This is a genomic window from Labilibaculum sp. (assembly GCF_041595635.1).
Taxonomy (GTDB): Bacteria; Bacteroidota; Bacteroidia; order Bacteroidales; family Marinifilaceae; genus Labilibaculum.
In genome coordinates this window covers 1-41,120 of record NZ_JBFHJW010000038.1, presented here as the reverse complement: position 1 = coordinate 41,120, position 41,120 = coordinate 1, and the positions used below count along the sequence as shown (strand labels likewise).

Annotated in this window: 38 protein-coding genes and 1 pseudogene; 20 read left to right on the top strand and 19 right to left on the bottom strand. The window is 35.8% G+C overall.

Annotated features, from left to right (window positions below; all coding sequences use genetic code 11):
- The 13 genes and pseudogenes from ABYT26_RS11650 to ABYT26_RS11590 form a co-directional block, all read left to right on the top strand.
- Window positions 1–390 (top strand): annotated as a pseudogene (locus tag ABYT26_RS11650) (hypothetical protein); the annotation flags it as partial.
- Between the two features lie 43 nt (window positions 391–433).
- Window positions 434–883: a DUF523 domain-containing protein gene (locus ABYT26_RS11645; protein WP_372754052.1), complete on the top strand. Its 450-nt coding sequence runs from the start codon at window positions 434–436 to the stop codon at window positions 881–883.
- A gap of 53 nt (window positions 884–936) precedes the next feature.
- Window positions 937–1,917, top strand: coding sequence for a chorismate synthase (locus ABYT26_RS11640; RefSeq protein WP_372754050.1), 981 nt, complete (start codon window positions 937–939; stop codon window positions 1,915–1,917).
- Between the two features lie 190 nt (window positions 1,918–2,107).
- Window positions 2,108–2,536, top strand: a complete 429-nt coding sequence (locus tag ABYT26_RS11635) for an acyl-CoA thioesterase (protein ID WP_372754049.1) — start codon at window positions 2,108–2,110, stop codon at window positions 2,534–2,536.
- A gap of 581 nt (window positions 2,537–3,117) precedes the next feature.
- Window positions 3,118–4,125, top strand: coding sequence for a zinc-binding alcohol dehydrogenase family protein (locus ABYT26_RS11630; protein WP_372754047.1), 1,008 nt, complete (start codon window positions 3,118–3,120; stop codon window positions 4,123–4,125).
- A gap of 463 nt (window positions 4,126–4,588) precedes the next feature.
- Complete coding sequence (locus ABYT26_RS11625) at window positions 4,589–4,780, top strand: hypothetical protein (RefSeq protein ID WP_372754045.1); 192 nt, start codon at window positions 4,589–4,591, stop codon at window positions 4,778–4,780.
- A complete protein-coding gene (locus ABYT26_RS11620; RefSeq protein WP_372754043.1) occupies window positions 4,756–5,316 on the top strand; it encodes a DUF169 domain-containing protein in 561 nt (186 codons plus the stop codon). The genes ABYT26_RS11625 and ABYT26_RS11620 overlap by 25 nt, the downstream gene beginning before the upstream one ends.
- Window positions 5,317–5,482: 166 nt before the next feature.
- Window positions 5,483–6,154, top strand: coding sequence for a radical SAM protein (locus ABYT26_RS11615; protein WP_372754041.1), 672 nt, complete (start codon window positions 5,483–5,485; stop codon window positions 6,152–6,154).
- Between the two features lie 45 nt (window positions 6,155–6,199).
- Window positions 6,200–6,358, top strand: a complete 159-nt coding sequence (locus ABYT26_RS11610) for a hypothetical protein (RefSeq protein WP_372754039.1) — start codon at window positions 6,200–6,202, stop codon at window positions 6,356–6,358.
- Between the two features lie 728 nt (window positions 6,359–7,086).
- Entirely contained in the window at window positions 7,087–8,607 is a 1,521-nt protein-coding gene (locus ABYT26_RS11605; protein WP_372754037.1) for a peptide MFS transporter, read from the top strand.
- 287 nt (window positions 8,608–8,894) lie between these two features.
- On the top strand, window positions 8,895–9,215 hold the full coding sequence (locus ABYT26_RS11600) for a hypothetical protein (protein ID WP_372754035.1): 321 nt from the start codon (window positions 8,895–8,897) through the stop codon (window positions 9,213–9,215).
- Between the two features lie 175 nt (window positions 9,216–9,390).
- On the top strand, window positions 9,391–10,884 hold the full coding sequence (locus ABYT26_RS11595; RefSeq protein WP_372754033.1) for an aryl-sulfate sulfotransferase: 1,494 nt from the start codon (window positions 9,391–9,393) through the stop codon (window positions 10,882–10,884).
- A 276-nt stretch (window positions 10,885–11,160) separates the two neighbouring features.
- Complete coding sequence (locus tag ABYT26_RS11590) at window positions 11,161–11,394, top strand: hypothetical protein (RefSeq protein ID WP_372754031.1); 234 nt, start codon at window positions 11,161–11,163, stop codon at window positions 11,392–11,394.
- Window positions 11,395–11,440: 46 nt separating this feature from the next.
- Here the strand turns inward: ABYT26_RS11590 and ABYT26_RS11585 are convergent, their stop codons facing one another.
- The gene (locus tag ABYT26_RS11585; protein ID WP_372754029.1) at window positions 11,441–12,679 is read right to left on the bottom strand and encodes a threonine/serine exporter ThrE family protein; all 1,239 of its coding nucleotides are present in this window, start codon (window positions 12,677–12,679) and stop codon (window positions 11,441–11,443) included.
- A 403-nt stretch (window positions 12,680–13,082) separates the two neighbouring features.
- On the opposite strand from ABYT26_RS11585, the gene ABYT26_RS11580 reads away from it, so the two are divergent.
- Entirely contained in the window at window positions 13,083–14,711 is a 1,629-nt protein-coding gene (locus ABYT26_RS11580; RefSeq protein WP_372754027.1) for a SulP family inorganic anion transporter, read from the top strand.
- A gap of 100 nt (window positions 14,712–14,811) precedes the next feature.
- Here the strand turns inward: ABYT26_RS11580 and ABYT26_RS11575 are convergent, their stop codons facing one another.
- From ABYT26_RS11575 to ABYT26_RS11530, 10 genes are all read right to left on the bottom strand, one after another.
- Window positions 14,812–15,222: an acyl-CoA thioesterase gene (locus tag ABYT26_RS11575; RefSeq protein ID WP_372754026.1), complete on the bottom strand. Its 411-nt coding sequence runs from the start codon at window positions 15,220–15,222 to the stop codon at window positions 14,812–14,814.
- Window position 15,223: 1 nt separating this feature from the next.
- A complete protein-coding gene (locus ABYT26_RS11570; RefSeq protein WP_372754024.1) occupies window positions 15,224–16,111 on the bottom strand; it encodes a P-loop NTPase in 888 nt (295 codons plus the stop codon).
- Between the two features lies 1 nt (window position 16,112).
- Window positions 16,113–16,982: a P-loop NTPase gene (locus ABYT26_RS11565; RefSeq protein WP_372754022.1), complete on the bottom strand. Its 870-nt coding sequence runs from the start codon at window positions 16,980–16,982 to the stop codon at window positions 16,113–16,115.
- A gap of 2 nt (window positions 16,983–16,984) precedes the next feature.
- Window positions 16,985–17,833, bottom strand: coding sequence for a DUF89 domain-containing protein (locus ABYT26_RS11560; protein WP_372754020.1), 849 nt, complete (start codon window positions 17,831–17,833; stop codon window positions 16,985–16,987).
- Window positions 17,834–17,835: 2 nt separating this feature from the next.
- The gene (locus ABYT26_RS11555) at window positions 17,836–18,174 is read right to left on the bottom strand and encodes a NifB/NifX family molybdenum-iron cluster-binding protein (RefSeq protein WP_372754018.1); all 339 of its coding nucleotides are present in this window, start codon (window positions 18,172–18,174) and stop codon (window positions 17,836–17,838) included.
- A gap of 167 nt (window positions 18,175–18,341) precedes the next feature.
- On the bottom strand, window positions 18,342–18,530 hold the full coding sequence (locus tag ABYT26_RS11550; RefSeq protein WP_372754016.1) for a DUF5320 domain-containing protein: 189 nt from the start codon (window positions 18,528–18,530) through the stop codon (window positions 18,342–18,344).
- Between the two features lie 14 nt (window positions 18,531–18,544).
- Window positions 18,545–18,730 (bottom strand): DUF5320 domain-containing protein, encoded by a 186-nt coding sequence (locus tag ABYT26_RS11545; RefSeq protein WP_372754014.1) that lies wholly within the window; start codon window positions 18,728–18,730, stop codon window positions 18,545–18,547.
- A 13-nt stretch (window positions 18,731–18,743) separates the two neighbouring features.
- On the bottom strand, window positions 18,744–19,061 hold the full coding sequence (locus ABYT26_RS11540) for a NifB/NifX family molybdenum-iron cluster-binding protein (RefSeq protein ID WP_372754012.1): 318 nt from the start codon (window positions 19,059–19,061) through the stop codon (window positions 18,744–18,746).
- Window positions 19,062–19,065: 4 nt separating this feature from the next.
- Window positions 19,066–19,470: a DUF134 domain-containing protein gene (locus ABYT26_RS11535; RefSeq protein WP_372754010.1), complete on the bottom strand. Its 405-nt coding sequence runs from the start codon at window positions 19,468–19,470 to the stop codon at window positions 19,066–19,068.
- Window positions 19,471–19,605: 135 nt separating this feature from the next.
- Window positions 19,606–20,370, bottom strand: coding sequence for an SDR family NAD(P)-dependent oxidoreductase (locus tag ABYT26_RS11530; RefSeq protein ID WP_372754008.1), 765 nt, complete (start codon window positions 20,368–20,370; stop codon window positions 19,606–19,608).
- 382 nt (window positions 20,371–20,752) lie between these two features.
- Between ABYT26_RS11530 and trpB the strand changes: the two genes are divergently transcribed.
- A complete protein-coding gene (gene trpB, locus ABYT26_RS11525; RefSeq protein WP_372754006.1) occupies window positions 20,753–21,961 on the top strand; it encodes a tryptophan synthase subunit beta in 1,209 nt (402 codons plus the stop codon).
- Window positions 21,962–22,134: 173 nt separating this feature from the next.
- Complete coding sequence (arfB, locus tag ABYT26_RS11520) at window positions 22,135–22,551, top strand: alternative ribosome rescue aminoacyl-tRNA hydrolase ArfB (RefSeq protein WP_372754004.1); 417 nt, start codon at window positions 22,135–22,137, stop codon at window positions 22,549–22,551.
- A 62-nt stretch (window positions 22,552–22,613) separates the two neighbouring features.
- Here arfB and ABYT26_RS11515 read toward each other — a convergent pair whose 3' ends face one another.
- From ABYT26_RS11515 to ABYT26_RS11500, 4 genes are all read right to left on the bottom strand, one after another.
- Window positions 22,614–24,218 carry a fumarate hydratase gene (locus tag ABYT26_RS11515; protein WP_372754002.1) on the bottom strand — a complete coding sequence of 535 codons (1,605 nt, stop codon included), beginning with the start codon at window positions 24,216–24,218 and terminating at the stop codon, window positions 22,614–22,616.
- A gap of 195 nt (window positions 24,219–24,413) precedes the next feature.
- Entirely contained in the window at window positions 24,414–26,726 is a 2,313-nt protein-coding gene (gene gshAB, locus ABYT26_RS11510) for a bifunctional glutamate--cysteine ligase GshA/glutathione synthetase GshB (protein ID WP_372754000.1), read from the bottom strand.
- A 5-nt stretch (window positions 26,727–26,731) separates the two neighbouring features.
- Window positions 26,732–28,084 carry an MATE family efflux transporter gene (locus ABYT26_RS11505; RefSeq protein WP_372753998.1) on the bottom strand — a complete coding sequence of 451 codons (1,353 nt, stop codon included), beginning with the start codon at window positions 28,082–28,084 and terminating at the stop codon, window positions 26,732–26,734.
- A gap of 68 nt (window positions 28,085–28,152) precedes the next feature.
- Window positions 28,153–28,602 carry a MarR family winged helix-turn-helix transcriptional regulator gene (locus ABYT26_RS11500; protein ID WP_372753996.1) on the bottom strand — a complete coding sequence of 150 codons (450 nt, stop codon included), beginning with the start codon at window positions 28,600–28,602 and terminating at the stop codon, window positions 28,153–28,155.
- 362 nt (window positions 28,603–28,964) lie between these two features.
- Here ABYT26_RS11500 and ABYT26_RS11495 point away from each other — a divergent pair, with 362 nt between their 5' ends.
- Window positions 28,965–30,881: an ATP-dependent DNA helicase RecQ gene (locus ABYT26_RS11495; RefSeq protein WP_372753994.1), complete on the top strand. Its 1,917-nt coding sequence runs from the start codon at window positions 28,965–28,967 to the stop codon at window positions 30,879–30,881.
- Between the two features lie 174 nt (window positions 30,882–31,055).
- Window positions 31,056–32,366, top strand: coding sequence for a nitrate/nitrite transporter (locus ABYT26_RS11490; RefSeq protein WP_372753992.1), 1,311 nt, complete (start codon window positions 31,056–31,058; stop codon window positions 32,364–32,366).
- Window positions 32,367–32,432: 66 nt separating this feature from the next.
- Here ABYT26_RS11490 and ABYT26_RS11485 read toward each other — a convergent pair whose 3' ends face one another.
- The 3 genes from ABYT26_RS11485 to ABYT26_RS11475 form a co-directional block, all read right to left on the bottom strand.
- Window positions 32,433–35,123 (bottom strand): carboxypeptidase regulatory-like domain-containing protein, encoded by a 2,691-nt coding sequence (locus tag ABYT26_RS11485; RefSeq protein ID WP_372753990.1) that lies wholly within the window; start codon window positions 35,121–35,123, stop codon window positions 32,433–32,435.
- Window positions 35,124–35,188: 65 nt separating this feature from the next.
- Complete coding sequence (locus ABYT26_RS11480) at window positions 35,189–36,025, bottom strand: GLPGLI family protein (RefSeq protein ID WP_372753988.1); 837 nt, start codon at window positions 36,023–36,025, stop codon at window positions 35,189–35,191.
- Between the two features lie 144 nt (window positions 36,026–36,169).
- Window positions 36,170–38,230, bottom strand: a complete 2,061-nt coding sequence (locus ABYT26_RS11475) for a helix-turn-helix domain-containing protein (RefSeq protein WP_372753986.1) — start codon at window positions 38,228–38,230, stop codon at window positions 36,170–36,172.
- A 315-nt stretch (window positions 38,231–38,545) separates the two neighbouring features.
- Between ABYT26_RS11475 and ABYT26_RS11470 the strand changes: the two genes are divergently transcribed.
- Window positions 38,546–39,154 (top strand): ankyrin repeat domain-containing protein, encoded by a 609-nt coding sequence (locus ABYT26_RS11470; protein WP_372753984.1) that lies wholly within the window; start codon window positions 38,546–38,548, stop codon window positions 39,152–39,154.
- 50 nt (window positions 39,155–39,204) lie between these two features.
- Window positions 39,205–40,281, top strand: coding sequence for an acyltransferase family protein (locus ABYT26_RS11465; RefSeq protein ID WP_372753982.1), 1,077 nt, complete (start codon window positions 39,205–39,207; stop codon window positions 40,279–40,281).
- A 288-nt stretch (window positions 40,282–40,569) separates the two neighbouring features.
- Here ABYT26_RS11465 and ABYT26_RS11460 read toward each other — a convergent pair whose 3' ends face one another.
- Window positions 40,570–40,950, bottom strand: a complete 381-nt coding sequence (locus ABYT26_RS11460; RefSeq protein ID WP_372753980.1) for a hypothetical protein — start codon at window positions 40,948–40,950, stop codon at window positions 40,570–40,572.
- Window positions 40,951–41,120 lie beyond the last annotated feature (170 nt).

Genomic DNA, 41,120 nt, shown 5'->3' with positions numbered 1-41,120 from the left:
ACCCATTGTCCTGACCTTTTTCCTCCTTTAGTTGCCCTGGCAGCTCATTGCACCGGAGAAAGCAGAATTAAAGGAGTACACCGCTTAGAGCATAAGGAAAGCAATCGTGGTTTAGTGCTGAAGAAAGAATTCTTAAAAATTGGAGTTCCTATTCGCATCGAAGGCGATGAAATGATCATTCCGGGTGGTAAAGTAGAAGGTGGATTAGCAAAAAGCAATAACGATCACCGTATCGCCATGGCTCTTGCCGTGGTCGCATTAGCCTCTCCTAGTCCTATTGAAATTGGTCAGCACGAATGCGTTGCTAAATCCTATCCTGAATTCTTTACGGATTTACGCAAAATTGGTGGTGGTGTCGCACAATTTTATTTCGATAGTCAGTTTGTGTAAATAGATAAAAAAATTGAATAGAGACTCAATTGAAATTGTTGAAATGATAATTGTTAGTGCCTGTTTAGCGGGTTGTAAATGCCGATACGATGGAAAAAGCAACGAAGTAGCAGAAATAAAAAAGCTCGTTCTTGAAAATAAAGCCATCGCTCTTTGCCCTGAAGAATTAGGAGGTTTACCTACACCAAGAATACCTTGCGAACAGGTTAAAATCAATAATGAATTTAAAGTAATTGGTCAAGATAAAAATGACTATACTCGAGAATTTACCAAAGGAGCAAAAATAGTGGTAAATGTGGCAAAAGCCCTAAATTGCAAAATTGCAATTTTAAAAGCCAACAGTCCCTCTTGTGGATACGGACAAATATACGATGGTAGTTTCACAGGGAAACACACAAAAGGCAACGGGATTACCTCTTATCTACTAGCGAAAAATGGAGTACAGATACTGAATGAAGAAAATTTTCATTCCATACTTAACCTTAAAAATTAAACATTAGCTATTTTCACCAAATACTAATGATTGAATTCTAATAACGACAATAAATGAATAATTTTGGAAGAATATTTAGACTAAGCATATTTGGAGAATCTCATGGAAAAGGTGTTGGGATAACGATTGATGGATGTCCTTCAGGAATCGACCTTAGCGATGAAGATCTTTTGCAGGATTTAAGCCGCAGAAAATCAGGCGCAAGAGGGACAACTCCAAGAATAGAAGCCGATATGCCAAGCATATTGAGTGGAACCTTCGAAGGAAAAACTACCGGAGCTCCTTTAATCATCCTATTCCATAATAAGAACACCAAGTCGAAAGACTATAGTAATTTATTGGACAGTCCACGTCCCGGTCATGCCGATTTTGTGGCTCAGCATAAATTTGGAAAACACAACGATTATACTGGAGGAGGACATTTCTCGGGAAGAATTACCCTTGGAATAGTCGCTGCTGGAGTGGTTGCCAAGAAAATTCTAGGCAACGTAAAAATTGATGCCAAGCTTACCGAAGTGGGCGGAAAAACCGATTTCGATGCTGCCGTTGAGGAAGCATTGCTACAACACGATTCTGTAGGAGGAATCGTAGAATGCAAAGCCAATAATCTTCCTATCGGCTATGGAGAACCCTTCTTCGATTCTGTTGAATCGCTGATCTCCCATCTGATTTTTGCCATTCCTGCTACCAAAGGAATTGAATTCGGATCTGGTTTTGCTGCTGCAAAAATGAAAGGCTCAGAACACAACGATAATTTCATTGATGAAAGTGGAAAAACCGAGACCAATCATGCCGGAGGAATTAACGGAGGAATCACCAATGGAAATGAATTGGTATTCCGTGTTGCCATAAAGCCAACCTCTTCGATTGGTGTCAATCAGAAAACCATGAATTTTGCCAAAGGCAAAGTAGAAGATTTACTGATTGAAGGTCGACACGATGCCTGCATTGCCTTACGTGTTCCGGTAATTATTGAGGCAATTACAGCAATTGCTTTAGCCGATCTTAAATTACTTTACAAAGCCAGAATCTAGGCACAATCTTCAAAATATAATTAAGCCCCATAGAAAATATTTTGTGGGGTTTATCAATGTCATTAAATTTCAAAACTATCCTTCCAAATGATCGCAAATAAATGGTAAATGCTTCACTTATTATTTTCTAATTAGCAATAATATTATTATTTTTATTATTCAACTCACAAATCAGTAAAATACGTAAGATATGACAAATAAGCCAATGGAGGTAGAAATGAACATCCGAATTCAAGCCTATGATATTGATGTGATGGGAATTGTAAGCAACATTGTATACATCCGTTGGTTTGAAGATTTGCGAATGTTATTCCTAGAAGAACATTATCCATACGAAGAAATGATTGCTACCAGAATTTCTCCTATTTTGATAAAAACAGAGGCCAACTATAAATCACCTCTCACCATTCACGATCATCCTATTGGAACCTGTACCATTAAAAATATGGGTTCCAGCAAATGGGAAATGGAGTTTGAAATTAAAAACGGAGAAGTGCTGCACTGTAAGGGAAAACAAGTAGGTTGTTTTTATAATTTAGAAAGAAAAAGACCTTCTTTGGCACCAGAACGATTGCTGGAAGCATGGCAGAAAGCACAAAAAGATCTTGTCGAACATTAGACCATAAAAAAGATATTCCATCCTACTTGTTTAGAATTAATAAATTGCAAGAAGCAAGTAGGAATTGAAAGAACCTTCTCCCTCCCTTTGAGCGTTCTTCACAATTGATCCGATTCCTTACACGAAACTTTTACAGCATGTTTTGCGCGCCTTCATGTAATAAAAATACTTGGCAAGCTTTTCCTCCTATACAATTCAATCGTATAGTAAAATTAGATTCGGAACAGAAAAAATACATGCAGAAGCAATTAGCATTAGAAATGCAAAACCTTAGTTTGCAAAACTAAGAGAAATATCCTTAGAATTTCTATTTAAAGCATTCCTACTCTTAATTGTAATTATATTGGAATACCTAATGCCAAATAGGGTAAATAGGGTAAATAGGCGATATTCATCAAAAACTACTGGAATTATTCAAATCTTTCCCAAAAAAACCTCTAACCCTACAATTTTACCCCGCATCAATACCATGTTCCAAATGACAGAATGATGTAAATTTGTAATTGTAATTCAGAAGTGAAGAAAATCAGTTATTAAGAGTCTTAAAAGTTATTTTACCAATCTTACAAATACAGTTCAATATGAAAGCAATAGGATACAAAAAAAACGGAGCCATCGGTGCAGCCGACTCACTCGTTCAATTTGAAACAGCTATTCCAGAACTTGGTGCTCGTGATCTTTTAGTTGAAATAAAAGGCATATCAATGAATCCAGTTGATGTAAAAATACGAAGCAACGTAGCTCCCGAATCAGGCCTTAAAATTATTGGTTACGATGCTGCTGGTCTTATAAAACAAGTAGGGAGTAAAGTCAGCAAATTTAAAGTTGGCGACGAAGTTTTTTATGCTGGCGATCTTACCCGTCCCGGTACCAACTCGGAATTTCATGCCGTAGACGAGCGCATTGTGGGCAGAAAACCAAAATCACTGGACTTTGCCGAAGCTGCTGCTTTGCCATTAACTTCGATTACAGCATGGGAACTGCTTTTCGAATCTCTTGGAGTAGCTGAAGGACAAGGAGAAGGCGAAAGTTTACTAATTATTGGTGGTGCTGGTGGTGTTGGATCCATACTGATTCAATTGGCAAAGAAATTAACTAAACTTAACGTTATAGCAACTGCTTCGCGCCCTGATACCATAGCCTGGACTCAAAAAATGGGTGCCGATCATGTAATTAACCACCGTGAATCCTTGGTTGATCAGGTAAAAGAATTGGGACTACAACCTCGTTATGTGGCTTCCTTGAACGGAACCGAGCAACATTTTCCTGCTATTGTTGAATTGATAAAACCTCGCGGACACATGGCCTTAATCGACGATCCAAAATCAATAGATATACTTAAGGGAAAACAAAAAGCACTCCATTTCAGCTGGGAATTCATGTTCACACGCTCTATGTTTCAAACAGATGACATTGAAAAACAACACGAGCTACTAAATCGAGTATCGAAAATGATCGACGAAGGTGAATTGATCTCTACCATGACCAATAATTTGGGTTTACTCTCGGTAGATACATTAAAAGAAGCTCACATTCAGCAAGAAAGTGGCCGTGTGATTGGTAAAAATGTATTGAATGGATTTGCCTAAACATTAAGAGCAAAGACAAAAAAATAAGATTTTCACTTTAAAGTGATATTGGACCTGACTCGTTTTTAAGAACCTGTCAGGTCTTTTTTTGATTCCGCCTCCCTACTAATTGTACTCATATTAGCTACACAGTGATTGTAATAGTATAAATATCATCAAAACATGCTAATAAGAATATTTTAAACGAACACTAGCACAAACAACCAATATAAATACAATTAAAGGTGTTTTTCTTACAATACTTTACCTCTTCCTGTTGCCTAAATTTGCATTATCAATAATTCATAAACGAGAAACTAATTGGATAAACTTAGGCACAGGTATACATTGAAAAAGATTTAGGAATGCCAACAAAACCGGTTTTAATTCAATCTGGAAAATCAACACGATCTCCCTGAATATTTGATTAGTCTGCAATTCAATAATCAAACAATATTTTATCAAACTCAAAAAAACAAACAAAATGACAAATTGGAAAGAAGTAAACGACACTTTAACAGAATTACTACAACTTGAAACTAAAATTGTAGCAATCAAAAGAATGGAAAATAAAGATGGTTTAAAAGATATTTCCGGATTGGAAAAACCATTGGAATTACCTTCGATGATGCAACTCCCCTGGCTGAAAAAATGCAATTGCGTTACCGTTGTTTAAGAATTCAAGGATTGGCTCCTACCGATAAGAATCAGATTGACAGCGAAGCAAAAGGTTTTGCCGGATTTTGGTACGACAATGCCGAAACAGCAAAAAAAGAATTAGTAAGCTATCCAAAACCATCCGCTATCGAAGCCTTGGCATATAGTCCGCTAGAAGAAAAAATTGACCCGGATTATGTTTTGATCTATGCAAATGGGGCTCAAATAACATTCCTAATGAATGATTATCAGTATTTTACCGGAGAGAGAATTCAGGGTGATTTTACTGGAGAAGGTTCTTGTGCAGATGCACTACCACGTAGCGTAGTTACCGGAAAACCTTCACTTTGTTTGCCTTGTGTGGGAAAAAGAGGTTTTGGCTTGGTAAACAATGATGAAATGGTAATTGCAATACCTGCCGATAAGTTGGAAACAACCCTAAAAGGCTTACAAACTTTAAAGGGTAACGGATTATCATATCCTATGGGGCCGTTTGGGGAAGCTGATATGGATGTTACTCCATTATTCGAAGCTTGGTATCCTGTTCAGGAATAAATGGAGTTTATGCCCAAACTCATCCCGATGCTTATAACAAGGCAGCCATTCAAGAACTTATCGAACAAACAGAAAAAATAATTACTTAAAAATTAGCATATCAAGTTAGCGATCGGGAATCAGTAGCCACTAGCTTGTTTTGATTCCTGAATCAAATTAAAAAGAGATGAATTATACAGGACCCGTTTACAGGCCTCCCTACGAGGCAAATACACTCCTGCTGCAAGTGACAGTAGGATGTGCACACAACAAATGTACCTTTTGTACCATGTATCGCGATGTGAAATTTTCAGTTGATAAAATGGATCAGGTGGAAAAAGATTTGCAGGAAGCACAAGCAAATTATCCTAACGTAAAGCGAATCTTTTTGGTTAATGGAGATGCATTCGTTCTATCAGGGAATCGCTTAAAGGCAGTTGCCGAAATGATTCACAAATACCTGCCCGAGGTAGAGATCATTACCATGTATGCGTCGATTAATAACGTTATGGGCAAGACCGACGAAGAGCTGTCGGAATTGAAAAAGCTGGGTATTGGTGATTTATGGGTTGGTGTAGAAACTGGTTTGGGCGATGCGCTCGACTACTTAAACAAGGGCGCTTCTCTTGCCGATGCCTACGAACAGTTAGAACGTTTGAATAAGGCAGGCATTACATTTTTCTATGGATTTATGTTTGGTGCTGCGGGCAAAGGACGAGGAAGTGAAAATGCCGAAGCAAACGCGAAGCTGATTAATCAGGTGAAACCTTTAGGGATTGTGCCAACAAGTCTGAACGCAAATGAGGGAACCCAACTAGCTAAAGATATTGAAGCAGAAACTTTCGAAATGGCTAGCTAAAGAGAAGTACTCGAGGAACAAAAAAAAACACTAGAGCTGGTAGATGTGGATACCTACTATATGGGCATTCATATCATAAACTCGGTAAGTTTCGATGCTCAATTGCCAAGAGACAAACATGCAGCCATCGATAAGGTTAATTCCCTTATTTCACAAACGAATGAGACAATACTAAATAGTGTGCCAGAAAGACACTCTATTTAATAAACATAGTAAACACATGAATAAATTCTAACCCCATCGAACGGACAACACAAACTACTGTCCGTTCTTTTTGTATATTAATCTTATCATTAAATTTCCACACCGCATTTTCGTAAAAACCCAAGGTCGAAACTGCTCTCTTACCTTCTTACTAAAATTTATTTTTATGAATTAGTTTCGAATTTATCGTGTGATTTTTTCCCTATAATCCGGGAGATTCAGCAGTATCCCTATATTATATTTTGAAGCTAAAAACTATAAAAACATAAAAATCAAACAAAAAAAACTCGCTAACATATAAAAATTGATTCTTAGTTTATTTCAGGCTTACAATCCTTCAAATGTGAAAGAATAAAACTGCGCCTAAATGGTAGAAGAAAATCCCTAATATAGCTAAAGCAATTTAACCGTTTACCAAGTAAAGTTCTAATTTAATGTTAATTAAGAACACTCTTCAGATAAATTTAAAAGAGGGTAACCATTCATCATTAAGCCATTTTGATCATTTTTCCTCATTTTATAATAGGGGGTACTATTGGTCCAAATAGATTTTTTTTGTCTACACCCTTGAAATTGAAAAACCTTCAAAAAATTAACATTTGTCCACTAACATGAGAAAAAACAGTATATAAAAGCTACATTTTCTTTATATTTGCGCGTCGTAGAAATACAATCAACTATCCTAACATAGAATCTTAATAATTTAAAATTTATATAATAATTAAACAATGAGCAATCAGGACAAAGCATTTTTTGGACATCCTATGGGATTGTCAACATTATTTGCCACAGAAATGTGGGAAAGATTTAGCTACTATGGGATGCGCGCCCTCTTAGTGCTATTTTTAACAGCCGAATTTGCTACAGGAGGTTTCGGATTAGATCGAGAAGAAGCCTTTACCATTTATGGTATTTTTACTGGTTTAGTTTATGTGACGCCTTTATTAGGTGGAATTCTTGCCGATAAATTTTTAGGGCAGCGTATGACCATTTACATTGGTGGTTTAACCATGGCTATTGCACAGTTTATGTTAGCTGCTTCAGCTATTCCTGGCGATAATATTGAATCTCGTCAGTTTTGGTTTTATGCTGGTTTAGGTGTTTTAATATTGGGTAACGGTTTCTTTAAACCCAATGTTTCAACCATAGTTGGTGACTTGTATGAAAATAATGATCCACGTAAAGATGGTGGTTTTACTATTTTTTACATGGGAATTAACCTAGGTGCATTTTTATCTCCTTTTGTAGCAGGTTACCTTGGTGAAAAAATTGCTTGGGAATTTGGTTATTTATCTGCTGGTATTGGAATGCTTATTGGTGTTACATGGTTTATTTGCAGAGCAGAAAAAACATTAGGACATATTGGACTACCTCCTAAAATGAAAGATGGAATAACCAGACTACACACTATTGATTGGGGAAAAATCTTACTATATGTTTTCGTTATTGTTTTTGGTGTGATTGGATTTATGAAAGGTTGGGCTGCTTTATCAGAAGGTTCTCAAGATTTAATTCCAAAAATTGTTGGAGCCATTGCTGCAGTATACCTAACTATTTCTATCTTCAGAGGTACTGAAGGTAAAGATCAATGGGCTCGTGTTGCAGTTATTTTGGTACTTGCTTTCTTTAATATATTTTTCTGGGTTGGCTTTGAACAAGCCGGTACTACTTTTAATATGTTTGCGGCCGATAACACAGATAGAATGATGGGTAGTTTTGAAATTCCAGCTTCATGGTTTCAGTCTATTAACGCTATTTTTATTGTGATTCTTGCTCCTCTATTTTCAATAATATGGCTTAAACTCGATAAAGTTAAATTAAATCCCAAAACCCCATTTAAATTTGCTTGGGGAATGATGTTGCTATCTATAGGTGCAGCTGTAATGGCCGTTGCTGACAGTATTTCAAATGGTGCACAAGGTCTCGTTCTAGTATCTCCTCTCTGGTTATCTTTAGTTTATTTGATTTTTACCATGGGAGAACTTTGTATTTCTCCAATTGGATTATCGATGGTAACAAAACTAGCTCCTCCAAAATTAGTTTCTACTTTGATGGGTGTTTGGATGTTCTCTTTTGCATTTGGAAACTTCGGAGCTTCGCAAATGGAGAAATTATCAAAATCTATGGAAGTTATCTCAGGACAACCTGTAAATGTATTTTGGTTTGTAGCTGCAATTACTGGAGCTGCTACCGTACTATTATTCATTTTAGGCCCTTGGTTAAGTAAGATGATGAAAGGAATCAACTAAGAATAGTTAATTCAAAATATATAAGCCCGCTGATTAATTTCAGTGGGCTTTATTTTTTTAATATCTGACTCGTAGATCAAATATTACCCTCTGTAGAAAATGAGATCAATTCTATTGATTTCATTTTCTCGCTATTAATTGTCTATATAATTTTGTAATCACAAATTAAAGTAATTTCAGAAAATTATATATACACCTACAGTTAGGTCACAAAATTAATTTATAAATGAACAATTAAGAGATGTTGAGTTTAACCCACTACATCCAATTAACTACAAACAAGAATTATGAATTATCAAAGATTAACTAAAATTGGCATACTTGCCATAGGATTAGCCATTTTTACTGCTTGTGGCTCTCAGCCAAACAACAAAAAGAACCAAGGAAATGGTGAACATCGCGGGGGGAAAATGCCAACTGCAACTGAATTAATGTCTGAAATGGATACCAATAAGGACGCAAAATTATCGGAAAGTGAAGTAAAAGGACCTTTACAAAATGATTTTTCAAAGATTGACACAAATAGCGATGGCTTTTTAGACATTGATGAATTAAAAAATGCCCCTAAACCACAAGGTGCTCCTAAAGATCAAAAACCACAAAACTAGTAACAAGCATTGATGAATACCTAGCAAAAATGAGCAAGTGGTATTTTAGCAATTTCTCATTATAATTTTAACCATAATGAAAAAGATGATATTCATCATGAGGATAAGTTTGCTCAAATTGCAAGAAAAGAAAAATCAATTAATAATACATTATACACCCACAATTATCTAAAAAATGAATAAAAGTCCATTTAAAATTATTTTATTATTGTTTAGCATATTATTTCTTACAAATTGCGATGATGATACGGTTGAGGATACTGATGCCACAGAAACAGAAACAGAAACAGAAGACACTTCTGATGGAATCATAAACGATGATTACACAGTTGGTTTGTTATTAAGTACCGACGATGCCTATGATGGCTATACCTTGTTCTACCCCCTTAGTAGCTCAACTACCTATTTAATTAATAACTGTGGAGAATTGGTACAAACCTGGTCTTCCGATTATACGTCACAGGCGGCATATCTTTTGGAAAATGGTAACTTGTTACATACCGTATTTGTAACGCCTGTAAATAGTGAATTTGACGAAGGTGGTGGAGAAACCGGTCGAGTGGAAATGATTGATTCGGATGACGAACTTGTATGGTACTATGAGGTAAACACCTCTACAACATTTATGCATCATGATGCTGAATATATTGATGCTACAGGTAATATTTTGGTAATGGTTTGGGAAAAGCATACCGCTGCAGAAGCGATTGCCGCAGGGTACTCTGGCAATAAGGCACTCTGGTCTGAGCGAATTTTAGAAATAGACCCAGATTTAGCCGCGGGCAGTGGAGGAACTATTGTTTGGGAATGGGACGCCTGGGATCATTTAATTCAGGATGAAAATGAAGATGAAGAAAATTTTGGTATAGTAGAAGATAATCCTCAATTACTGAACTTAAACTATGATACTAGTGCTGATCAGGAATATAAAGCTGATTGGTTACACTGTAATGCTGTGGATTATAATGCTGATTTAGATCAGATTATTCTTAGCTGCCGTTTATTTAGTGAATTCTGGATTCTTGACCATTCGACTACAACAGAAGAAGCTGCATCGCACTCAGGAGGAACTTATGGAAAAGGCGGTGATATTCTTTATCGTTGGGGAAATCCACAGACTTATGATAGAGGCGACGAAAACGATCGTATGCTTTATTTACAACATGATGCAAATTGGATTGATGATGATTATGAAGATGGAGGTCAGGTTATGGTATTTAACAATCAGGCAGGTTACTATGCAACTAGTAATTATTCAACAGTAAATGTTATTAATACGAATGTAAATACTGATGGTTCCTATTCCATTCAAAGTGATAGTACTTATTTGCCAACAGATTTTACATGGACCTATATGGCAAATACTCCAAGTGATCTTTATTCATCCATGATTTCAGGAGCACGTCGTCTTCCAAATGGAAATACCATGATATGTGAAGGAATGAGTGGAACATTTTATGAAGTTACTTATGATGGCGAAATTGTTTGGGAATACATCAATCCTGTTGATGCAACTGGTATTCTTGATCAATATGATACTCCTAGCAGTAATCTGACCTTCCGCTGTAACCGCTATGGTACCGATTATGCTGGACTTGACTATTACGATTTAACTTCTCAGGGAACTATTGAAAGTGGTTCAGATTACGACTGTTCCGATTGTGATTAGATAGTAGCTGTATAGCTTCTCGAAAAATTAGAATAGCAAACACTATATCACAAATTTTGCACAAGATTAGCGGAGTACCTACTACAATAGTATGTACTCCGCTTTCGGTTTAATACAAATCATATCGGCAAGAATTAATAGGTCTTATAGAATAAAACAGAACTAATTTTCTACTCAAAATTTATTGCTGTAAAACTGATCATACTCAAGCAAGCCTCTTATCAGCCATTTTAAAAAAATCATTAAATTCGCAGCACTTATTAAAAATCAATAAGCATGTTCAACTTACTCAACATAAACAAAGAGTCGAGTAAGGAAGAAATTTTAAAAGAACTCTTGAAAAAATTCAATCATCTACTAGGTTCAGATGGCAACTCTTCCTACATGAATATGTATGCCGACGATTTCCGCCAAGGCTTAGTAACGCAGACTCGCTTTTCGGAATACGATATTTACAACATCTTAAATGAAGCCTGTGATATCAGTTGGAAAAATCAGGTAAAGGGCTAAAACAGAACCCTTGCAACGAAAAAAGAATAAACTTTGTGGTGGCGTTTTATTGTTGAGTTCGCAACATACTTTTCGCAGAGGCCTTTTTAATCGTTTTATCCATAAAGCTGCCCGAAAAGATCAGTCCACCGATAATGCCCATAAAAATGTAGGAAACCTGCTCTCCTGTATTGTTCTCAACTCCCGGAGCGTCTAGAAAAAAACTACTTAAACCAATAAATGCCTTACTACCTGGTACCAGCATCACAATTCCTGGCACTAAAAATACCAAAGGAGGCGTTTTAGTAATTTTACCAAAGAGTTTACTAACGCTTACTGCCACTATGGTTCCAATAAAAATACTCACCAAAAGTCCGGTAAAAGCAAAAAGTGTAGTACTATAAAAACTAGCAAAACCAGCCATCACACAATAAATAATATCTTTACGTCGCACTTTAAAAACCACCGACAGACCAAAGGCCAGCCCCATAATAGCAATATAATCAAGAGATTCAGGAACATCATTCACTGCCTGATTAGGCTGCAAATCGACAAACAATGGCAGAATGGCCAATGCCAAAACAACACCAAAAAACTGCTTAAACAAAGAAACCAATGCATCAAAAAGTTTTGCAGTACCCGAAACCAAACTCCGCGAAGTAATTTCTTCCAAAGCTGTTGTAATGGATAAACCAGGAATAAATACAATAATAGAAGCCAAAATGGTCATGGAAATATCGATCTGCTGAAAATACATAGAAAGCAAACCGGTAATTATAGTCGCAATAAAGGCAACCAAAGATTCCAATGCACTACGAATGTAACCCGACTTTCGAGCCAAAATAGTTAACCCAAAAAGAATAGCCCCAATTAAAGAAGCAGTAATTGTCGAAGCCCAGCTAGTATCTAAAATCATACTGAAGGAGCCTGCCGAAACCATATAAGCAATTAACTCGGCTACTTTTCCAAAACCAAAGGTAGTTGTTTTTAAATCAGAGATAGCTAGCTTCGCTTCCGAAAAGGTGCTTCTGTTATCAATTACATCATTGGTAATTTCAACGATACGCGATAAAGCCCCCAAATTTAATTCACCAGGTGGCACACACTCCACGTAGTTATAGGTTTGCTCTTCCTCCTCAAAAAACACATAATTAATCCAGGTAGGAGTATCCATAAAACTCCCTTTAATCCCCTTTTTCTCTGCTATATCGGTAAGGTATATTTGCGATTTGTACGAAGGGACCCCGTGGGTATGCAAAGCCTTACCTAACTGCACTATGAATTTGTATTGTCCTGGGACATGCATGATGATGATTTAAAACTAATTTTTAATAAACGGCTGCAAAAGTACAATTTATTTGTTCGTAGCAAATGTTTAAACCTACTTTTCTACATTATTTATGAAAATAAAAAATAAGCAGATACAAGAACGGTAAAACACAATCAATTAGAACGCTACAAAGGCATATTTTCCAGTAAAAAATTACAGATACTTTGGTCTGTAATTTATTTTTTCCATCCTCATAAAAAATTTATCAATAATCGAGGATAACGAGAGCCAATATGCATTACTTTTGCAGCTTCAAACAATCAAATCAATAAATGAAACGAAGCTTATGCCACAAGTTCTCTATGTCAAATGAACTTCAACTGAGTCGTTTTCTCCTGATCTTAATCGGGATAATCATTAACAACCAAATTTTTATCAGATGAACTCTATTTTTAAACCTAAATTATTCACTGTACTAAAAGGCTATGATGCACAAGCCTTTCAGAGGGATCTATTTGCAGGAATTATTGTAGGTATCGTAGCCCTTCCTTTAGCCATTGCTTTTGCCGTTGCCTCGGGTGTTTCACCAGAAAAAGGTCTTATTACAGCCATTATTGCAGGTTTCACTATTTCCCTTTTGGGAGGAAGTCGTGTACAGATTGGTGGCCCTACTGGTGCTTTTATTGTTATTGTTTATGGAATTGTGGAACAATATGGAATTGATGGATTAATGATTTCTACTTTTCTAGCAGGTATCTTCCTAATCATTTTTGGTCTTCTTCGTTTGGGATCAGTCCTAAAATTTATTCCTCATCCATTAATAGTTGGATTTACATCAGGTATCGCCCTGGTAATTTTTTCTACCCAAATAAAAGCTGCTTTTGGTCTGCAAATTGATAAAGTTCCTTCCGAATTTCTTGCCAAATGGAGCTGTTACTTCACCAACCTATCAAGTCTTAATATCTATTCCATAGCCATAAGTGGCGGCACCATTCTTTTAACCGTCTTTGCGGGCAAGTGGATCAAAAAAATTCCTGGTTCTTTCATTGCAATCATCCTAATGACTGCATTGGTTCAAATATTTGATGTTCCTGTGAATACCATTGAAACAGTTTACGGCAGCATTCCAAATTCATTTCACTTCAGTTTGCCTGCTATCGATTGGACAAATGTACCCAACTATTTTCAACCTGCTATCACCATTGCAATTTTAGGAGCTATTGAATCACTATTATCTGCTGTGGTTGCCGATGGTATGATTGGAGGCAACCATCGTTCCAATACCGAACTAATTGCCCAAGGTATTGCCAATATCTTCTCTCCTATTTTTGGAGGTATTCCTGCAACAGGAGCAATTGCACGTACGGCTACCAATGTTAAAAATGGTGGTAGAACTCCAGTGGCAGGTATCATTCACGCCTTCACCTTACTACTCATCATGTTAGTATTTGGTAAATGGGCAAAACTAATTCCCATGTCGTGTTTGGCTGGAATCCTAATTGTAGTTTCTTATAATATGAGTGAATGGCGTTCGTTCCGTTCTATTCTAAAAGGCTCAAGATTCGATATCATTGTGTTGCTAACCACTTTTTTCCTTACTGTTTTAGTCGACTTAACTGTTGCCATCGAAATTGGAATTGTATTGGCTTCCTTGATCTTCATGTACCGTATGTCTAAAATAAACGGCGTATTCCAACCCGAATTGGAAACAGATGAAATTCAAACTTACAGTCAAATTCCAAAAGAAATTGAGATTTATGAAATAAGTGGACCTTTCTTTTTTGCTGCAGCCAAACGATATCAGGAACTACTAGGAGATTTAAAGAGTTCTACTTCTGTACTTATCGTTCGTATGCGTCACGTTCCCTTTATGGATAATACTGGGGTACGTAATTTCACTGAAATCATTAAAGATTTGGAAAGACGAAAAACAAAAGTAATTTTATCGGGAGTAAATGCTGATGTACTGAAAGAACTTCGCAACAGTCAGATTCAACATCTGATTAACGAAGAACATATTTTCGATAATTTCGACGATGCAGTCAAAAGAGCCCAAACATTGATATAAAATATCGCTTTATAATAATAAAAACCGGAGCCTTGAAATTTTCTTTCAGACTCCGGTTTTTTCATCCTAAAAAGCTCAACTATAAAACATGAAAAATCATTTAATTAAGTACTGCAGTTTGTAAGGCCTTCAAAATCATATCAGGAACTCTTTGTGGTTTTCTCGTCAATCTATCTACAAAAACCACCGTTGTACTCGCCTGACATATTTTCTCTTTATTTTCATTCTCGAATACAAATTCAAATCTAAAACGTGTATTTGGTAGTTCTCTAATAAAGGTATGAATGGTCAATTCCTGATCGTATCCAGAAGGTTTTATATATTTTAAATTCATTTCAATCACCGGAAGCATAATGTTGTTTTCCTCCAATATTCTATCGTTTATCTCAAACTGTCGCAACAACTCGGTTCTAGCCTGATGACAATAGCTTACATAATTGGCATGATATACATAGCCCATTTGGTCGACCTCATCATATCTAGGTCTTATTTTATATTCTCCTTCAATCATCCTACTGTTCTATTTTACTCTCCATTTTGGCAATTATCTTCCAAAGATCTGAAAGTATAAGTCCAATTTCCGAATTCTGATTATATTCTAATATTGTTTTTCTCTCCACCATGGAATAAACCAACTCCTTTGAAAAAGGAATTTTTCCCATTAATTTAACCTTCGAACTGGCGAAAAACTGTTCCATTTGAGCTGTGATTTCCAAATTGATATCAAATTTATTGATTAGAGCATACATGGGAATATCAAATGATTGAATCAATTCTACCAAACGCAATACATCATGAAAACCTGATTTACTAGGCTCTGTAACCAAAACAATGGCATCAGTTCCCGTAATAGATGCAATGGCAGCACAGCCGATCCCCGGAGGTCCATCATTAACAATAAAGTCGGCATTCATTCCCACAGCAATCTCTCTTGCGCTCTTGCGGATTTGAGTGACTAATTTGCCAGAATTTTCCTCTCCAGGTCCCATTTTTGCATGAACCAACGGACCAAAACGCGTATCGGATACATACCAATGATTGTTCGTACTTCGTTTGGAAGTAATAGCTTGAGCTGGACAAATACGTTCGCAAAGGCGACAACCTTCACAGGCAAATGGATCAATTTCTAATCCTCCATCCATTTTGTAGCCAATAGCATCAAATCTGCAATGTTCTTTACACAATCCACAATTGGTACACAAATCGGTATCTATAGATGCAATCCAAGCTGCATCAAACACATGAATTTCCCTGTTTTCTGGCTGAAAAATAATGTGAAGATCTGCTGCATCAACATCAGCATCTACAAAAACAGTATTTTGAACTAATGAAGCCAAAGCCGCCGTTATGCTGGTTTTTCCTGTTCCCCCCTTGCCACTAAGAATCGTTATCTCCTTCATACTAATTCATCTTTTGTTTCAAATACTCAATTACTTTCCGATACTCTTTTGCAAACTCTATAGGAACACTCTTCACAATTTTACCCTTGGCATATAAACTCGCATATTCTTTACTAAAGGGAATTTCACCCAATAGCATTATGTCTTCTTCTTTCAGGTATTCATAAATTTCCGAATCGCCTAATCCAGCTTTATTCACAAATACCCCAAAATCTTTGTTTACCTCGCGCAACAAATCAACAGTCAATTTTAAATCGTGCACTCCAAAAGGAGTTGGTTCCGTTACAAGAATCACATAGTCGGCATCCGAAATGGTCTCTACAACAGGACAACTTGTTCCCGGAGGAGCATCGTAAATAAGAATATCATATTCTCCATCCAAATTGTTTTTCAGATCTTTAATCAACATGGTTTGCAAAGGTGATCCTACCCGAAGATTTCCTTCCATTACACTTCTATCATTGTCCACCAAACAGCTACTTACTGTTCCTATATTGTTATTTACCTCGTGTATTGCATCGAACTCACAAGCCACAAAACAAGCACCACAAGAATGGCACAAATCTTTATTTACAGTAGCATATTGCATCGATGGTACCATAACAATGGCATTGAATTCACAATAATCCTCACATTTTTTGCAAAATGTACATTTCGAAGTATCAATCTGAGGAATTATTTGCTCCACTTTTTTTTCGCTTTTCACCGAAAAATTCTGAAAAAACAAAAGATCGTTGGGTTCCTCAACATCACAATCGATCAATTGTACACTATGTGTCCAATTTTCGTAAATGAAAGAAAACAAATTCACTGCAACAGTTGTTTTACCTGTTCCTCCCTTGCCACTTGCAATGGCTATTTTTAATGACATAATTACCTCTTTCTATTATTTTTGATGATCAAACTCCCCCTGAAAACTCCTAACATTTCAGCAATTACATCGCATTTAGCCATGAGCATAAAATAGAGAGATTCCCTTTTTTCATCCATCAAACCTTCAAAGTTTCCTTGTCCTTTCGAAATCACAACATCTGCATTTTTATACAAATCCTGAAACTCTTTCGTGCAATTCTCCACCAAGGTTGAAGGAGCATCGTAACCATTAGAAATGACTTGACAAACATCCTGCATTCCTACCTGATTTGCATCCTCAAGAGTCACATCGTTAATAATTGGATTTCCCCGAACAGCATACACCAGGTTTGGATGATTTAAGCATTGAATAAAAAGCTTATCGAAAACAATTTCGCCAGCATTATCGCCTAAATACAAAACGGAATCGGCCTTTTGAATAGCAGCAAATAGTTCTGCCCTATCATCTATCTCCAAATCAAGAGCCAATAGATCATTAATAGTTGCTGGAATATCTGAAGGAACCGTGTGCGCACCATAATCAATAATATTACCAACAACAGCAAGTTTAGCAGCTAAGGCCAAAGAATTATTCTGTTCATTAATAAAGACATTCCACTTTTCATACTGCGAAGAGAGAATGCTATTTGCGTGCTTTTTCTCTTCCGTGTACAAATCATCATTCTGAATTTTCTTTTTGGCCAAACGATGAATCAATAAAGCCAAATTAGGGTTTGAAAGATGCCTGCAATTGGCAAGCAGATGTTCTGCTTCAGACGAGAATTCGCACGCTACTTTTTCTGAAAGGCTGAACTTATCAGTAAGCAAACCAACAGTTTTCATATGACAAGTCAAACACCGATTATCCATATTTAGTGATTGCAATAGTTCGCTGTAAACTCAATGCTTTCATTCAGGAAACCAGCGACTAATTCTTTGGCCTCTTTTTGTGGAGCTCCAACAAATACGTTCACATTGTGCTTGTTAAAAATTTGAATAGCTTGATTTCCCATACCACCAGCTATAACATCAGTAACGCCTAAATTAGCTAAAAATGGAGGCAATAATCCTGGTTCATGTGGTGGTGCCGCAACAAGTTCTTCAGTTATTATTGCCTTATCATCTACATCAATTAGTGCAAAATGAGAACAGTGACCAAAATGTCCATCTAAAATTCCGTTTTTTACAGGAACTGCAATTTTCTTTTTCATTTGTATTCTTTTAAAATTAAATCAAGCCCAAAGCCTGAACATCAATTGTTTTTATTGTAATAGTCAAAAACACAAGAAGTTTGACTACCATCCACCACTAAAGTGACTTTAGTCAACCTCTTGTGCTTTTCCAATTAGGATTCTTTTCTTAAAGCAGAAGAGAATAATTAATTATTCATTCCTCCTCTACCTTGTCTCCTTCCACCGCGTCGCATACCAAGTCCACGTCCTCTTTCTGGAGATGTACTTTGATCTTCATTATCGGTATTTGTTGACCTATTGCTATTGCAACGGCCCATTCCTCTACCAGTTCGGGCTCCTTTACCCTCTGGTCCTTTTTGATCTAATCCAGGCATTTTTACCTCCTTTTTTAAACAGATTTACCGCTTTGTAATCTTTTTCCTTTTCCGGCACCGCATCCACCTTTTCGTTTCAAACCCAAACCTTTACCCAACTTTTTTATTAAGGTATTTTGATCTACATCTGAACATTGCCCCAATCCTCTTCCGGTTTTAGAGCCTTTGCTTTCGGGTCCTTTTCCATCTAAATGTGGCATAACAATAATTTAATTACGATTTTAATTTCTCGATAATATCCTTTACAGAACTTTTATCATCTTGTAACATTACCATTTGGACTTTAAATTTTTCAAGCAATTTTTTTGCTTTAGGTCCAAAATCACCAGAGATTACTTTTTGGACACCCAATTCTACTATTTTCTCAACAGTTTTTGTGCCTGCCCCACTATTCGAATTGATGTTCTCATTTTCGATAAAACTAATGTCATTAGTCTCGTCATCATACAAACAAAACCATCCGGCTCTTCCAAATCTCAAATCGAAAATTGAATTCAATTCATTTCCTGTTGATGTAATAATCGTCTTCATATGCTTATTTATTTATTAATTCAATTTGTTTAGACTTGCATGCCGGACAAGTTTCTTGACTCATGTTATCTGGAATATTGAATCGTGCATTGCATTTTGAGCAGAAGAACCAGTCTTTATCCATAATAACATTTCCAAAAACTGTATTTATATCTAATGTTTCAACCAATGCTTTTGCAATTTTTCTTCTCGCACTTTCATAAATTCTCGCAAAAGTAGGTCTTGATACACCCATTAATTCAGCTGCCTCTTTATGATTTAACAAATCGTAATCAGCTAATTTTAAAGCTTCGTATTCTTCATACAATAAATCAATCGATTTTCGACTTTTTGAACTTGCTCCAAAAGGTCTGTAGCCCTTAAACCGGGGAGGCGACACCACTTTTCTTAATCTAATTCTTCTCGGCATATTACTTTATTTACAACAAATATAATGAGAATATTCTCATTTCGCAAATGTTTAGTTTTTTTAAAATAAGACTTTTATGTGCAAAAAAGAGGCTTTATCAGCCTCTATTCCTTTTTAACTTCTTATTTCCCAAATTTATACCTCTTCCTCCAATGAAACAAAATTAGCAAACTGTTTTTCAACTACTAGGGGCTCGGTCATGTATAGGTCTCCAACCTGTTTCGACATCATATCAGGAAAAACATATTCCTTACCGTCAATCAAGCCTTGAACAACATTTCTGGCAACATTTACAGGTGAATCTTTTTCCATTTCCAGATCTTTTGTCATCTCCGTATCAATTGGTCCCGGATACACACCCATTACAAGTATATTTGTAAGGAACAATTCGCCCCTTAAGCTTTGTGTAATGCTATGAACTGCAGCCTTAGAGGCAGAATATACTCCAGCAACAGGCATACTTGCCAATCCCAATACCGAAGAAACATTAACAATAGCTGCATTTTCTCTTTGCTTCAAACGATCTATTAATGAAACAGTTAATTTTACCAAGCCCCAAACATTTACTTCAAAATTAACGGCCATACTATCCAAAGTATCATCCGAGCAGAATCCTCCCGCTTCATACACTCCCGCATTATTAATCAAAATTTCAACATCTTTGGTAATTCTTGTTGCTTTAATAATTGATCGATCGTCTCTTAAATCTAAAAAAACCGGCACCAAACGATTTCCATATTCAGGTTTAAGATCATCCATAGACTTCAAATTTCGTACTCCAGCATATACTTTTTTTGCTCCTTTTTCAAGTAGCTCAATGGTTATTGCTCTCCCAATTCCTCGGTTTGCTCCACTAACAAAAGCTACCCTACCTTCAGGGGACACTTTATTTCCATTCATCACAACCTCCGTTTTTGGTTTAAAATTATTTGAATTGATTTCATACAATTTACAACTATCCTGTCCCAATAGCAATGCAAACCAGCATTCCAAGCCTATTTAGAAAGTTAATCTACCTCAACACATCAGAAGAATCTTCAAATTCACTATTTTTGTTACCTTTGTTTTTGTCGCTTAATTTTGGCAATTTCTTATCGGGGTGCGAGTAATCTATAATCTTTTCCAATAGCATTCCTGGCTGGAGATGAAAAGAAATTGAACGACAGCAATAATAACCGGACTCTAGAGATTCATCTTTATGAATCCGGTTATTTTATTTTGAATCGAGAACCACATCACATTATAAATTGGAGAACTATCTTTAACCAAAATATTTATACAAATGTCAACTAATTATTTCAAAAGTAATCCTGACGAGAAAGGATACTTTGGCGAATATGGAGGAAGTTTTATTCCTGAAGTATTGGAAGAAGAAATGAAGAAAATCAACGATGCTTACTTTTCCATCAGCAAGTCTCATCAATTCATCTCAGAACTTAGAAGTATCCGTAAACATTTTCAGGGGCGTCCAACTCCAGTATATTTTTGCAACCGTTTATCAAACAAATATGGCGGTCGTATTTACCTAAAACGAGAAGATCTTAACCATTCTGGAGCTCACAAGTTAAACCACTGCATGGGAGAAGCTCTTTTGGCCAAGTACATGGGCAAAAAGAAGCTGATTGCTGAAACAGGTGCCGGTCAACATGGAGTTGCCTTAGCCACCGCAGCTGCCTATTTTGGATTGGAATGTGAAATCCATATGGGAGAAATTGATATTGCCAAACAACACCCAAATGTTGTAAGAATGAAAATTCTAGGGGCAAAAATTGTTCCCGTAACACATGGATTAAAAACATTGAAAGAAGCAGTTGATTCTGCTTTTATGGCTTATTTGGAAGATCCTATCAATTCGATTTATTGTATTGGTTCTGTTGTTGGTCCACATCCATTTCCGATGATGGTTCGTGATTTTCAGCGTATCGTAGGTATTGAAGCCAAAGATCAATTTCAAGAAATGACCGGGGAACTACCCGACAATGTTGTGGCTTGTGTTGGTGGTGGAAGTAATGCTATAGGGATGTTTTCGGCATTTTTAGACGACACAGAATGTAAGTTACATGGCGTAGAACCTGCTGGACGCTCCTATACAAAAGGAGATCATGCAGCAACACTAAGTTTTGGTAAACCAGGTGTAATCCATGGATTTAAATGCTACCTTCTTCAAGATGAAAAAGGAGAACCAGATCCTGTGTACTCTGTGGCCAGTGGTTTGGATTATCCAGGTGTTGGACCCGAACACTCCATGCTTAAAGATCTTAAAAAAGTAGAATATCAATCTATAAATGATAAAGAATGTATTGATGCTTTTTACGAATTGAGTCGTGAAGAAGGAATTATTCCCGCTTTGGAAAGTGCTCATGCTGTAGCCTATGCCATAAAACTGGCAAAGGCAAACCCCAAACAATCAATTTTGGTCAACCTAAGTGGTAGAGGCGACAAAGATGTTGATTTTGTAGTTGAAACATATGGTTTACCCAAAGATTTGTAAACACCAACTTATCGTGAAATAAATACATGCCAATCTGCAAATGATTGGCATTTTTTGTGCTTAAAAACAAGCTATCCTTACCAAATACGTTAATCTATTAAGATTTCAATGCTCACTCTGTGTGAAACTATTCATTGGTCCATTTTATTTATTTCACTTATCTTTACTGTACTATGACAGATCAGTATCATTTTACAAAGGATTTGAGCAAAGAGTTTGAATTCATTACTTCCAGAAGCAGCGGTCCGGGTGGACAAAATGTGAATAAAGTAAATTCAAAGGTAGAACTTCGATTTGCCATTTTTGAATCAGAACAACTCACTCAGAAAGAAAAAGAACGCATTTTTCTAAAACTATATCACCGTATCAGTAATGATGGAATTTTGTCTGTTACAGCACAAACCGAACGTTCTCAACTTAAAAACAAAGAAATTGCTATCAAGAAATTCTACCAATGGATTGAAATTGCCTTACAACCAACAAAAACCAGAAAAAAAACAAAACCTACAAAAGCTTCCAAAGAAAGAAGATTAGACGAAAAACAGGCTAAATCTCAGAAAAAGGAAAACAGAAAAAAGCTTAATTTGTAACAGCCATAAAAAAAGGGTGACCCATTGGATCACCCTTTGTATTTTATAGTTATCAACCATTTTTACATATCTGCAAAAAAGTCGTTTCCTTTGTCATCAACAATAATAAAAGCAGGGAAATTTTCAACACGAATCTTGCGAACTGCTTCCATTCCTAATTCAGGAAAATCAATTACCTCGATAGATTTAATGCTGTTTTTGGCCAATACTGCTGCTGGTCCTCCGATCGATCCCAAGTAGAATCCACCATTTTCCTTACAAGCATCGGTTACCGATTGATATCGATTCCCTTTGGCAACCATTACCATCGAACCACCAACCTTCTGGAATGGCCCTACATAAGGATCCATACGACCTGCTGTAGTTGGTCCAAAACTTCCTGAAGGCATTCCTTTAGGTGTTTTTGCTGGTCCAGCATAGTATACAGGATGATTTTTAAAGTACTCAGGCATTTCTTTGCCTTCGTTCAACATCTGCTGAATACGAGCATGAGCCATATCACGAGCAACAATCAAAGTTCCTGTTAAGCTAAGTCTTGTTTTGATTGGGTATTTTGTTAATTCTTTCAAAATATCCTCCATAGGTTGATCCAAGTTGATTTCAACTGCATCTTTTAAATGAGGAGCTTCTTTTGGTAGGTATTGAATTGGATTTTTCTCCAATTGCTCAAGAAAAATTCCTTCTTCGGTAATTTTTGCTTTCACATTACGATCGGCACTACAACTAACACCTAATCCTACAGGACAAGAAGCAGCATGACGAGGCATACGAATTACACGAACATCGTGAACAAAATATTTACCCCCAAATTGAGCACCAATCTCGCTCTTCTGACAAATCTCTTGCACTTTTTTCTCCCACTCTAAATCACGAAATGCTTGACCACCTTCGTTTCCTTCTGTTGGTAAATGATCGTAATAACCTGCAGATGCTTTCTTCACAGTTGCTAAGGTAGCTTCTGCCGAAGTTCCACCAATTACCAATGCTAAATGATAAGGAGGACAAGCTGAAGTTCCCAAATCACGGAGTTTCTTTTTGATAAACTCAGTTAAATTCTTTTCGTTCAAAAGAGCTTTGGTTTCCTGATACAAGAAAGTCTTGTTTCCAGATCCTCCTCCTTTGGTTACGAATAGAAATTCGTACGCATTTCCTTTTTCAGCATAAATATCGATTTGTGCAGGAAGGTTGTTTCCTGTATTTTTTTCTTCGAACATAGAAAAAGGAACCACTTGAGAATATCTTAAATTTCTCTCTTGGTAAGTTTCGTAAACTCCTTTAGATAGGTATTCAGCATCATTTACACCAGTATACACATCTTCACCTTTTTTAGCCACAACAATAGCAGTTCCTGTATCCTGACAAGTTGGTAATTCACCTTCGGCGGCCACTACTTGATTCAGCAACATGGTGTGAGCTACAAAACGATCATTATCGGAAGCTTCATCATCCTGAAGAATTGATTTCAGCTTATTTAAGTGAGCTGGACGTAAGAAAAAAGACACGTCTGAAAATGCTTCTTTGGAAAGCATTTCGAGTCCTTTCGGATCTACTTTTACTATTTTTCTTCCATCAACTTCAACCGTTGAAACATAGTCTTTTGTCAACAAACGATACTTTGTGGTATCCTTAGTGATCGGAAAAGGCTTCTGATACTTAAAATCGGACATGATATGATCTATTTAAATTTTATAAGTAATGTCTTTTTGCCCTGCAAAACCCAGCCAAACAAGACGACTTCTGCAATGTGCAACACAAATATAAAACAAATTGCAGATTGCTTTCGGTAAAATAAGCTATTCTATAACATTGCCCTGCAACATATACTTTCCAAAGCGCACTCATACACAACAAATAAGAGCAAACTAAAAGCCTAACGAATCTAAAACTTTCTCATTTAATTGCCTATTTTTCCCGATGTACGGATAACAATGAATGTGAATGGCTGGATTAAAATTCATTTCGATGATGGCATAATTATCTTTGGTAGCGGGTTGATTTACCTGCTCAATCATCATATCCAAACCTGTAATTTGCACACCCAAGGCCTTGGCCGATGCAATGGCAATGTCTTTATACGATTGATGAATATCATCAGTATAATCAATGCTATCGCCTCCGGTACTTATATTCGAATTTTCTCGCAAATACACGACCTGCTCCTTTTTCAGCACACTCTCAAAACTTAACCCCTGCTCTTTCAAAAACATTTCTTCAGCTTCTTCCATTCGAATTTTTTCCAATGGCGTTCGGTAGCCTCTTCCTCGAAGAGGATCCATATTTTTAATTTCCACTAGCTCGCGAATGCTCTTTTCGCCATCGCCTTTTACATTGGCAGGCACTCGGTGTAATATGCCGCAAACCTGATCGTTGATCACAAAAAATCGAAATTCTCTGCCCGAAATAAATTCTTCAATTAAAATGCTAGAATCATGTTCAAAGGCAATATCAACAGCTCGTTTGTACACTACCTCGTTTTTGTTCTCCTTTAAAATGGTAATACCTAAGCCAAAATTGGTCGATTTAGGCTTTACTACAATGCCTTTCCCTTCGAACAAATCAAAGTCAGATCGAGCTTGTCCTGCATCCTGATAATCGAGTCCACCAGGAACTCGTATTCCAGCACCTTCTAATATTTTCTTGGTAACCAATTTATTCTCCATCATTAAAACACTGGAATAGTTATCCAATGATGTACGAGTAGCCTGCATTACATATTCCGTTTTATCACCTTTACTCAGGCTGATAAAATTCTCGCTACGATCTAATATTTTGCATTTAACACCTCGGCGCAAAGCTGCTTTCATTAATAATTGAGTGGATAATTCAAGATCTTCAAATCCGTGAAAACGAAAACTACTAACCTCACTTTCCTCTCTGTATTGCTTGGCTTTATTTAGATGAAAATTAATAAATCCTTCTTCAATAATTTTTTTCTTCACCCGATAAGAAGTGCGATGATCTGGATTTTCGATCCATTCAAATATTTTCTCCAATGCGCCCCGATAATTCGGATCTTCACTCAATTCTGATTGTTCTGAAAAACTTCTAATATCAGAGAATAACTCCTTCAATAAAATCCCCACTGGCTTTTCTTGGCCATTAAAAGAAAACAGTTGCAACTCTGAATTTAAACCATGGCAAGCCACTAAATCCTGATTGTTGGCTGCTACTTTTTGTTCCTTTTCACTGTAAATTTCGTTCTCTTTGGAAAACAAACAAAAAAGCAGAAATAAGTGCACGAAATACAACCTATTCTTCGAGATACCCGACTTTTCAAAAGGATCTAAATCGAGAATTCTAACTTCGAGATGAGAGATTTTCTCACCATTTTCGGTAAATTTTAAACGGATAGGAAGGTACAACTCCTCACCCCCCAAAATTTTACCCGATTTAATCAAACCATCAACCGATTTTTCATAATCTTCGAGACTATTAAAATCAACAAAATATTCTTCAATATTTCGATAACCCATGCTACTGTTTCGAATGGAAATTGCATTTCCACAAGTCATATAAGACTTCTTACCCGTTTTTAAGGATTTCATTTTCAGAGAAGGATCCGAAACAGGACTCTCCCCAAATAGCCAGATAAGCATCCAACGATGGCGCATAAAATTGCGAATCATTTTTAGATAAATCGATTCACGAAAAGTTTCCAAATCGCCTTTCCATTTGTGGGCTTTTCGCAATTTACGCTCCAGTCTTCCCGATAGCGAAAAGTTGAAATGAATACCCGACAACATTTGCCTTTCCCTACCATATCGGTTGGCCAACTCCTCACGGTATTTTTCTTTTAAAACCCCTTTCTCGCCAAATTTAGCAATAGGAATTTGATCTTCGTGAGGCAATATAGGAGGTAAACTTTGAGGCCAAAGCAATTCATCGCTTAAATTTTCAGAAATTACATCCTGCAGTGTTTCCAAAAAACCATGAACTTCAGCAATACTATGCAAAGGTGGTGTGATCATCTCCACCTGACTCTCCGAGAAATCGGTCGTTATAAAAGGATGATTAAATTTATCGCCCAATATACCAGGATGCGGTGTTGTAGCCATTTTCCCAGAAAAATCTACTCTTACATTTTCCTTTTCAATCCCGAATTTGCCATTTTTCAGGCTCTTTCGAATCCCTTCCTGCTGTAATGCGTTTGCAATGCTATTCATCAGATGTTCCATATCAATTAGAATTTCCCAAATGTATTATTTTTTAAATAGGTTCGTAACAGAAGATACATCACAATACCTTTTAATATACTACTTCCGGTGATACTCCACCAAACTCCATTTAAACTTAAAAAAGTATAAAATCCAAGAAAATAAGCTCCTGGTAGTCGTAGCGAAGTAAAAATCACACTTACTGTTGCAGCTATTTTTGTTTTGCCCAAGCCATTAAAAACCCCAGCACTAATCATTTCCAGACACATAAATAGTTGAGAAACAGCCAATATCATTAAGTAATCTTTTCCCATGAGAATACTCTCCATTTCGGGCACAAAAATCGAAAATAATGTTTTGGGTATCAGTAAAAAAATCAAAGTTGTTACCGAGCCCACAGCTAAAGATATTCGCCATCCAGCCTTGTATATATTAGGAACTTCGGTTAAATTTTTGGCTCCATAACTATGTCCAACCATAATGGTTACGGCCTGCATAATTCCGCCTACAATCATAAAAGTAATCGACTCAATTTGCACACCAATTTTCTGTACTGCAATTGCATTAGGTCCCCACTCTGCAATAATCCGAGCCAAAAAAATATAAATCACCGAAAAAGAAATACGTTGAATGGCCGCCGGTAATCCAACACTAAATAATGCTTTTAACTTATCGATTTTGGGTAAAAACCCCTTGAAATAAATGTTATCGAATTTATGATATACAAAATAGAAGTAAGTCAAACTACAAGCTCTACCTATTATGCTAGCTACGGCAGCTCCTTCCACTCCGAATTTAAAGACTAGAATTAGCAATGGATCCAAAATAATATTCAGAGAGGTACCAATAATACTAGCCTGAAAGGATATTTTAGTTTTGCCATGAGCATTAAAAATACTGATCATTAAAAGGTTCGCAAAACTGATAATAATTCCAAACGAACTAATAATCAAATAGGAAACAGCCATTTCGTTCACCTGAACATCCTCCATTTGGAAGAAACCGATAAACTGCTCGGGAATGGCCAAAAACACACTGGTGAATAAAATAGCAATACTTACAATTCCCCATAAACCAGCAGTTGAATATTTACCTGCCGCATTCATATCTTGGGCACCAACCGAATGAGCTATTTTTATATTTGAACCTACTGTTACAATTGAAGCCATGGCCCATCCAAGATGCAAAAAGAAACCTGCCGAACCCACTGCTGCCACAGCACCACTACCCAAATATCCTACCCAAATCATGTCGGTAAGATTATAAGTCATATTCAACAAATACGCGCCAATAATGGGAAAAGCTAATTGTAATAATTCTTTCCCAACAGCAGTATAAGTACGCTCCTTTTTAAGAAAACCGCTAATGAATCTTAACATCTGATATGCTTCATGGGTGAGTGTAAAGAGATCTTGATAAAATGAAATATTCTTCTAGATTCAAACTTCTATTTTAGCATATGATTGATCAAAATTTCCAATTCCTGTTTCAAACACCTTGCTTTTTCATGAGTACATTCAAGAGAATTAGCCATTTCATGAGGAATAGATTTTGCAGCTAACTTCAATTTTTTTCCTTCCTCAGAAAGATAAATCAAGACCTTTCGCTCATCCTTACAGCATTTTATTCTTTTGATGAAAGAAAGATGTTCCAGCCGTTTTAGCAAAGGCGTTAATGTATTGGTATTTAGATATAATTTTGCTCCAATTTCGTTAACACTAATGCCATCTCTTTCCCATAAAATTAGTAGAACCAAATACTGAGGATAAGTGATCCCTAACCTATCTAGATAAGGTTGGTAAAGCCTGGTCATAAGCCTTGAGGCCGCATAAATAGAAAAGCACAATTGATTCTCTAATTTAAGAGAATCAAACTCCTTATTAATCGAATTATCCATAGTTCAGCATTTATATCGCTTGCGATGCAAATAAACGAAATAGTTCGCTAAGATCAAAACAAATAAGACCTCGCATCTCAAGAAAAACAAGCTTTTCCAAAATTCTATAAGCCATTCTTTAGACTTTTTAAATTCCAGTAGTTAAAAATTAGACCACATTTCCCAAATCCTAATTATCAATTCTATAAAACCAAAGAAAACAGCCTAGCAGATAGATGAAAATTAGTTTTTCAAAAATTGTCCACCATTCAATTTTTATTTCAGTAATTTCGACTTTTTTAAGGAAACTACATAGTTTATCCTAAGCTTTGCAAGCCAATCAATAGAAATTCACATCCTTTTTCAACATACTATTGCCGAATATGTTACAGCGACTACTTTACAAAAATTTTGGGTTTTCTGATTTTAAACCTGGCCAAGAAGAGGTAATTTCTCATATTTTGAATGGAAAATCGGCCATTGCTATTTTTCCAACAGGATCGGGAAAATCACTTTGCTACCAATTGCCTGCACTCGAACTTCCAGAACTAACGGTGGTGGTTTCTCCCCTACTTGCCTTAATTAAAGATCAGATAGATTTTCTACAAGCTAGGAATATATCCGCCGTTCGTATCGACTCATCTCTATCAAAAGAGGAAGAACAGGCGATCATGAATGGTATCCGCGCCAAAAAGCACAAAATACTTATGATTTCGGTTGAACGGTTTAAAAATGAACGCTTTAGAAGATTTCTGAAAGATATTTCCATCTCTTTAATGGTGGTAGATGAAGCTCATTGCATTTCAGAGTGGGGGCATAATTTTAGGCCCGACTATCTAAAACTGCCTGCTTATCGCAACTTTTTTCAGGCCAAACAAGTTCTTTTGCTTACTGCAACAGCTACACCTAAAGTGATTGAAGATATGAGCCAAAAATTTGCAATCGCAAACGAAAATGTTACCGTTACTGGTTTTTATCGATCAAACCTCAATCTAAATATATTGCCCGTAGTTCAATCGAAGAAAAACGAGAAATTGCTTAACTTACTTTCGAGCCGTAAGAATGAATCAGGAATCGTATACGTAACCCAACAAAAAACCGCCGAACAAATTTCAAATCTACTTTCAGCAAAAGGCATTCATTCCAAAGCCTACCATGCTGGCTTGAAAAGTGAAGATCGGGAAAGCATCCAAAACCAATTCATGAATGACACGGTAAATTGTGTAGTCGCAACAATTGCTTTTGGAATGGGAATCGACAAATCGAACATACGATATGTAATACACTATGACCTTCCAAAATCAACAGAAAACTACTCTCAGGAAATCGGTCGAGCCGGTCGGGATGGAAAAAAATCAGACTGTCTAATTCTAGCCAACCATGACAATGTGAATGTGCTTGAGAATTTCATATTTGGAGACACTCCCGACCTCTTAGGCATTAAAGATATTCTCAGTCGCATAAAAAAGGCTAAAACCAGCTGGGAAATTCGACTAAATACGCTTCCTGCTCTTACCAATATCCGTATTCTCCCCATTAAAACCCTACTGGTTTACATGGAGATACATGGAATTATAAAACCTCAATACAGTTATTTTGCCGATTACCGATTTAGCTTAAATAGCGATGAAAAAAGTATCGTTGAAAAGTTCAAAGGAGAACGAAAAACATTTATTCAAGCTATTTTCGATCATTCGTCGAAAGCCAGAAAATGGATAACAGTCAATTTTGATACCATTGCCCAAAATTATGCAACAGACAGAATGCGAATTGTGGCAGCTCTGGAATATTTCGATGCCCAAGGATTAATTCATTTGGAAGCCAAACAAATCGTAGATGTGTTTGAAGTTTGCAATTTGAATTTCGACATTGATGAATTGGCTCAAGAACTTTACAATAGTTTCAAGAAAAAAGAAATGGCTGAAGTGAATCGTATCCGCGAGATGCTAGATCTATTTGAGTCGAAAACTTGTTTAAGTAAAAATTTGGCCAACTATTTTGGTGAAAATCCAAAATGGGAAAAATGTGGACACTGTTCTGTGTGTATATCAGGTCCCGTAACAATTGCAAAATCCATCGATCTAGAAAATCTAAGCAATTTCGATTACTCTAAAATTAGCGAAGGAGCCATTGCTAAATTGAAAGATCATTATTCGGTAGATTTACTCGCTAAATATTTATGCGGCATTACCGTTCCTTTATTCACACGCTTGAAATTAAAAAAAGAAAAGAATTTTGCTGTTTTTGCAAACTACCGATTTGGCGAAGTTCTCGATTGGGTAAAGGCAAATCAGAAATAGATTTCTAATTCCTTATCCCACTCGCGTTTAAATTCTCCTTCAAAATAATGAATTTAAGATTCATTATTTATGCAGAATGTGTATAAATAATGATTATTTTTGTGCTATAAATATCCATTAACTCCTCTACCTGAAGAGCTAATATTCTTACATAATAGCTTAAAAATTTTTAGTTTGAAAAGAAATCCTAATTTTCCTTTTGCTCCGGCAAAATTTCCTTTTTTTTACGGTTGGATAAGTATGATTGCTGGTACAATTGGCGTATTGTGTAGCATTCCCGGCCAAACAATGGGTGTTTCAGTATTCACCAATTATTTAATTGAATCATTACAACTAAGTCGCGATGCCTTAAGTTCGACTTACTTAATAGGTACTGTTACTAGTTCTTTATTTTTAACTTATGCTGGCAAAATTTACGATAAATTTGGAGCACGGTTTACAGCAATGATTGCCGCTTCTGGATTGGCTATTACACTCGTTCTATTCTCCTATTCTAATATTTTATCGGGTTCCATTGCCAATTTTAGCAGTATTCAATTCTCCACAGCCTCTTTTATTCTGATGTCGCTGCTATTTTTCTTCTTGCGTTTTTCCGGACAAGGTGTACTTACACTTGCCTCTCGGAATTTAATTATGAAATGGTTCGACCAAAGAAGAGGTTTAGCAAATAGTATATCCAGTGCTTTTCAGTCTTTTGGTTTTGCTGTCTCTCCTCTTTTTATTGCCTTCATTATTACGCAATTTAATTGGAGTACTGCCTATCAAATACTTGCTGGACTTACCCTTTTATTTGTTGTTTTTGCTTTTATATTTTATCGTGATAACCCAGAAGAATGCGGCTTAATTCCTGATGGAAAAATTATCAAAATCAAAAAAAACATCAATCCTAATTTTGCAACAAAAAAACAATACACTTTAAAGGAAGCCAGAAGTACCTGGGTATTTTGGGTGTTTGCACTTGCTTTAAGTTTTAATTCTTTTTTCATTACTGGATTTACTTTTAATGTAATTTCTATTTTCGAATCTTGTGGTTATTCCGAACAAAAGGCATTGAGCATTTTCATTCCAGCCTCTATTATTTCAATAATTACTGCAATTTTGGGAAATATCCTCAGCGATTACATTCGCATGCAAAAGTTACTTATTGTTTTTCTTATAGGCTGCCTTCTTGCCAGTTTAGGACTTGCCATATTGGAATATCAAATCGGATTTTACATCTTAATTGTTGGAAATGGAATTATGGGTGGTCTTTTTTCTGTTTTGGCAGCTATTACCTGGCCTCGCTTTTACGGACGTAAGCATTTAGGCGCAATTAGTGGTTTATCCATGTCGCTAATTGTCTTTTCTAGTGCAATGGCTCCTCTATTCTTCAGCAGAATTTACACCCTCACTGAAAGTTATCGTTTGGCCGGATATGCAGGGCTTGCTTGTGTAGTTCTGCTCCTTATTTTCTCTGTAAAAGCAAAAAATCCACAATTGCAGTAAAAAAAATCGCAGATATGGAAATCAGTCCAAATCTGCGATTATTATTCACTTTACCCCTAAAAAACCCTAAATATCATATTTTATTCGAAACAAAATGTAACGTGGTTGTACAAAATAGGTCGAAGAACTATAAGAATAATCACTCTCACTATTCTTATCCAGAGATTTTGTATTGGTTAAATTTTCTCCCTGAATTCCAAATTCCCATTTGCTATCCTTTCTCTGATAAGTTAAATCAGCATCCAAAAAACTATACTCATTTTCAATTGTATTGTCTTGATTTGTATAGCTGTAGAAATCGTAATCTACAGTAAGAATAAAATTCTTTAAAAAAGCCGCATCAAATTCAGCATAAGGCCTTTTTGTGTAATATGTAGTGCTGGTTCCCGATCGATTGTATTCATTCACCGAATATTTATAACCTACTTCCAAATTGGGTGCATTCTTAAAATTAGTTCCTACCGATCCAGTATAAGACTGGGTAAAACTCTCAGAAACACTCACTTCTGAATTCACCAAATTATTGCTTTTAGACCAGGATAAATTTGCTTTACCCGAAGCTTTAACTTTGCTAAAAGTACGTTGATATCTAGCATTAGCACTAAAAGATTCATCCTCTAAATTGGAATTCACAATGGTTCGAATCTGATTGATTCCACTAGTTACGACATCATTTTTTAGCGCATCAATACTTTTGGTATAGCTTACATTTGCAAACATGTTAGTAAAGTTAAACATGTTAAAACTGAAAAAATTCAAGGACAATTTATGCTTCAATGAACTTTCTAAATCTCTATTTCCACTAAAAACAGAATTGTAATTGTTAAGCACATAAGCTTTTGCAAAATCATTCACATCAGTAAACGAACGAGTAATGCTATAATTGAATCTTACATTTTCTGTTTTTTTCAATTGCATATTCACATAAATATCAGGCAGTACCGAAGTTAAATCACTTGTTACGGTAGAACCTAATTGCGTATTTTTCATATCGTACTGATGCAGACTCACTCCTGGGTTAAAGGTGAACATACCTGCTTTTAGCTTGTAATGAAAAGCAAAAAATAGATCCGAAATTGTAAATTTCACATCGTTTTCAAAATCATCTCCTTCGAAATTATTCTCGGATTCATCGTCTAAAATTTGAAAAATTTCAGAATCAAAATTCTGAAGAGTCTGGGTAGTTCCCAAACTAAACTGAATGTTACTTTTATCGCCAGTAACAAAGTAGTAATCGAGTTTCGCATCAAATTTATTACTGACAATGTTTTTTTGCTGATTTAAATTGTAAAGGCTTACATTCTCATCAACCGGAAACAAACTGGTAAAAGCAAATTCATCTCTTATTGCATTGTAAAAAGGATCTTCATCCTGATAGTAATGTTGTGCCTCGAATGTGAAAATATTACGTTCGCTTAAAGTGTAGTAAATATTAGCATGCTGACGAACCGAAACAGGTTTTTGCTTTTTCAACTGAGTAATATTATCAGTTTCATCGTCTACACTAGAAAGTATATCTTGCTCTTCATTATCATCCGATTGCTTCAGAAAAACATCATAATCGAACTGAAAATTTGCATTTGGCTTGTATACAGAACTAAACTTTAACAAGCCTAATTTTGCTGTTTGATCGGTATTCGTAGTCGACTCTTCTACCTGAGAACTGCTTCCATCCAATTCATAAGTTGTAGTTTTCAAAGTTTCCATGAGAGTTCCCGTATAGGAATAAATACCAAAACCACTAATATCCCAATCATCTTTTGGAGAGTAAGAAAAATTGAGAGCGGCAAATTTTGTATCAATATCTTTTGCCCTGTCATTTTGAGCCGTACTTAAACCTATCCCATCCGAACTAATAGATATGGAACTTCCTCCAGAAGAATTAAAAGACTTGAAACCTCCTGTAAAATTCATATAATCGCGTCGTGTAAAAGGAACTTCCCCAATGTTATTCATATCGGTAATTACATTCAAACTAAATTCCGGACTATAGTAAAATAGTTTAGGATGAGCCAAATATTTTTCATCAGGACCCACTCCTGCGGTCAATTCACCAAACCAAAAATTCTTTTTCCCCTGTTTTAATTTGATATTTAAAGCAATGTTATCCTCATCATTCGATAAGCCTTTCATCTGACCAACTTCATTGTAATTTCGAAGAACTTCTACCTTATCAATGGCATTGGCTGGAATATTATCCGAAGCAATTTTCGAGTCTCCATCAAAGAAATCTTTACCCTCAACCATCACTTTCTGCACCGTTTTTCCTTCCACTTCTATCTGTCCATCGTCATTTATTTCCACACCAGGTAGTGTGACCAGTACATCCTTCAATTTTTTTTCTGTTCCAGTAGTAAATGAGTCTGTATCGTAAACAATTGTATCTCCTCGCACAGCCACAGGCATGGTGTAAGTTACATCCACCTCAGAAAGCAAACTATTTTCTTCGGATATGCTTATATCTCTTTCTGCATCAACATTGGTCGTATTTAAATTAAATTCTGCTGGTTTAAAACCAATAAAACTCACTTTAATATTGTAATTAGAATTTGGCTTGACACTTAACTTATACAATCCATTATGATTTGTAACACAGTAGGAGTCAAGACCATTTGTTCCTGTATTTATGGCAATAACATTGGCCATTTCAACTCCATTCCCAGTGCTATCGCGCACAATTCCCTTTAAGCTAATATTCTGCGAAAAAGCGTTTAAAAAAACGCACGAGAATAGTGCCAAAAAATAATATTTCTTCATGATTTATTAGATTATTATGTAGTGGGAAATACTAGTTTATTTGTACTTATGGTGTTTTAAAAACCTTAGTGAGGACCTCCTCCTCCGCGGCGACCAAATCCGCCATTCTCTTTCATTTCTTTCAACTTTTTCTTCGAAATATCATCATACTCAGCCTGGCTAACTTCCTTTCCTTTTGTTGGCTCTTTAATTACCGATCTTTCTTTGGGGTTAATAATGATCTGTGAACACAAAATGCTCGTTCTGTCATCGCTAACTTCTAAAATTAATCCGGGTAGTCCCCAATAGGAACCTGGCCCCTGATTAACCGGCACGTCAAAAGTATACCATGCAGTTACGCGAACTTCTTTTTCAATGAACTCCTTTTCTTCACTTTCACTATCTCTATCTCTGCGAAAAACGGCAGACATATTAGGTCGTTTTACCATACGAACCGAAGTCGCTTTATGAGCAATGTACTTGCCTATTTGCTTTGTCTCACCTTCCATTTTCCATTCAAAATTGGGAAGCTTATCTTTTACTAGAAAAATTTTCCCGAAGAGATCTTTTACCACAGCATAATTACCATCTTGTACATTCTTGTAGTAATCAGCTCCATCATCGCTCATCATTCCAAAACCAGGACCTCTTCGTCTATCATCATTGCCGGGCTGCTCTAATTTTTCTTCCTCTTTATAAATGGATTCTTTTTTATTGAAATCTAAAACAAATGTTTTTTCACCTGCTTTCTTCATGCGCTCCAACATCATCTTTTTTCTATCCTCAGGAATATCTCTCCCACCAAAATCCATTTCAATAGTTGTCTTGCTCTGATAAACAGCCTTTCCTTGAAATTCCTGTGCCGATAAAATTGCTGGTAACCCAAGCAAAAAAGCACTTACCACAAATAAAAATTTTCTCATATTAGCATTTTTAGATTTTATGAATTCCCTTCTAAGACTTCAAAAAAGCCTTATGGTTTAATTCTTTTCTAAAAATAATTGGAATAAAATTTTAATTGATAAGATCGATCTAATAATAGAAACATAATTAATTACAATGAATACTTACAGCAAGCCTTTTTTCTCTAAAGAGAGCTTTACTTTTGTGTGATCCTCCCAAAACTTCCTCTTGATCTTCTTTACAATTCGTTTGAATTCAGGCCTATTTTTGATGGAATCAATCAAAGGATCCTTTTCTAAAAAAAGAAGTAGCCAATATTGATAATTTTCTTCCTCTGAAAATAATTCCAAATGTTCCAAGGCTTTTTCAACATTGCCCACCTGAGAATAATAAACAGCCAAACTTGCATTTTTATATATGGATTTATCGTGAGAAGCATATTCAAAATAAGCCTTCAACAATTTTTTCGATTCCTCTTTCATCCCTACCTCTTTGTACACCCTTGCAATTTTGATATTCTCATGCGGATAAATACTCAAATTGTATTTATCTTTTGCAGCAACAAAATGTTTGTAGTAAACATAAGAAGATTCATAATCGCGCAAGTAGAAGTGAATCTTACCAATTTCTTGTAGAATATCCAATCGGGTGCTGTCTTTAGCAAATGCAGCAAGCAATAGATCTCTTGTTTTTTCTAAATCCTGATTTTTCGCATATAAAATATAGGCTTTCACATATTCCGAAAACAAATTTTCCGGATTGTAATCCAATGATTTATTGATGTACAGTTCAGCCTCATCAACAAAACCTGTTTGCACAAATGCATTGCTTACATGCAAATAAATGTAACTTGCCGTAACCGAATCCTGAGCCGCGATATCCAAACGAATTCCTTTTAATGCATACTCTAAATATTTAGCCGTATTGGGCATGTAGGTTGTGTAGTAGTCAGATAGAAAATTGATAACCTGAGTTGAATTTGGATTGTAATGAAGCGCTTTTTCTAGATAAGGAATAGCTTTTTCATATTCGCGCTTATTCATGTAATACAATGCTTTAGCCACCAAGGATTGTGCTAATTTGGAATCGTATAACAAAGCTTTATCTGCATTTTCATTAATTTGTGAACTGTGCTCCTTATCCGCACGAGCAATATCCAAATAATAGTAAGCCATAGCAATATCTGCATATGCGCGGGCAAATTCAGGATCGTGTTGAATGGCTTTTTTAAACCACACAATAGCTTTCTCCAATGTCTCACGTTTTCCCTGGTAAAAAAAATCCAAACCTTTTAAAAAATAATCGTAGGCAATTAAATTATCGGTTGGCACTTTATTGATTTGCTCCTCTTCTTCGGGAGTAATTATGGCTTTAATATTCATTGCGATGTTCTTGGCAACATCCTGTTGAAGCGAAAAAATATCCTTGGTATCCTTCTTGTATTGTTCTGCCCATAAATGCTTATCACTTCGTGCCTCTATCAACTGAACAGTTAATTGAATCTGATTTCCTATTTTTTGTCCGCTTCCCTCCACAAAATAATTCACATTCAACTCTCGGGCAATTTCAGCACTGCTTTTAAGATTATTACGGTACTTTTCTACCGAAGTACGGCTAATTACGCGAACATCTTCAATTTTTTGAAGTTTAGTAAGAATGGATTCCATTAGTCCATTAATAATATACAGGTTTGTAGAATCATTACTATCATTCTTAAAAGGCAAAACTGCAATAGACTTTTCCATAAGAATCACTTCTTGTTCTGCAGGTTTAAAAATAACGTAAGCCAAAGCTACTATCAGAAGGAAAAGAGCTAGAATACCAATAAAAAACATTCTATTTTTACCCTTATCTGGCTCGAGCCAGTAGCTTTCTTCATCCTGAGAATTCTGCTTTGTAGTTTCGCCCGGAGAAAAACCATACTGTTCACGAAAACATTTAATAAAATAAGATACACTACCAAAACCTACTTGATAGGATATCTCGGAAACATTCAGCGAATTTTCCTGTAGCAATTCCAAAGCCTTCTTCAATCGCACTTTACGGATGAACTGACTTACAGATAAATTGGAAGCTTTTTTAATTTTACGTAATAGGTTAGAACGACTCATTCCAATTTCACTGGCAAGTTCTGACACGCCAAACTTTTCATCAGAAATATTCTTCTCGATGACGCTTGTGATTTTTACTAAAAAATCATTTTCAGAAAAAAACTGATCAGGCATGATTAGGTTAGACTTAATTGGATTGTTTCCTTTTATGAAAAGATACAAATCATCCACTTAAGATACAATCAAGAAACGGCTCAAATTATTATTTTCACAAGAAGAAAAATAACTCCTTTTAGATTTCATTAAATAGCCAATTTCTTTTTTTGAAACTTGCAGCATGGCATACGTCATAATTTATACTCTTGCTTCATAGTTTTTATGGACTGATTAAACTTCATATTCTTCACGTCTTATCTGATTAGCAATGCATCACATTTTGCCTAACCTTTACAGTAAAGATATGAAAGTCGAACTTTATTAAAATCTGTTATGAAAACAAAAAAGAAAAACATCGTGAATTTAGCAAGATTATCCATTGCAGTATTACTCGCAGGTTTACTTGTAAACATGAGTGCATGCAACAACAGCACATCCAGTAAAAAAGATGATGCAAAAAATGAATTAAATATAAAAGCACCTAAAATAGATCTTTTTGCCGCCGCATTCATGGGCAATACAAATGCCATAAAACAACACATTGCCACAGGTTCCAATCTGAATGCAAAAGACCCCTACGGATCTACGCCTTTGCAAATAGCTACAATATTTGGAAAAACCGAAGCTGCCATTGCATTGATCGAAGGAGGAGCAAATCTAAATCTATGTTCAAATGATGGATCTACAGCTTTACATACCGCAGCATTCTTTTGCCGGATAAAAATTGTAGAATCCTTACTTCTTAATGGTGCAGACAAAAGCATCCAAAACAATTATGGATCCACAGCTCTACAATCGGTCCAGGCTCCTTTCGATAGTGTAAAAGGAATTTACGATCAAATTGTTAACGACCTAGAGCCTATGGGTTTTAAATTAAATTACAACCATCTGGAATCAACACGCCCAATAATTGCTGAAATGCTTGAAAAATATCAGAAATAATAAATTGAGAATACCTCTTTAAAGATTTACTTAACCTACAAAAGCAAAAAATGACAGCATCAGAAAGAAGACATGATATTGACTGGCTACGGGTAATCACCATTGACTTGCTATTGATTTACCATATTTCTATCATTTTTCAACCTTGGGGAATCTATATTGGCTTTATTCAGTCTCAAGAATCTTGGGAATCTCTTTGGATACCTATGAGCATGCTAAACATTTGGAGAATACCTTTACTGTTTTTTGTTTCAGGAATGGGCGTATGTTTTGCAATTCGAAAAAGAAACTGGAAACAACTACTTGCAGAACGCTCAAAACGCATATTGCTCCCTTTCCTTTTTGGAGTATTGTGTATTGTTCCATTACATGTTTTAATTTGGCATAAATACTACGATCAGGAAATGTCATTTTCTCTTAATCAGGGGCATTTGTGGTTTCTAGCAAATATTTTTATTTATGTAATATTATTATCGCCATTATTCTTTTATCTGAAAAAAAACAAGAATGGTGCTTTTAAAAAATTCCTAGAACAAATTTTTAAAACGCCTTTCGGGTTTTTATTTGTGCTCGCTCCTTTTGTACTAGAAACAATAATAATGCGACCCGAACCATTTGAATTATATGCTCTTACATTACATGGATTTTTTTTAGGATTTTTGGCATTCTTTTTTGGCTTCTGTTTTATTTATAGCGGAAAATCGTTCTTAAACACAATTCTAAAATGGCGATGGATGTTTATTTTATTGGCATTAGGTCTTTATTTAGTACGCCTAACAATATTTGAACTTAAATCGCCAGGATATTTAATGGCCATTGAATCGAACATATGGATTTTTGCTGTACTAAGCTTTGGATACAAGAATCTTAACCGCCCAAGTAAAACATTAAGTTACCTAAGTCAGGCGGCCTATCCTATTTATATTTTACACATGTTCTTTTTGTATGCAGCATCGTATGTAATACTGCCAATGGACATACCTGTAATTCCAAAGTTTTTACTTATTGTATCGTTTACTTTTATAGGATGCTATGGCAGCTACGAATTAATTAGACGATGTATTATACTGCGCCCGCTGTTTGGTTTGAAGATTAAAAATAGTAGACAAAAACAGGCAAAGCTATAAACGAGAGCTTTTAGATGTTCTAGCATTTGGCACATAAAAAAAGTAGCAGAAGAAAAATCCATCTTCTGCTACTTTTACTATTCGTTTTTAATTAGCACTAGAATGCATTAATTATCCTGATTACAGAAGCTACTAATTGAATACCTGCAAATATTTTTAAATTTTTAGCTTATATTTCAACGCCATATAGCTTATAATTCCATTTTATGTTGACAAATTCTAAAATATTGGAAGTTCATTTCACTGACCATTTTCTTAATATTATAAATAATATATTATTCATAATAACTATCTCTCGTCCATGAATTCATAATGAGAATCACCAAAAATTTCATGCCCTATTGTTTTTGTGTGGCAGGAAGTACAATTCATTTTACCATTGGTATTGGCAACCTTACCATTCTTGCTGTGGCAAGTCATATAAGTTCTTACTCTTTCGTTATCATGACTGTTTGCCATAAATTTATTTTCATGATAATCATTAAGAATTGTAACAGTTTTAACAGCAATATCTGCTGTTAAACGACGACAACGTTCTATTCTCTCTTCACTATCTATTCTCAAACCTGTAGCCTTCACCCATCTAGAAGCAGAAGCATGACAAAGAAAAGCATTAGCTACTGATGTAGGTATAATGCAGTCAAATATAGGTTCATTCGGTTTAAACACGGGAAATGGCGTGGTTTCATAATAACCAAACAGCAGTATCCCATAAAGTGTGTAAGTAAAGTTATTCTGATTTTTTCGGAGCCCTTTTCTAGCTCAAGAAAAAAATTGGAAATAACTTTACGTTAGTCTCATATTAAAAGCACACTTATTATGGAACCAAAAGATTTATT

Coding starts and splice junctions, on each gene's coding strand:
- ABYT26_RS11645 (WP_372754052.1), top strand. CDS start 434: ATGATAATTGTTAGTGCCTGTTTAGCGGGTTGTAAATGCCGATACGAT.
- ABYT26_RS11640 (WP_372754050.1), top strand. CDS start 937: ATGAATAATTTTGGAAGAATATTTAGACTAAGCATATTTGGAGAATCT.
- ABYT26_RS11635 (WP_372754049.1), top strand. CDS start 2,108: ATGACAAATAAGCCAATGGAGGTAGAAATGAACATCCGAATTCAAGCC.
- ABYT26_RS11630 (WP_372754047.1), top strand. CDS start 3,118: ATGAAAGCAATAGGATACAAAAAAAACGGAGCCATCGGTGCAGCCGAC.
- ABYT26_RS11625 (WP_372754045.1), top strand. CDS start 4,589: ATGACAAATTGGAAAGAAGTAAACGACACTTTAACAGAATTACTACAA.
- ABYT26_RS11620 (WP_372754043.1), top strand. CDS start 4,756: ATGCAATTGCGTTACCGTTGTTTAAGAATTCAAGGATTGGCTCCTACC.
- ABYT26_RS11615 (WP_372754041.1), top strand. CDS start 5,483: ATGAATTATACAGGACCCGTTTACAGGCCTCCCTACGAGGCAAATACA.
- ABYT26_RS11605 (WP_372754037.1), top strand. CDS start 7,087: ATGAGCAATCAGGACAAAGCATTTTTTGGACATCCTATGGGATTGTCA.
- ABYT26_RS11600 (WP_372754035.1), top strand. CDS start 8,895: ATGAATTATCAAAGATTAACTAAAATTGGCATACTTGCCATAGGATTA.
- ABYT26_RS11595 (WP_372754033.1), top strand. CDS start 9,391: ATGAATAAAAGTCCATTTAAAATTATTTTATTATTGTTTAGCATATTA.
- ABYT26_RS11590 (WP_372754031.1), top strand. CDS start 11,161: ATGTTCAACTTACTCAACATAAACAAAGAGTCGAGTAAGGAAGAAATT.
- ABYT26_RS11585 (WP_372754029.1), bottom strand. CDS start 12,679: ATGCATGTCCCAGGACAATACAAATTCATAGTGCAGTTAGGTAAGGCT.
- ABYT26_RS11580 (WP_372754027.1), top strand. CDS start 13,083: ATGAACTCTATTTTTAAACCTAAATTATTCACTGTACTAAAAGGCTAT.
- ABYT26_RS11575 (WP_372754026.1), bottom strand. CDS start 15,222: ATGATTGAAGGAGAATATAAAATAAGACCTAGATATGATGAGGTCGAC.
- ABYT26_RS11570 (WP_372754024.1), bottom strand. CDS start 16,111: ATGAAGGAGATAACGATTCTTAGTGGCAAGGGGGGAACAGGAAAAACC.
- ABYT26_RS11565 (WP_372754022.1), bottom strand. CDS start 16,982: ATGTCATTAAAAATAGCCATTGCAAGTGGCAAGGGAGGAACAGGTAAA.
- ABYT26_RS11560 (WP_372754020.1), bottom strand. CDS start 17,833: ATGGATAATCGGTGTTTGACTTGTCATATGAAAACTGTTGGTTTGCTT.
- ABYT26_RS11555 (WP_372754018.1), bottom strand. CDS start 18,174: ATGAAAAAGAAAATTGCAGTTCCTGTAAAAAACGGAATTTTAGATGGA.
- ABYT26_RS11550 (WP_372754016.1), bottom strand. CDS start 18,530: ATGCCTGGATTAGATCAAAAAGGACCAGAGGGTAAAGGAGCCCGAACT.
- ABYT26_RS11545 (WP_372754014.1), bottom strand. CDS start 18,730: ATGCCACATTTAGATGGAAAAGGACCCGAAAGCAAAGGCTCTAAAACC.
- ABYT26_RS11540 (WP_372754012.1), bottom strand. CDS start 19,061: ATGAAGACGATTATTACATCAACAGGAAATGAATTGAATTCAATTTTC.
- ABYT26_RS11535 (WP_372754010.1), bottom strand. CDS start 19,470: ATGCCGAGAAGAATTAGATTAAGAAAAGTGGTGTCGCCTCCCCGGTTT.
- ABYT26_RS11530 (WP_372754008.1), bottom strand. CDS start 20,370: ATGAATGGAAATAAAGTGTCCCCTGAAGGTAGGGTAGCTTTTGTTAGT.
- trpB (WP_372754006.1), top strand. CDS start 20,753: ATGTCAACTAATTATTTCAAAAGTAATCCTGACGAGAAAGGATACTTT.
- arfB (WP_372754004.1), top strand. CDS start 22,135: ATGACAGATCAGTATCATTTTACAAAGGATTTGAGCAAAGAGTTTGAA.
- ABYT26_RS11515 (WP_372754002.1), bottom strand. CDS start 24,218: ATGTCCGATTTTAAGTATCAGAAGCCTTTTCCGATCACTAAGGATACC.
- gshAB (WP_372754000.1), bottom strand. CDS start 26,726: ATGGAACATCTGATGAATAGCATTGCAAACGCATTACAGCAGGAAGGG.
- ABYT26_RS11505 (WP_372753998.1), bottom strand. CDS start 28,084: ATGTTAAGATTCATTAGCGGTTTTCTTAAAAAGGAGCGTACTTATACT.
- ABYT26_RS11500 (WP_372753996.1), bottom strand. CDS start 28,602: ATGGATAATTCGATTAATAAGGAGTTTGATTCTCTTAAATTAGAGAAT.
- ABYT26_RS11495 (WP_372753994.1), top strand. CDS start 28,965: ATGTTACAGCGACTACTTTACAAAAATTTTGGGTTTTCTGATTTTAAA.
- ABYT26_RS11485 (WP_372753990.1), bottom strand. CDS start 35,123: ATGAAGAAATATTATTTTTTGGCACTATTCTCGTGCGTTTTTTTAAAC.
- ABYT26_RS11480 (WP_372753988.1), bottom strand. CDS start 36,025: ATGAGAAAATTTTTATTTGTGGTAAGTGCTTTTTTGCTTGGGTTACCA.
- ABYT26_RS11475 (WP_372753986.1), bottom strand. CDS start 38,230: ATGCCTGATCAGTTTTTTTCTGAAAATGATTTTTTAGTAAAAATCACA.
- ABYT26_RS11470 (WP_372753984.1), top strand. CDS start 38,546: ATGAAAACAAAAAAGAAAAACATCGTGAATTTAGCAAGATTATCCATT.
- ABYT26_RS11465 (WP_372753982.1), top strand. CDS start 39,205: ATGACAGCATCAGAAAGAAGACATGATATTGACTGGCTACGGGTAATC.